The 57,671-nt window shown below is 41.5% G+C and carries 45 protein-coding genes, 2 tRNA genes and 3 pseudogenes; 32 read left to right on the top strand and 18 right to left on the bottom strand.

The window, feature by feature from the left end:
• Positions 1-4 precede the first annotated feature (4 nt).
• The gene (locus PR675_RS07585; protein WP_014656265.1) at positions 5-1,219 is read right to left on the bottom strand and encodes a pyridoxal phosphate-dependent aminotransferase; all 1,215 of its coding nucleotides are present in this window, start codon (positions 1,217-1,219) and stop codon (positions 5-7) included.
• 772 nt (positions 1,220-1,991) lie between these two features.
• Between PR675_RS07585 and PR675_RS07580 the strand changes: the two genes are divergently transcribed.
• From PR675_RS07580 to nuoN, 14 genes are all read left to right on the top strand, one after another.
• Entirely contained in the window at positions 1,992-2,921 is a 930-nt protein-coding gene (locus PR675_RS07580; RefSeq protein WP_272582716.1) for a LysR family transcriptional regulator, read from the top strand.
• Positions 2,922-3,667: 746 nt separating this feature from the next.
• Positions 3,668-4,111: an NADH-quinone oxidoreductase subunit A gene (locus tag PR675_RS07575; RefSeq protein ID WP_014656263.1), complete on the top strand. Its 444-nt coding sequence runs from the start codon at positions 3,668-3,670 to the stop codon at positions 4,109-4,111.
• Between the two features lie 18 nt (positions 4,112-4,129).
• Positions 4,130-4,804, top strand: coding sequence for a NuoB/complex I 20 kDa subunit family protein (locus PR675_RS07570; protein ID WP_004921127.1), 675 nt, complete (start codon positions 4,130-4,132; stop codon positions 4,802-4,804).
• Positions 4,805-4,877: 73 nt separating this feature from the next.
• Positions 4,878-6,677: an NADH-quinone oxidoreductase subunit C/D gene (gene nuoC, locus PR675_RS07565; protein ID WP_004921126.1), complete on the top strand. Its 1,800-nt coding sequence runs from the start codon at positions 4,878-4,880 to the stop codon at positions 6,675-6,677.
• Positions 6,678-6,679: 2 nt separating this feature from the next.
• On the top strand, positions 6,680-7,222 hold the full coding sequence (gene nuoE, locus PR675_RS07560) for an NADH-quinone oxidoreductase subunit NuoE (protein WP_004921124.1): 543 nt from the start codon (positions 6,680-6,682) through the stop codon (positions 7,220-7,222).
• The gene (nuoF, locus tag PR675_RS07555; protein ID WP_004921121.1) at positions 7,219-8,577 is read left to right on the top strand and encodes an NADH-quinone oxidoreductase subunit NuoF; all 1,359 of its coding nucleotides are present in this window, start codon (positions 7,219-7,221) and stop codon (positions 8,575-8,577) included. Before nuoE ends, nuoF begins: the two co-directional genes overlap by 4 nt.
• 90 nt (positions 8,578-8,667) lie before the next feature.
• Positions 8,668-11,400, top strand: a complete 2,733-nt coding sequence (gene nuoG, locus PR675_RS07550; protein ID WP_060561120.1) for an NADH-quinone oxidoreductase subunit NuoG — start codon at positions 8,668-8,670, stop codon at positions 11,398-11,400.
• Positions 11,400-12,377: an NADH-quinone oxidoreductase subunit NuoH gene (nuoH, locus tag PR675_RS07545; protein WP_014656260.1), complete on the top strand. Its 978-nt coding sequence runs from the start codon at positions 11,400-11,402 to the stop codon at positions 12,375-12,377. Before nuoG ends, nuoH begins: the two co-directional genes overlap by 1 nt.
• A 14-nt stretch (positions 12,378-12,391) precedes the next feature.
• Complete coding sequence (gene nuoI, locus PR675_RS07540) at positions 12,392-12,934, top strand: NADH-quinone oxidoreductase subunit NuoI (protein ID WP_004921112.1); 543 nt, start codon at positions 12,392-12,394, stop codon at positions 12,932-12,934.
• 12 nt (positions 12,935-12,946) lie between these two features.
• Positions 12,947-13,492, top strand: a complete 546-nt coding sequence (gene nuoJ / locus PR675_RS07535) for an NADH-quinone oxidoreductase subunit J (protein ID WP_004921110.1) — start codon at positions 12,947-12,949, stop codon at positions 13,490-13,492.
• The gene (nuoK, locus tag PR675_RS07530) at positions 13,492-13,794 is read left to right on the top strand and encodes an NADH-quinone oxidoreductase subunit NuoK (RefSeq protein ID WP_004921109.1); all 303 of its coding nucleotides are present in this window, start codon (positions 13,492-13,494) and stop codon (positions 13,792-13,794) included. Before nuoJ ends, nuoK begins: the two co-directional genes overlap by 1 nt.
• Positions 13,791-15,647: an NADH-quinone oxidoreductase subunit L gene (nuoL, locus tag PR675_RS07525; RefSeq protein WP_272582715.1), complete on the top strand. Its 1,857-nt coding sequence runs from the start codon at positions 13,791-13,793 to the stop codon at positions 15,645-15,647. Before nuoK ends, nuoL begins: the two co-directional genes overlap by 4 nt.
• A 19-nt stretch (positions 15,648-15,666) precedes the next feature.
• Positions 15,667-17,187 carry an NADH-quinone oxidoreductase subunit M gene (gene nuoM / locus PR675_RS07520; protein ID WP_004921104.1) on the top strand — a complete coding sequence of 507 codons (1,521 nt, stop codon included), beginning with the start codon at positions 15,667-15,669 and terminating at the stop codon, positions 17,185-17,187.
• 6 nt (positions 17,188-17,193) lie between these two features.
• A complete protein-coding gene (gene nuoN / locus PR675_RS07515) occupies positions 17,194-18,657 on the top strand; it encodes an NADH-quinone oxidoreductase subunit NuoN (RefSeq protein ID WP_004921103.1) in 1,464 nt (487 codons plus the stop codon).
• 54 nt (positions 18,658-18,711) lie between these two features.
• On the opposite strand, the pseudogene PR675_RS07510 reads toward nuoN, so the two are convergent.
• A pseudogene (locus PR675_RS07510) lies at positions 18,712-19,530 on the bottom strand (alpha-xenorhabdolysin family binary toxin subunit B).
• A 202-nt stretch (positions 19,531-19,732) separates the two neighbouring features.
• Complete coding sequence (locus PR675_RS07505; RefSeq protein ID WP_060561119.1) at positions 19,733-20,935, bottom strand: alpha-xenorhabdolysin family binary toxin subunit A; 1,203 nt, start codon at positions 20,933-20,935, stop codon at positions 19,733-19,735.
• Between the two features lie 803 nt (positions 20,936-21,738).
• Here PR675_RS07505 and PR675_RS07500 point away from each other — a divergent pair.
• From PR675_RS07500 to menE, 6 genes are all read left to right on the top strand, one after another.
• A complete protein-coding gene (locus tag PR675_RS07500) occupies positions 21,739-23,070 on the top strand; it encodes an isochorismate synthase (protein WP_060561118.1) in 1,332 nt (443 codons plus the stop codon).
• A gap of 119 nt (positions 23,071-23,189) precedes the next feature.
• Positions 23,190-24,863, top strand: a complete 1,674-nt coding sequence (gene menD, locus PR675_RS07495) for a 2-succinyl-5-enolpyruvyl-6-hydroxy-3-cyclohexene-1-carboxylic-acid synthase (RefSeq protein WP_040133287.1) — start codon at positions 23,190-23,192, stop codon at positions 24,861-24,863.
• The gene (gene menH, locus PR675_RS07490; protein WP_014656254.1) at positions 24,863-25,627 is read left to right on the top strand and encodes a 2-succinyl-6-hydroxy-2,4-cyclohexadiene-1-carboxylate synthase; all 765 of its coding nucleotides are present in this window, start codon (positions 24,863-24,865) and stop codon (positions 25,625-25,627) included. The genes menD and menH overlap by 1 nt, the downstream gene beginning before the upstream one ends.
• A 12-nt stretch (positions 25,628-25,639) precedes the next feature.
• The gene (gene menB / locus PR675_RS07485; RefSeq protein WP_004921088.1) at positions 25,640-26,497 is read left to right on the top strand and encodes a 1,4-dihydroxy-2-naphthoyl-CoA synthase; all 858 of its coding nucleotides are present in this window, start codon (positions 25,640-25,642) and stop codon (positions 26,495-26,497) included.
• A complete protein-coding gene (gene menC / locus PR675_RS07480; RefSeq protein WP_060561117.1) occupies positions 26,497-27,468 on the top strand; it encodes an o-succinylbenzoate synthase in 972 nt (323 codons plus the stop codon). Before menB ends, menC begins: the two co-directional genes overlap by 1 nt.
• On the top strand, positions 27,456-28,892 hold the full coding sequence (gene menE / locus PR675_RS07475; protein ID WP_272582714.1) for an o-succinylbenzoate--CoA ligase: 1,437 nt from the start codon (positions 27,456-27,458) through the stop codon (positions 28,890-28,892). Before menC ends, menE begins: the two co-directional genes overlap by 13 nt.
• A 153-nt stretch (positions 28,893-29,045) precedes the next feature.
• On the opposite strand, the gene PR675_RS07470 is transcribed toward menE, so the two are convergent.
• Positions 29,046-30,485, bottom strand: coding sequence for a catalase (locus PR675_RS07470; protein ID WP_004921082.1), 1,440 nt, complete (start codon positions 30,483-30,485; stop codon positions 29,046-29,048).
• A gap of 298 nt (positions 30,486-30,783) precedes the next feature.
• Between PR675_RS07470 and PR675_RS07465 the strand changes: the two genes are divergently transcribed.
• Complete coding sequence (locus PR675_RS07465; protein WP_004921080.1) at positions 30,784-31,332, top strand: YfaZ family outer membrane protein; 549 nt, start codon at positions 30,784-30,786, stop codon at positions 31,330-31,332.
• 141 nt (positions 31,333-31,473) lie between these two features.
• Here the strand turns inward: PR675_RS07465 and tyrP are convergent, their stop codons facing one another.
• Positions 31,474-32,634 (bottom strand): tyrosine transporter TyrP, encoded by a 1,161-nt coding sequence (gene tyrP, locus PR675_RS07460; RefSeq protein ID WP_230084765.1) that lies wholly within the window; start codon positions 32,632-32,634, stop codon positions 31,474-31,476.
• Between the two features lie 486 nt (positions 32,635-33,120).
• Between tyrP and PR675_RS07455 the strand changes: the two genes are divergently transcribed.
• Positions 33,121-34,461, top strand: a complete 1,341-nt coding sequence (locus tag PR675_RS07455) for an anaerobic C4-dicarboxylate transporter (RefSeq protein ID WP_004921077.1) — start codon at positions 33,121-33,123, stop codon at positions 34,459-34,461.
• 62 nt (positions 34,462-34,523) lie between these two features.
• On the opposite strand, the gene yfaE is transcribed toward PR675_RS07455, so the two are convergent.
• The 4 genes from yfaE to ubiG form a co-directional block, all read right to left on the bottom strand.
• Positions 34,524-34,787: a class I ribonucleotide reductase maintenance protein YfaE gene (gene yfaE, locus PR675_RS07450; protein WP_014656251.1), complete on the bottom strand. Its 264-nt coding sequence runs from the start codon at positions 34,785-34,787 to the stop codon at positions 34,524-34,526.
• A 2-nt stretch (positions 34,788-34,789) separates the two neighbouring features.
• The gene (gene nrdB / locus PR675_RS07445) at positions 34,790-35,926 is read right to left on the bottom strand and encodes a class Ia ribonucleoside-diphosphate reductase subunit beta (protein ID WP_004921075.1); all 1,137 of its coding nucleotides are present in this window, start codon (positions 35,924-35,926) and stop codon (positions 34,790-34,792) included.
• 11 nt (positions 35,927-35,937) lie between these two features.
• A complete protein-coding gene (gene nrdA / locus PR675_RS07440; protein ID WP_004921074.1) occupies positions 35,938-38,229 on the bottom strand; it encodes a class 1a ribonucleoside-diphosphate reductase subunit alpha in 2,292 nt (763 codons plus the stop codon).
• A gap of 335 nt (positions 38,230-38,564) precedes the next feature.
• Complete coding sequence (gene ubiG, locus PR675_RS07435) at positions 38,565-39,287, bottom strand: bifunctional 2-polyprenyl-6-hydroxyphenol methylase/3-demethylubiquinol 3-O-methyltransferase UbiG (protein WP_272582713.1); 723 nt, start codon at positions 39,285-39,287, stop codon at positions 38,565-38,567.
• 243 nt (positions 39,288-39,530) lie between these two features.
• On the opposite strand from ubiG, the gene gyrA reads away from it, so the two are divergent.
• Both gyrA and rcsC read left to right on the top strand, forming a co-directional pair.
• Positions 39,531-42,134 (top strand): DNA topoisomerase (ATP-hydrolyzing) subunit A, encoded by a 2,604-nt coding sequence (gyrA, locus tag PR675_RS07430; protein ID WP_014656250.1) that lies wholly within the window; start codon positions 39,531-39,533, stop codon positions 42,132-42,134.
• A gap of 192 nt (positions 42,135-42,326) precedes the next feature.
• On the top strand, positions 42,327-45,107 hold the full coding sequence (gene rcsC / locus PR675_RS07425; RefSeq protein WP_232626209.1) for a two-component system sensor histidine kinase RcsC: 2,781 nt from the start codon (positions 42,327-42,329) through the stop codon (positions 45,105-45,107).
• Positions 45,108-45,185: 78 nt separating this feature from the next.
• Here rcsC and rcsB read toward each other — a convergent pair whose 3' ends face one another.
• On the bottom strand, positions 45,186-45,836 hold the full coding sequence (gene rcsB / locus PR675_RS07420) for a response regulator transcription factor RcsB (RefSeq protein WP_004921064.1): 651 nt from the start codon (positions 45,834-45,836) through the stop codon (positions 45,186-45,188).
• Between the two features lies 1 nt (position 45,837).
• On the bottom strand, positions 45,838-48,549 hold the full coding sequence (gene rcsD / locus PR675_RS07415; protein WP_053110450.1) for a phosphotransferase RcsD: 2,712 nt from the start codon (positions 48,547-48,549) through the stop codon (positions 45,838-45,840).
• 215 nt (positions 48,550-48,764) lie between these two features.
• On the opposite strand from rcsD, the gene PR675_RS07410 reads away from it, so the two are divergent.
• Positions 48,765-48,852, top strand: a tRNA-Ser gene (locus PR675_RS07410).
• Positions 48,853-48,857: 5 nt separating this feature from the next.
• A tRNA-Thr gene (locus PR675_RS07405) sits at positions 48,858-48,933 on the top strand.
• Positions 48,934-48,991: 58 nt separating this feature from the next.
• On the opposite strand, the pseudogene PR675_RS07400 reads toward PR675_RS07405, so the two are convergent.
• Positions 48,992-49,240: pseudogene (locus PR675_RS07400) on the bottom strand (hypothetical protein); the annotation flags it as partial.
• Positions 49,241-49,945: 705 nt separating this feature from the next.
• On the opposite strand from PR675_RS07400, the gene PR675_RS07395 reads away from it, so the two are divergent.
• The 5 genes and pseudogenes from PR675_RS07395 (at position 49,946) to PR675_RS07375 (ending at position 53,051) form a co-directional block, all read left to right on the top strand.
• Entirely contained in the window at positions 49,946-50,272 is a 327-nt protein-coding gene (locus PR675_RS07395) for a hypothetical protein (protein WP_239686465.1), read from the top strand.
• Between the two features lie 146 nt (positions 50,273-50,418).
• Positions 50,419-50,660 (top strand): annotated as a pseudogene (locus PR675_RS07390) (integrase core domain-containing protein); the annotation flags it as partial.
• A gap of 337 nt (positions 50,661-50,997) precedes the next feature.
• On the top strand, positions 50,998-51,747 hold the full coding sequence (locus tag PR675_RS07385; protein WP_014656244.1) for a hypothetical protein: 750 nt from the start codon (positions 50,998-51,000) through the stop codon (positions 51,745-51,747).
• A gap of 150 nt (positions 51,748-51,897) precedes the next feature.
• Complete coding sequence (locus PR675_RS07380; RefSeq protein WP_014656243.1) at positions 51,898-52,233, top strand: hypothetical protein; 336 nt, start codon at positions 51,898-51,900, stop codon at positions 52,231-52,233.
• Positions 52,234-52,577: 344 nt separating this feature from the next.
• Positions 52,578-53,051 (top strand): hypothetical protein, encoded by a 474-nt coding sequence (locus PR675_RS07375; RefSeq protein ID WP_223854805.1) that lies wholly within the window; start codon positions 52,578-52,580, stop codon positions 53,049-53,051.
• Between the two features lie 231 nt (positions 53,052-53,282).
• Here the strand turns inward: PR675_RS07375 and PR675_RS07370 are convergent, their stop codons facing one another.
• The 6 genes from PR675_RS07370 to PR675_RS07345 all read right to left on the bottom strand — a co-directional run bounded on the left by PR675_RS07370 (position 53,283) and on the right by PR675_RS07345 (position 56,908).
• Positions 53,283-53,660, bottom strand: a complete 378-nt coding sequence (locus PR675_RS07370; RefSeq protein ID WP_225829657.1) for a hypothetical protein — start codon at positions 53,658-53,660, stop codon at positions 53,283-53,285.
• 319 nt (positions 53,661-53,979) lie between these two features.
• Positions 53,980-54,357: a hypothetical protein gene (locus tag PR675_RS07365; RefSeq protein WP_053110443.1), complete on the bottom strand. Its 378-nt coding sequence runs from the start codon at positions 54,355-54,357 to the stop codon at positions 53,980-53,982.
• Between the two features lie 68 nt (positions 54,358-54,425).
• Positions 54,426-54,671 (bottom strand): hypothetical protein, encoded by a 246-nt coding sequence (locus tag PR675_RS07360; RefSeq protein WP_053110441.1) that lies wholly within the window; start codon positions 54,669-54,671, stop codon positions 54,426-54,428.
• Between the two features lie 272 nt (positions 54,672-54,943).
• Positions 54,944-55,186 carry an ANR family transcriptional regulator gene (locus tag PR675_RS07355; RefSeq protein WP_004921036.1) on the bottom strand — a complete coding sequence of 81 codons (243 nt, stop codon included), beginning with the start codon at positions 55,184-55,186 and terminating at the stop codon, positions 54,944-54,946.
• Positions 55,187-55,239: 53 nt separating this feature from the next.
• Positions 55,240-55,914, bottom strand: a complete 675-nt coding sequence (locus PR675_RS07350; RefSeq protein ID WP_272582712.1) for a hypothetical protein — start codon at positions 55,912-55,914, stop codon at positions 55,240-55,242.
• Positions 55,915-56,284: 370 nt separating this feature from the next.
• Positions 56,285-56,908, bottom strand: a complete 624-nt coding sequence (locus PR675_RS07345) for a LexA family protein (RefSeq protein WP_004921030.1) — start codon at positions 56,906-56,908, stop codon at positions 56,285-56,287.
• A gap of 205 nt (positions 56,909-57,113) precedes the next feature.
• On the opposite strand from PR675_RS07345, the gene PR675_RS07340 reads away from it, so the two are divergent.
• Entirely contained in the window at positions 57,114-57,548 is a 435-nt protein-coding gene (locus tag PR675_RS07340) for an antiterminator Q family protein (RefSeq protein WP_004921028.1), read from the top strand.
• The last annotated feature ends 123 nt before the right edge of the window (positions 57,549-57,671 follow it).

The following is a 57,671-nucleotide window of genomic DNA, read 5'->3' as shown; positions in this document are numbered from 1 at the left end:
AGCATTATTGGCGATAATTTTCGATAAAACGACCAAATTTATTAATTGCCATTTCAAGATCATCTGCATAAGGCAGGGTCACGATGCGGAAGTGATCCGGCTCTGGCCAGTTAAATGCAGTACCTTGTACAAGAAGCACTTTTTCTTGTAGTAATAAATCAAGGATCATTTTCTGGTCATCATGGATATTGAAACGCTTAATATCGATTTTAGGGAACATATACAGCGCGCCTTGTGGTTTTACACAAGAAACCCCTGGGATTTGGTTAATTAGTTGCCAAGCACGTTCACGTTGCTCATATAACCTACCACCGGGTTGAATAAATTCGCTGATGCTTTGATAGCCGCCGAGCGCTGTTTGAATAGCATGCTGCATAGGAACGTTAGCACACAGGCGCATTGATGCTAACATTTCGAGACCTTCAATATAGCTCTTAGCTTGTTGTTTCGGCCCGTTTAATACCATCCAACCTTGGCGGAAACCTGCCACACGATAGGTTTTTGACAATCCGTTAAAAGTGACGGTCAGTAAATCTGGCGCTAATGCCGCAATTGAGTGATGCACGGCACCGTCATACAGGATTTTATCGTAAATCTCATCGGCAAAAATAATAAGGTTGTGTTGGCGTGCAAGCTCAACGATTTCTAACAATAACTCTTTACTGTAAACCGCGCCGGTTGGGTTATTTGGGTTAATGATGACAATTCCGCGAGTGCGAGGCGTAACTTTTTTACGAATATCATCAATATCAGGCATCCAACCTTGCTGTTCATCACACATATAATGAACTGCATTACCACCGGATAAAGAAACTGCCGCAGTCCACAACGGGTAATCAGGGGCAGGTACTAGCATCTCATCACCATTATTGAGCAGCGCTTGCATTGCTTGCACAATCAGTTCAGAAACACCATTACCAATATAAACGTCTTCAACCGTCATTTCACGAATATTGCGAGCCTGATAGTGCTGAACAATGGCTTTACGTGCGGAATATAATCCTTTTGAATCACAATAACCTTGCGAGCTCGGTAGATTACGCAATACATCGACCAGAATTTCATCTGGGGCTTCGAAGCCAAACGGTGCCGGATTACCGATATTTAGCTTGAGGACTTTGTTACCTTCTTCTTCTAAGCGCTTTGCTTCTTTTAATACAGGCCCGCGAATGTCGTAACAGACATTATCAAGCTTGTTAGATTTTTTAATGTTATTCATTCGTTCTCTCATTACCCTATTTGGGAAGACTTAAGTAGGGGGATTCCGGCTTATCTGTTACTACTCTACTCTTACCACGGAAGCTTTTGAAGATAGGAGATAATTTTTGGTGAAAAAGGTTGGTTTATGCTGTGATGTGACTGTTGATAACTAAACATGCCACTTAAGTTGAATGTAGATGCCAATAATATTAATTAATTTGAAGTTATCTGTTGTCAATTCTGGCTGTTTTGGAGGAAAAAATAGAAATTATGGGCAAATAATGGCTAGAAACAAAAAGATTGTATCAAATTGTAAGATTGATGACGAAATTGGATGTATAGAAATAAAAATTCATAAATTTCCGTGGAATTTCAACAGAAATTAGCTCTTTTTGTTAGTAATATTGATTGTTCTAGTGAGAAAATAATGAATAAAAATGAATGATAAAACTATAACTAACTGAAAAATAAACGTTTGAGTTAGGGCGTGAGTACATGTTTAAAGGCATTTACATTAAAATAATTGCAATTACATTAAATATGTTAGTATTTAGAGGACGGCAAATAAGAAGGTTGTTTTTACGATTTAAATTAAATCGATTGGTTAACATGCTTCTTTGTCGTTCGGTGGAACGTTCATTTTAAGATTATCCCACTCGGATAAAGTGTAATAAATGTGAGTCTAAGGATTAGATAAGCATCAAGCAAGTTATTTCAGTAATTAAACAAGCTGATCTCAAGGAGGAGAGCAGGAACACCAGGTAACATAAAATTATATAAGAGAATTAAAGATGATAAATTCCAATCGTCCAATAATGAACCTTGATCTGGACCTACTGAGGACATTTGTCGCAGTTGCCGATCTAAATACATTTGCTGCCGCTGCTGCTGCAGTATGTCGAACCCAGTCTGCTGTCAGTCAGCAAATGCAACGCTTAGAACAATTAGTCGGTCGTGAGTTATTTGCTCGCCACGGGAGGAATAAATTACTCACCGCACATGGTTTACAATTACTCGGCTACGCAAGACAAATTTTGCGTGCAAATGATGACGCAACAGCATCATTGACTTATAACGACGCTGAAGGTGAATTGAGAATAGGTGCATCCGATGATACGGTTGATATCTTACTCCCATTTTTACTCAACCGTATTGCGTCTATTTTCCCGCGTCTTGCTGTTGAAGTCAGGATCAAACGCGCACAATTTATTGAGTCGATGCTAGATAATCATGAGATTGATTTAGCTTTGACGACGGCGCGTATTAGCCATCATCCAAAAACAGCATTAAGAACAGTACCGGTGTTATGGTACAGTGCCCCTGATTTCCAGTTGCGCGCTAATGAGCCGATTCCATTAGTAGTTATGGATGAAACAAACCCATACCGCAAACTGAGTACTGATGCTTTAGATAATGCGGGGCTTGCATGGCATATTGCGTATGAAGCAGCATCACTTCCTGCTGTCAGAGCGGCTGTGAATGCAGAAGTCGGCGTGACAGCGCGACCGATGGAAATGCAAAATGCGGATCTGCGCATTTTAAATGAAACGGATGGTCTGCCTCGTTTGCCTGATATCCAATATTGGCTGTATAAAAATGCTGATGAACAAAAGGATTCAGTGTTAACAGTATTTAGTGCAATTGAAAACAAAAAGATCCCTTATGCTGTTGCACCTACCAGTGACGATGTCATTGTTAACGAAAGTGAAGGATCATTTTAAGCACCAATAATTATTTGATGATTATTAATTGATTAGTACAAACTCAATGGAAAAAACCGCGATAACTTCGCGGTTTTTTTTGAGCAAAACGGGGCAAAAAAGGACAAAGTAACCACTTAATAAGTATGGTTTAAAATAATATTACGTGAAATAATTGTGATGTAGATGGCAGAACATGAATTTCATTTTTTAGTTACAAAATTGTTATCTTGTTAACAATCATATTTTGCTGAATTGATAAAATAGGACTGCTTAGTCAGACAGTTACTTGATTTAGTGAATAAAAAACAGTTAATGTGACTTAGACTAAATTTGAATATTCTGTAAACAGTATGAGCAAATTTTCAATAAAACTGTGCGCTAGATCAAATAAAAAGAGCAAGTTTTCATCTGGTAAGACAGGTTTTTCCTGAGATAATAGTGTAGTAAAAGCGAATAATCAGTTAGACTAGTCATTGCGTTTATTGTGTGTATTTACACACTGACACGTTTTAGCTGATTTTGAGTACTTTTTGTTGCAATCTTGTTTTTGGTAGGTCAACGAATTGTAGCAAGTACGGGTTATTTTGCTTAAGTTGAGCAAAATAAATAGTCGGAGAGAGGACAAACCAAACACGGTCTTCAGACTGCTTTTTTATGTTTGGTGATGATTTTTGGTCTTTCTTCTCGGTTAACTGGGCAATTATGGTGTAATACTGCCGTTAAGAGCAGATTCACGCACCATGTGTAATGAGTAAGCAACGAGTATGTCTGAATCTATCCTAGCGTTAGCCCATAACTGGGCCTTTGCGATATTCTTTGTCGGCGCCATCGCCCTTTGTTCGTTTATGTTGGTCGCTGGTCATTTCCTCGGCAGCCGTGCCAAAGCCAGAACAAAACACGTACCTTATGAATCAGGTATTGATTCAGTAGGGAGTGCCCGTCTTCGGATGTCGGCGAAATTCTACTTGGTTGCCATGTTCTTCGTTGTCTTCGATGTGGAAGCCATGTTCCTGTTTGCATGGGCTGTAGCCGTCCGTGAAGTCGGTTGGTTAGGCTTTATCGAAGCAGCAATTTTCATTTTGGTATTGTTGGCTGGACTGTTTTATCTGGTTCGCGTTGGTGCATTGGATTGGACTCCTGTCCGTTCACGTCGCGCAGTTAAAGGTCCTAGTGAAGTTATTAAAATCAGCAATCGTCATCCGCAGTAACAAGCGAGGCATTATACAATGGATTATACGCTCACCCGCATAGATCCGAACGGTGAGAACGACCGTTATCCCCTGCAAACTCAAGAAATCGTTACCGATCCACTTGAGCAGCAAGTTAAAAACAGTGTTTACATGGGTAAACTTTCTCATGCCTTACACGATGTCGTTAACTGGGGGCGCAAAAATTCTCTTTGGCCATATAACTTTGGTCTCTCATGTTGCTATGTTGAAATGGTGACGTCGTTCACAGCAGTTCATGACGTAGCCCGCTTTGGGGCAGAGGTTCTCCGTGCTTCACCTCGTCAAGCCGACTTTATGGTCGTTGCAGGAACCTGCTTTACGAAAATGGCTCCCGTCATTCAACGTCTCTATGACCAGATGCTTGAACCAAAATGGGTCATCTCCATGGGTTCATGTGCTAACTCTGGCGGTATGTATGACATTTATTCTGTCGTCCAAGGTGTAGATAAATTTATTCCTGTGGATGTTTATATTCCCGGTTGCCCACCACGTCCTGAAGCTTATATGCAAGCTCTGCTTCTGTTACAGGAATCCATCGGTAAAGAGCGTCGTCCGCTATCGTGGGTTGTTGGTGATCAGGGGGTTTATCGTGCCAATATGCAATCAGAAAGAGAAAGAAAGCACGGTGAACGTATCGCAGTGACTAACTTGCGAACCCCAGACGAAATTTAAGGCTTAAAGCCATACAGCGTAACAGAGCAATGTGTTGCGAAATGATAAACCTGATCAAGCGTTATGGTGAAGAATGATGACAGATCAGATAGCGCAAGAGAGTACCCTGCCAGGATGGCAGACACAGGAACATTTAAATGATCCTGTGCTTCTGGAACTGCGCAACCAATTTGGCCCGGATGCCTTTTCTGTTCAAGCTACCCGTACTGGAATGCCAGTTATTTGGGTAAGACGTGAGCAGTTACTGGAAGTCGTAGACTTTTTGAAAAAATTGCCAAAACCTTATGTCATGTTATTTGACTTGCATGGGGTGGATGAGCGTCAGAGAATACATAGACAAGGTTTGCCAGAGGCAGACTTTAGTGTTTTCTATCACCTCATCTCGATTGATCGCAACCGCGATATCATGTTGAAGGTCGCATTAAATGAGAAAGACCTGAATGTACCTTCTATCGTGTCACTGTTCCCAAATGCTAACTGGTACGAGCGAGAAGTGTGGGATATGTTTGGTATTACCTTCCAAGGTCACCCAAACTTACGCCGCCTGCTAATGTCACCAAGCTGGGAAGGTCACCCATTACGTAAAGACTACCCAGCGCGCGCTACAGAATTTGACCCATTTGAGCTAACTAAGCAAAAACAAGATCTGGAAATGGAAGCACTAACTTTCAAACCAGAAGAGTGGGGCATGGCGCGTGGTAATGAAAACGAAGACTTCATGTTCCTTAACTTAGGACCTAACCATCCCTCTTCACACGGTGCCTTCCGTATTGTGTTGCAGCTAGATGGTGAAGAAATCGTAAACTGCGTACCAGATATCGGTTACCACCATCGTGGTGCTGAAAAAATGGGTGAGCGTCAGTCTTGGCATAGCTACATTCCTTATACTGACCGTATTGAATACCTTGGCGGTTGTGTGAATGAAATGCCTTATGTGTTAGCCGTTGAAAAGCTAGCGGGCATTGAAGTTCCTGATCGCGTGAAAACGATCCGAGTGATGCTATCTGAGCTGTTCCGCATTAACAGCCATTTACTCTATATCAGTACCTATATTCAAGACTCCGGCGCAATGACCCCTGTGTTTTTTGCGTTTACAGACCGCCAAAAAGTTTACAACGTCGTTGAAGCCATTACCGGTTTCCGTATGCACCCAGCTTGGTTCCGTATCGGTGGTGTTGCGCATGACCTACCACGCGGTTGGGATAAATTACTACGTGAATTATTAGATTGGCTGCCAAAACGCCTCGACTCTTATGTCACGACAGCACTGAAAAACACCATTTTGAAAGGCCGTTCAATCGGGGTTGCTGCTTATACAAAAGAAGAAGCCTTGGCTTGGGGGGTTACTGGTGCTGGTTTACGTGCGACAGGTCTTGATTTTGACGTGCGTAAATGGCGTCCGTATTCAGGCTACGAAAACTTTGAGTTTGATATTCCTATTGCTCACAACGGTGACTGTTATGACCGTGTGATGATCAAAGTGGAAGAGATCCGCCAAAGTATGCGTATTCTTGAACAATGTTTGAAGAATATGCCAGAAGGGCCTTTCAAAGCCGATCACCCATTGACGACGCCGCCACCGAAAGAGCGGACGTTGCAGCATATTGAAACCCTGATCAACCACTTCTTACAAGTGTCTTGGGGTCCAGTTATGCCTGCGAATGAATCATTCCAGATGATCGAAGCAACTAAAGGGATTAACAGTTACTACCTAACGAGTGATGGCAGCACAATGAGCTACCGTACTCGTATTCGTACACCGAGCTATGCGCATTTGCAGCAAATTCCAGCGGTGATCAAAGGTAGTCTGGTTTCCGACTTGATTGTCTATCTGGGTAGTATCGATTTTGTAATGTCGGATGTGGATCGCTAACCATGCATAATGAACATAATAAGCAGACCAGTCTTGATGGCGTAAATGTTTTTGAACCGCAAGAAACACAGCACGGTTTCGTTTTAACGGAAGCCGAGCGTGCTGAAATCGAAGGTGAAAAACACCACTATGAAGACCCGCGTGCTGCCTCAATTGAAGCACTAAAAATTGTGCAAAAAAACCGTGGCTGGGTTGAAGATGGTGCTATTTACGCGATTGCCGAAGTACTAGGTATCCCCGCGAGTGATGTCGAAGGTGTGGCGACATTCTATAGCCAAATCTTCCGTCAACCTGTAGGACGCCACATTATTCGTTATTGCGATAGTGTGGTTTGCCATATTACGGGATACCAAGGATTAGAAGCTGAAATTATCAATCAGTTAAATATTCGTCCAGGGCAAACAACGGCAGATGGCCGCTTTACGCTGCTACCAACCTGTTGTTTGGGTAACTGTGATAAGGGTCCTACTATGATGATTGATGAGGACACTCACAGCTACGTACAGCCTGAAGATATTAAAAAGTTACTGGAGCAGTATCCATGACAAACTCCTTTAAACAAGTGATCCGTACTGCGGAAACACATCCGTTGACATGGCGTTTGCGTGATGACAAACAACCTGTTTGGCTGGATGAGTATCGTAGTAAGAATGGATATAAAGGTGTTGAACGTGCACTTAAAGGCATGGCACCTGACGAGGTGGTTAGCCTTGTCAAAGACGCTGGGCTAAAAGGCCGCGGCGGTGCAGGTTTCTCCACTGGTCTGAAATGGAGCCTGATGCCAAAAGACGAAAACATGAAACTGCGTTACTTTTTATGTAATGCGGATGAAATGGAGCCAGGCACCTATAAAGACCGTCTTTTGATGGAGCAACTGCCTCACCTTTTAGTTGAAGGCATGATCATCGGGGCTTATGCGCTAAAAGCTTATCGTGGTTATATCTTCCTACGCGGTGAATATGTTGAGGCGGCCAAACACCTACGTCGCGCCATCGAAGAAGCGAAAGCGGCTGGGTTACTCGGTAAAAATATTTTAGGTTCAGGCTTTGACTTTGAACTGTTCGTGCATACCGGTGCTGGTCGTTATATCTGTGGTGAAGAAACGGCATTAATTAACTCCCTTGAAGGGCGTCGCGCGAACCCACGTTCAAAACCACCATTCCCTGCAACGTCAGGTGCATGGGGTAAACCTACTTGCGTAAACAACGTTGAAACTATCTGTAACGTTCCTGCCATCTTAGAGCATGGTGAGCAATGGTATATCAACCTCAGTGCTGGCAAGAGTAAAGATGCGGGCACCAAGCTGATGGGCTTTTCAGGCAGAGTGAAAAATCCAGGCTTATGGGAATTGCCATTTGGCACAACAGCACGCGAAGTGTTGGAAGATTATGCAGGTGGGATGCGTGATGGACTGACATTAAAAGCATGGCAACCCGGCGGCGCGGGTACTGACTTTTTAACTGGCGATCATCTTGATTTACCAATGGATTTTGAATCTATCGGTAAAGCAGGGAGCCGTTTAGGTACTGCGTTAGCGATGGCCGTGGATAACGAAATCAACATGGTGTCTCTGGTTCGTAACCTTGAAACTTTCTTCGCTCGTGAATCCTGTGGCTGGTGTACGCCTTGCCGTGATGGTTTGCCATGGAGCGTGAAAATTTTGCAGGCGTTAGAAAAAGGGGAAGGGCAGCCGGGCGATATTGAAACATTAGAGCAACTTTGCCGTTTCTTAGGTCCGGGTAAAACTTTCTGCGCTCACGCACCGGGTGCGGTAGAGCCATTACAGAGCGCCATCAAATATTTCCGTGAAGAATTCGAAGCGGGTATCTCGCAAAAAGATCTGCGCAATATTGCTCAGATAGCCGGTATCCAGCCCAACCTATTAAAACAGCGTTGGTAATATTTTTGCGAATGAGCAACCGCAAAAATCGATTTTCACGAAGAACGTATTTTTGATTAACGCCTGCTGTTGAGCGGGCCTTTGGGAAGCATGCTGACTATGGCTACAATATATGTAGACGGCAAAGAATATGATGTAAACGGGTCTGAAAACCTGTTACAAGCCTGCCTTTCTCTGGGGCTAGATATTCCTTATTTTTGCTGGCATCCGGCGCTGGGAAGCGTTGGCGCTTGCCGCCAGTGTGCGGTTAAGCAATATCAAAACGCGGATGACACTCGTGGTCGTCTCGTGATGTCTTGTATGACACCGGCAACGGAAGGGACTTACATCTCTATCGATGATGAAGAGGCCAAACAATTCCGTGAAAGTGTTGTGGAATGGCTAATGACCAACCACCCACACGACTGTCCAGTCTGTGAGGAAGGGGGCAACTGTCATTTACAAGATATGACGGTAATGACCGGTCATAATATGCGTAAATACCGTTTTACCAAGCGTACTCACATCAATCAGGATCTGGGGCCTTTCATTAACCATGAAATGAACCGCTGTATTGCCTGCTATCGTTGTGTGCGTTATTACAAAGATTACGCAGATGGTACGGATTTAGGCGTGTATGGCGCACACAACTATGTCTACTTCGGTCGTACTGAAGATGGCACACTGGAGAGTGAATTCTCCGGTAACTTAGTTGAAGTGTGTCCAACGGGGGTATTTACCGATAAAACACATTCAGAACGCTATAACCGTAAATGGGATATGCAGTTTGCACCGGGGATCTGCCAACAGTGCAGCATCGGTTGTAACACTAGCCCAGGTGAACGTTATGGTGAATTACGCCGTATTGAAAACCGCTACAACGGCTCAGTAAACCACTATTTCCTGTGTGACCGTGGGCGCTTTGGCTATGGTTATGTTAACCGTAAAGATAGACCTCGCCAGCCACTGCTAAATAAAGATGGCGTGAAACAAGTGATTTCAGCCATTGAAGCGATGCAAAGTGGTGCACAGATCATCAATCAAGCGAAAAAAGTGATTGGTATCGGCTCTCCACGTGCCAGTGTCGAAAGTAACTATGCACTCCGTGCATTAGTTGGCGCGGAAAACTTCTACTCAGGTGTTTCGGCAGATGAACAGCGTCGCCTTGAATTGATGCACAACATTCTGCAAAACGGGGGGATCTATACACCAAGCTTACGCGAAGTGGAAGATTACGATGCAGTATTGGTTCTGGGTGAAGATTTAACTCAGACGGGTGCTCGTATGGCACTCTCGGTTCGCCAAGCCGTTAAAGGTAAAGCTCGTGAAATGGCAGCGGCCCAAAAAGTGGCAGACTGGCAAATAGCGGCGATCATGAATATCGGCCAACACGCGAAATACCCTCTGTTTATCACTAACGTTGACGATACGCGTTTAGATGATATCGCGGCATTTAACTACCGTGCTCCTGTTGCAGACCAAGCGCGTTTTGGTTTCGCTATTGCGAACATGATTAATGGTGATGCACCGGCTGTAACAGATTTACCTGCTGATTTACGAGCTAAAGTTGAAACCATTGCTCAAGCGCTGGCCAGTGCGAAAAAACCATTGATTATCAGTGGTAGCCACTCAGCAAGCGATGCGATGATCCAAGCGGCTGCTAACGTTGCGTTTGCACTCAAAGCAAAAGGTGCTCAAGTGGGGCTATCTTACCTTGCTTCCCAAGCGAATAGTTTTGGTCTCGCAATGATGAAAGCACAGCCGTTGGATAGTGCATTTGAGCGCATTAATGCAAATGAAGTCGATGTCGCTATTGTGATGGAAAATGACCTTTACCGTCATAGCAGTGTTAACGCTGTCGATAGTGCATTGGCGAAACTGAAGCACCTCATTGTGGCGGATCATCAACATACTGCCATTATGGATAAAGCCACCTTGGTATTACCTGCGGCAAGTTTTGCGGAAGCAGATGGAACCTTGATCAACCAAGAAGGTCGCGCTCAACGCTTCTTCCAAGTCTTTGACCCATCTTTCTACGATAAATCTATCGTCATGAACGAAAGCTGGCGCTGGTTGCATTCACTGCAAACAGAAGCGCAAGCACGTGATGCAGATTGGTCTCAGCTTGATCATGTTATTGCGGATTGTGTGGCTGCGTTACCTCAGTTTGAAGGTATTGTCGATGCGGCACCAAAAGCATCTTTCCGTATTCGTGGTCAGAAACTTGCTCGTGAGCCACACCGTTATAGTGGGCGTACGGCGATGCTAGCGAATCAATCGGTTCATGAACAGCGCCAACCGCAAGATAAAGACACGGCGTTTGCGTTCTCTATGGAAGGGAACAACAGCCCAACGGCACCACGTCAGCAAATTCCATTTGCATGGGCACCAGGTTGGAACTCACCACAAGCTTGGAACAAATTCCAAAGTGAAGTGGGTGGACATCTGCGTTTTGGTGATCCGGGCATTCGTTTGTTTAATTCAACAGAAGGTAAACTGGGTTATTTCACGGAGATCCCAGCGGCTTATCAGGCGACTGAAGCTCAGTGGGTGGTTGCGCCTTACTATCACTTGTTCGGCAGTGATGAGATGTCACAACGCTCTGAGGTGATCCAGCAGCGCATGCCGGAACCTTATATCATGTTGAATGAAAAAGATGCCGCGGCGATTGGCCTTGCAGCAGGTACTCAAGCGGAGTTCAGTTATGAAGGACAAACCTTTAATCTGACGGTGCGTGTGAGTAAAAATCTGTCGAGTGGTCAAATCGGTCTGCCATTGGGTATGCCAGGTATTGCACCAGCCATGGCGGGTGTATCAGTCAATAATCTGCGGAGGGGGGCATGATGGATTGGATATCCCCAGAAGTGATGGAAATTTTGGTTTCCGTCCTTAAATCGATTGTCATCCTATTGGTTGTTGTGATCTGTGGGGCATACATGAGTTTGGGTGAACGCCGTATTCTCGGTTTATTCCAAAATCGTTATGGCCCTAACCGCGTTGGACCATTCGGCATGGGGCAGTTAATGGCCGACATGTTCAAAATGTTGTTCAAAGAAGACTGGATCCCACAGTTTGCAGACAAAAAAATCTTTACGTTAGCACCTGTGATTGCGTTTTGTTCGCTGTTCCTCGCTTTTGCTATCGTACCTGTCAGCCCAACATGGTATGTCGCTGACCTGAATATCGGGATCTTATTTTTCCTGATGATGGCAGGTCTTGCGGTTTATGCCGTGCTGTTTGCTGGTTGGTCAAGTAACAACAAATACTCACTGCTAGGTGCGATGCGTGCCTCCGCACAAACGGTGAGCTACGAAGTGTTCTTAGGTCTTTCATTGATGGGGGTTGTGGCTCAAGCAGGCTCTTTCAATTTGATTGATATTGTGGACGCTCAGAAAGGTATGTGGAACATCATTCCTCAATTCTTTGGCTTTGTGACGTTTGCGATTGCAGGTGTTGCGGTATGTCACCGTCACCCGTTTGACCAACCAGAAGCTGAACAAGAGATTGCGGATGGTTACCACGTTGAATATTCAGGTATGAAATTCGGCCTGTTCTTCGTTGGTGAGTATATCGGTATTGTTACAGTCTCTGCCTTGATTGTAACGCTGTTCTTTGGTGGCTGGCATGGACCTTTCTTGCCGTCATTCCTGTGGTTTGCGATTAAGACTGCCTTCTTCATGATGATGTTTATCCTGATCCGTGCATCTTTACCACGCCCACGTTATGACCAAGTGATGTCTTTCGGTTGGAAAATCTGCCTGCCGCTGACTCTGCTTAACCTGCTGGGTACCGCAGCAGTTATTTTATACAACGCTCAGTAAGGGGTGATTGAACCATGACATTGAAAGATTTATTGGTCGGTTTCGGCACTCAAGTACGCAGTATTTGGTTGGTCGGTTTGCATGCGTTCCAAAAACGTGAAACGCAAATGTATCCCGAAGAGCCAGTTTACCTGCCGCCCCGTTACCGTGGTCGTATCGTATTAACCCGTGACCCAGACGGTGAAGAGCGTTGTGTTGCCTGTAACTTATGTGCGGTTGCTTGCCCAGTGGGCTGTATCTCACTGCAAAAAGCGGAGCATGAGGATGGGCGTTGGTATCCTGAATTTTTCCGCATTAACTTCTCACGCTGCATTTTCTGTGGGTTGTGTGAAGAGGCTTGCCCAACAACGGCAATCCAATTAACACCTGACTTTGAAATGGGTGAATGGCGTCGTCAAGATCTTGTTTATGAAAAAGATCACTTATTAATTTCAGGTCCGGGTAAATATCCTGATTATAACTTTTACCGTAAATCGGGTATGGCGATTGCAGGTAAAGACAAAGGTGAAGCGGATAACGAAGCCAAACCAATTAACGTCAAAGACCTGTTGCCATAAGGAGCGATATTCATGGAATTTACATTTTATATCGCCGGTCTGGTTGCTGTTTTAGCGACTTTGAGGGTGATAACCAATACTAACCCGGTACATGCGTTGTTGTATCTGGTTGTTTCTCTGCTGGCACTGTCTATGGTGTTCTTCTCGCTCGGCGCATACTTTGCGGGGGCTTTGGAGATCATCGTATACGCGGGTGCCATCATGGTACTGTTCGTTTTCGTGGTGATGATGCTCAACCTTGGGCGCTCTGTTCAAGAGCAAGAGCGTGAATGGCTAGCACCGAAAAACTGGATTGGGCCGGCACTGTTATCTGCGGTATTGCTGGCACTTCTGGTTTACGGCATTACCAGCCTGTCATACCAAGACGGTATTACTGGCACGGTGATTAGTGCGAAAGAGGTGGCAATTAGCTTGTTTGGACCTTATGTCCTAGCGGTTGAATTGGCATCATTGTTACTGCTAGCAGGCTTAGTAGTTGCGTTCCACGTAGGTCGTGACCGTACTGAAAACAGTGCTGATCTTGTTAGCAATGCGAAAGCGAAAGCGGAGGAACAATAATGATACCTCTTCAACATGGTCTGATTTTAGCGGCTATTTTGTTTGTGATGGGGCTAAGCTGCCTTGTTATCCGCCGCAACTTGCTTTTCATGCTGATCGGACTGGAAATCATGATTAACTCAACAGCGCTCGCTTTTGTGGTCGCTGGGAGTTTTTGGGGGCAACCAGACGGCCAGATAATGTACATTCTGGCAATTGCACTGGCTGCAGCGGAGGCGAGTATTGGATTGGCGTTGTTACTGCAACTCCATCGTCATCGTCAGAACCTGAATATTGATAAAGTCAGTGAGATGCGCGGATGAATTTACTCTATTTAACAATTCTGTTTCCGCTTCTGGGGTCAGTGCTATTAGCATTTTCCCGCGGTCGTTGGTCAGAAAATGTTTCAGCTATTATTGGGGCTGGAGTCGTCGGCCTTGCAGCGGTTGTTGCATTGTATGCAGGTATTGAGTTTTTAGAACAACCTGTACTTGCAAATGGTGCATATCCTCCGTACACCGATCTGCTTTGGACTTGGATGTCAGTGGGAGATTTCAATATCCCGTTTACGATTCGCCTTGATGGCTTCTCACTGACGATGTTAGGTGTTGTAACGGGCGTTGGCTTCCTGATCCACGTTTATGCTTCTTGGTATATGCGTGGTGAGGAAGGGTATTCACGCTTCTTTACTTACACTAACTTGTTCATCGCGAGCATGGTGGTTTTAGTACTCGCCGATAACATGATGCTGATGTATCTCGGTTGGGAAGGGGTAGGGCTGTGCAGTTACCTGTTGATCGGTTTCTACTACACCAATCCAGATAACGGCAAAGCGGCAATGAAAGCCTTCTTCATTACGCGTGTTGGTGACGTGTTCTTAGCTATCGGTATGTTTATTCTGTGGAATGAACTCGGTACTTTGAACTTCAGCGAAATGGCTGTAATGGCACCACAAAAAATGGCAGAAGGTGGCAGTGCAATCACATGGGCAACCTTAATGATCTTAGGTGGTGCGGTAGGTAAATCTGCTCAATTACCACTCCAGACATGGCTAGCCGATGCGATGGCGGGTCCAACTCCGGTCTCTGCTCTGATCCACGCAGCAACCATGGTAACCGCGGGTGTTTATCTTGTTGCTCGTACCCATGCATTGTTCTTGATGGCACCAGAAATCTTACATCTGGTCGGCATTGTGGGCGGTGTCACCCTGTTGTTAGCTGGCTGTGCAGCATTGGTTCAAACCGATATCAAACGTGTATTGGCCTACTCAACCATGAGCCAAATTGGTTATATGTTCTTGGCTCTAGGTGTTCAGGCGTGGGATGCAGCTATTTTCCACCTGATGACGCACGCCTTCTTTAAAGCGCTGTTGTTCTTGTCAGCAGGTTCGGTGATCATTGCTTGTCATCACGAACAAAATATTTTCAAAATGGGTGGATTGCGTAAGCAAATTCCATACGTCTATACGGTGATGTTAATCGGCGGAAGTGCACTGGCTGCACTACCTCTATTCACGGCCGGTTTCTACAGTAAAGACGCTATTTTGTGGGGTGCAGAAGTGGATGGCCAAACGGTTCTCTTATGGGCTGGCCTCATCGGTGCACTACTGACAGCAATGTATACTTTCCGTATGATTTTCATCGCCTTCCATGGCGAAGCGAAAATTAAAGCGCACAAGGTCAAAGGATTTACTCACTCCATACCATTGGGCATTTTGGCAATTTTAGCGACATTTATTGGTGCGCAGATTCACCAGCCGTTAGAAGGCGTATTCCCTGTTAATCCACTGGAGCATGAAGCTGGTAAGCTACAGTTGGAGATGCTTTCAGGTAGCCTTGCTGTTATCGGACTGTTGATTGTGGCATTCATTTATCTGTACAGACGCTCTATCGCCACAGTTATCGCGAAAAGTGCACCAGGCCGTTTCTTCTCAACATGGTGGTATCATGCGTGGGGATTCGACTGGCTGTATGACGTTGTCTTTGTAAAACCTTTCAAGGGTGTTGCATGGCTACTGGAAAGCGATCCTGTGAACTCATTGATGAACCTACCTGCCTGCTTGTCTCGTTGGGCAAACAAAGGGTTGGCAATTAGTGAGAACGGTCAGGTCCGTTGGTATGTTGCCTCATTGGGGCTGGGTGCAGTGCTGATTCTTGCTCTGCTGCTTTTGGTTTAATTAAGGGACACATTGCGCCATGCTATTACCCTGGCTAATACTCATTCCCTTCATCGGTGGCCTGCTAAGCTGGCAGGCTGACCGGTTTAGCCACCGCGCACCACGTTGGGTTGCGCTGGCTTCAATGGGAATAACATTAATATTATCAATCTTGTTATGGCTACAGGGAGATTACTCTCTGGTAAATCCACAAGGTGTTCCACAATGGCAAGTGGAATATTCAATGCCGTGGATCCCAATGCTGGGTATTAATTTCCATCTGGCGATTGATGGCTTATCACTGTTAATGGTGGTACTAACCGCGATCATGGGGGCTTTCTCAGTCCTCAGTTCGTGGAGTGAAAACCAAGCCAACCAAGGTGCTTATCACTTTAACCTGCTGTGGATTATTGCAGGTGTGATGGGGATTTTTACGGCGGTTGACCTGTTCTTGTTCTTCTTCTTCTGGGAAATGATGTTAATCCCAATGTACTTCCTGATTGCTAACTGGGGGCACAAAGGAGCAGAAAACAGACAGCATATTAACGCTGCCACTAAGTTCTTTATCTACACACAAGCGAGTGGCTTGATTATGTTGGTGTCGATTGTTGGATTAGCATTAGTCCACTTCGGCGACACCTCTGTGTGGACATTTAACTACAATGAGTTGCTTGGTACTCAGATGTCTAGCACCGTTGGCTTTATGCTAATGTTAGGCTTCTTTATTGCCTTTGCGGTTAAGATGCCATTAGTGCCATTCCACGGTTGGATGGCGGATACCCAAGAGCAATCGCCAACAGCAGGCTCTGTGGATATCTCAGGTATCATGTTGAAAACAGCGGCTTACGGCCTGTTGCGTTTTACACTACCTCTGTTCCCTGAAGCATCGATCGAGTTTACACCTATTGCGATGACACTTGGTGTGATCAGCATTTTCTACGGTGCATGGCTTGCATTTAAACAAACAGACATTAAGCGTCTTGCTGCATACAGTAGCTTGTCTCACATGGGATTTGTGACGGTGGCAATCTACGCTAGCTCTGTTCTTGCATACCAAGGTGCAGTGATCCAAATGATCACAAATGGCTTGTCAGGTGCAGCATTAATTATCATCAGCGGGCAGTTGTATGAGCGTACACAAACCCGTGATATGCGCATGATGGGTGGATTATGGAAACGTATTAAATGGTTACCGGGTTTATCACTGTTCTTTGCCGCTGCAACTTTAGGTATGCCGGGCACAGGTAACTTTATCGGTGAATTCATGATCCTGTTTGGTACATTCAGCCAATTTACGCTGGTGACTTGCATCATGGTCTTTGGTGTGGTGTTCGCATCTGTCTACTCATTGTGGATGATGCAACAAACCTACTACGGTACACCAAAATCCGAGAGCGAAATGAAAGGGTTAACAGCACGTGAATTTGGTGTGCTGCTGGCTCTGGCTGTTTTACTGGTTATTATTGGCTTCTATCCACAACCAATTTTGGATACTTCAGAGGGTGCGATGGAAACATTACATAACTTGTACACTGCTTCACTTACAACATTAAGGCCGTAATTCGCCATGACAATAACACTTCAACAATTGATCGCAATACTCCCGCTATTGATCGTCGGATTGACGGCGGTGGTTGTGATGCTGTCCATTGCGTGGCGACGCGATCACCTAACAAGTGCCACACTGACAGTATTCGGCTTCGCCGTTGCGCTGCTATCTCTGTTCTTTATTGCAGAGGGTCTGCCAATAGAAGTCACTCCGCTTATTCGTGTTGACGGCTATGCGATGTTCTACAGCGCATTGGTCCTGATTGCGGGTATGGCAACCAGCATTTTTGCTTTCCATTGGTTGGAAGGCTTTAATGATAATAAAGAAGAATTCCATCTGTTACTGGCGATTGCGGTAACAGGGGGCGTCTTACTTTCAATGGCTAACCACATGGCATCCATGTTCATTGGTATTGAATTGATCTCTTTACCCTTGTTCGGTCTTGTGGCTTACACCTTTGAACGTAAACGTTCGCTGGAAGCAGGTATCAAATACATGCTGTTATCTGCCGCTGCCTCTTCTTTCTTGCTCTTTGGTATCGCCTTACTGTATGCAGAATCAGGCAGCTTAAGCTTTGCGGCTGTGGGTCAGAGTCTTTCTGATAGCCAAATCCATGCGCCATTGGTGTTGATTGGCTTGGGAATGTTGATTGTAGGCTTCGGTTTTAAATTATCACTGTTCCCATTCCAATTATGGACTCCAGACGTTTACCAAGGTGCTCCAGCTCCGGTATCCGCGTTCTTAGCAACGGGAAGTAAAATTGGTATCTTTGCAGTATTAATGCGTATCTTTATGGAAGCGCCTGCTGCTCAAAGTAATACATTGGCGATTGTTGTTAGCGTCATCGCTATTGCTTCGATTCTGTTTGGTAACCTGATGGCTATCACTCAGAAAAGTGCCAAACGCCTACTTGGTTATTCGTCCATTTCTCACATGGGATACCTGCTGGTTGCCTTAGTTGCATTACGCGCCGCCCCAACAGATTCCCAAGTCACTGTCGCTATCTATTTAGTCGGCTATCTGTTTGCAAGTTTGGGCGCCTTTGGTGTGATCAGCATTATTTCTAGCCCATATCGTGGCGATGACCAAGATGACTTGAGTGCATTTCGCGGGCTGTTCTGGCATAAGCCTGTACTTGCGACAGTGCTTACCGTGATGATGCTTTCTCTGGCTGGTATACCGATTACATTAGGGTTTATTGGTAAATTCTATGTGATTATTTCCGCAGTGAAGGCAGAGCTATGGTGGTTAACTGGTGCCGTGGTCTTAGGTAGTGCGATTGGTCTATTCTACTATCTACGCTTTATGGCAAGCTTGTATAGCCGTGATGCAGAACATGCAGATCGTTATACTGGGCCAGAAAAAGCCACTTTCGGGACAGTTGTTGCTGCTATCTGTGCAATTATCGTGATCCTGCTAGGGGTATGGCCGCAACCGCTTATCAATCTCTCCTATATGGTATTGGCTGTGAGCCCGCTTTAATCTTCACCGCCATCACAGTAAAAATAAACGGCTACTTTTCAGTAGCCGTTTTTTTTAATCAGCTAATTGGCGCTGATATTGATATTCGGCTTCATTAATAAAGTCCATAAAGGCTTCACAAGATTTGATGGCATTATGGATATTAAACGTCTGCTCGTCTAAACATGTCTGCATATAGTCAATCCATTGCGTTAAATAAGATTGTAACTGCTGAAAATGGGCAGCCACATCTTGTCGTTGCTCATCTATTTTTGAAATATCTTTAGTGAGCATAAGTAGGTGTGTCAGCTTATCAATGCGCTTTTTAAACTGCTGGTCTTTCTCATTTAAAACAGCGATTTGATCGACCAAATAGAGTCAAACATTGACCAATTTTATAAAATCTAAGCCATTGTCAAGGATAGTGAGTAAGCGCTTGGCACAGGCAATCGCAATTTTTAGCAGATCTTTTTTAGAAGGAGGGATATTTAATGATTCAATGAGCGATATATCAGGAAAAACATGATCAAATAAATCCGCTAGCTTGTAATTTAAGATAACTTCTTCAGCTTTAACAATAGCAATTAACTCTTGGTTAAACTCATCCAATGTCTTTTGATTATTGTTAGCCAGTAATAAAAGGCGATTTTGTAGGTTACGATAGCTCTCACTTTTAAGGTGGTTTGCTTCTTCTAATTGTAATGCCAATAGATAATCGCTTGTGGTACGTAAAGGTGCCGTTAGCTTCTCTAGCTCATTTTTAAGCTCAGTAAAGTCATCGATAAATTCTGTTAACTCTAAATCCTGTTGACCTCCCTTTAAGTCATCAACATCCTGACTTGAAAATCGCTCACTAATCGTACTATCAATGATATAACGAGTTTTTAATTTCATTATTGGCAATGAGTTTCTGATTTGCTCATTGAGACTTTCTGCCTGAGTAGCAATCCGTTTTATTCGATTAAAAATGCTCGGATCGTAACTTAGAATGTTATGATTAAAATTATTAATTTTATTAATGAGCATTCTTACCTGATAAAACTCAATAGCAGATAAAACTGGGAAATTTACGGTTTGGTGCATAGTATTACCTTTATTAAGCATGAGAGTAATGTGTCATTTTAATATCAAATAGTTCAATGAGTTGTTCTGAGTAAGTTTGCACAGACGCCCATGCGGTGATAATTTTTTTGAAACGAGCAATAAACTTTAAAAGGTTGGCAGCATTATCAATACGCGCAAAAGTTTCTATTGACTGCTTAATTTCGGTCAAAATAACAAGCCACATATAGTCTAAATGGTCAACTGCTAATCTTGCATCTTTAAAATAGCCTTCAATCTTCTGTAAATGTACTTGAATATCAAAAATAACTTTTTTAATAAAGCGATCTTTATTGAGTTTGTTATTGATTTCAACAATTTCTTTAAGTAATGCGTTTTTTCGATGGCGGACTTTTTCAGCTTTGCTGCCGAATATCCCTCCTGTAATCAGTAATCCAATTAAACCACCAGCAAGGCCTGTAAAGCTTAACTTAACAAAATGGTCATATTCTTTTTCGAGTGTTAATACCTCTTTTTTGAGTAAAGTGACTTTCTCAAAAAGATGTGATTCAGAATTAATATCATCAATAGAATCTAATTGCAAATAAATTGACTTAACTTTAAATAATAAAGAATCAACATGTTGATTATTAGATAAAGCACCTCCAATAATATGTGCTCGAAAGTCAGAAATAGTATTTTTAATCCTAGAAGTTTTATTGGCTTGCATTTTAATATCATCTTGGATGAGATTCAGTATGCTTAATAATTCTGTGGCAATTTGCTGGTCATCATTTTGGTAAGTAAGCCCATCTAGCGCCTCGGCTGACAAGTCGTCAATGCTATTGGCTATTTGCTGTATAATAGGCATATCATTAATGTATTCAATGATTTGATTTCCAGTCTGAACAATATTTCGACTAATCAGTGATAAATTAATAGATTGTTGTTTAACTTCTTGTTCGACACCATCCCAACCGCTGGCATGGGTGTGAATTAATTGAATAACCTCAGTCAGTGCGCTAATTTTTATGGGTAAATCAGTTGATTCATTAATTTTTAGCCATGAATGGATTTCTAATGTTGATGTTGGTAATGAAAGGGCAAAATGGGTATATCGATGAATATTCACTAAATCTTGGTGAGTAAAAATGCCGGCGGGGCGAGCAGAGTGAGGGTCTTGGTTGGTTAATAATGCAAGAGTTGCTGCTCCTATATTCTCTTTTTCAATTATTTTGTCATAAGTTATTTCACTCATAATGGTTCATTTCCAATTAAGTATTGTGGTTGAAATAAAAGGTAGACAACAGAAAATCACAAATATGAGTGATGCGATAAAAATGATAGAGCTAAAAATAGTATTATCTCTAAGCAATTTATCACCCATGATAAAACATTAGATTTGCATTTACCCCGTATAGTTAAGAATAAATTACTTTAAGGAACGCCTAAAAGTAGATACTAAAATATGAAAATATATATTATAAATTGACGACCTAATATAATCGATAATAAATTCATTATGATTAAATGTTGAAATGTCTAATCATAAAAGTGCAGGAAGTTATATTAAATGTTCTAAGATAAAAATATTATGTCACTCTTTGACGCGTTAAGAGAGTGAATAATAAATATTAACTCTGCGAGCATTGTTTTTGTCATATCATTTTTTTATTTTTTAATATCGTAATTATAATTAATGTTTTTTTAGTGTGATGTGACGTATTTGAATACTTACCGTATTGTTACCCGATGATGATTATTTTACTTTGTACAAATATGATTAACAAATAACCATCAAGTAAAAAAACAAAATGGTGTTTTTGTGTGATCTTGAAGATAAAGATTGATATAAGTCAAGTAAATAATTAAAGTTAAATTTTTTAATCTATACAATAAGATGCGTAGTGATTTATTGGTGATGTAATAAAAAATTACTAATACATATTTGATTTTACGAGGCGTAACACCTATTGTCAGAAATAATCAATGTATTAATAAATTATATTGCACTATATAATTATCGATAGTCTTTGTTGAGTGTGGCAGTAGGGATCTAAAGTGGTATATAAAAAAATAGATAATTTAATAACTGAAATTCTTCATCAACTGTCAACATTGGCATTGGGCAATCAAGAATTCATACGTCTACATTGGCAATTGGATGGTCACTCTACATTTCCTGGGTTAGCTTGGCTATCGGCTCAATCCTGTTATCCGCAGTTCTATTGGTATCAGCGCACGGGAACGGATGAGTGTAGCGCTCTGGGAACCGTATATGAATTTAACGCAATCACTGAGGCCGAACAGTTTTTGTCTTTACATGCCCAGTATCCCGATATGCGTTTATGGGGCTTAAATGGTTGGAACGCGGTTGGTGAAGGAATTTCATTGGCCGATAAACAACAGGCAACGTTTTACTTTTTACCGCGTTTAGAAATTTTTCGCGTTCGTTCATCAATATCAGTCTATCTTAATATCAAAGGTGAAGATGACCGTTTAGCCGCAATCGCATTTTTAAAGCAGCTCAAGCCAGCGGCAACATTGCCACCTTTAAATACACAAATTATCGGTCATGAACATTTCCCTGAAAAGGCGCAGTGGTGCCACCTATTAAATAAAGCTATCACGAAAATGAGAGTGGGGGAGATGGAAAAAGTTGTGATGGCGCGTGAAACGAAATTGACGTTGTCACAACCCGTTTCTGTGGCGGAATTTTTAGCGGCAAGCCAACGAGTTAATTTTCAATGCTACCATTTTATGATGGCATTAAGCCAAGAAACAGGTTTTCTGTCCTCAACACCGGAGCGTTTGTATCTACGACAAGGTACACAACTCAATTCGGAGGCACTTGCAGGTACAGTCGCGAATCATCCTGATGACGCGATTGCTGCTGAAAAAGCAAAATGGTTGATGGAAGACAGTAAGAACCAACACGAAAACTTAGTGGTCGTGGACGATATTTGCCAGCAGTTACAAGGTATTGTAACGGGTATTGATGTTTCACCCGCGAAAGTGATTCGCCTACGCAAGATCCAACACCTCTATCGTTCGATTGCCGCAACTTTAGTGTCACCTTCAGACAGTGAATGTTTACAGCGTTTACAACCTACTGCTGCGGTATGTGGGTTGCCGAGAACGGTTGCTCGTCAATTTTTAACGGAACATGAGCCTTTCTCGCGCCGCTGGTACGCTGGAACGGGAGGTTTCGTTAGCTTAAATAAAAGTGAGTTCGCCGTGTCCTTACGCTGTGCTCAAATTGAACATCAGCGGTTGTCATTGTTCTCGGGGGCTGGGATTGTCAGTGATTCTGATCCGGAGCAAGAATGGATTGAAATTGAAAATAAAGCTGCGGGGCTTAAATCTCTACTTGAACCCCCTGAAAAACCATAAATATAATATGGTTATTTTTCTTTTGGTTTCAATTAGTTCACTAAAAATTGTTCTAAGATCAAGAAATTTATATCAAGCGCATTACACTTACTGATAATAAACAACTTATTGAGCTCATTATGTCGAATTCTGTTTTTAATATGCGTTGGGCTGAGATTATTATCGAAGCACTCACCCGCCACGGTATGAAACATATTTGTATTGCGCCTGGTTCTCGCTCTACACCTTTGACGTTAGCAGCAGCGAATAACAATAAGCTTCACTGCCATACTCATTTTGATGAAAGAGGCTTGGGGCATCTAGCTTTAGGTTTAGCAAAAGCAAGCCTTGAGCCTGTCGGCGTGATCGTCACTTCAGGAACCGCAGTGGCTAACCTCTATCCTGCCCTAATTGAAGCCGGACTGACTGGCGAAAAAGTCATTTTTTTGACGGCAGATAGACCGCCGGAGCTTATCGATTGTGGCGCGAATCAGGCTATTCGCCAAACACATATCTTTGCGTCACACCCATCACAAAGTTTGATGTTACCCCGACCAACGCGTGATATTTCGGCGAAATGGTTAGTCAGTGCCATTGATAATGGGATGAATCAACTACACCACGGCGCTTTCCATATTAACTGCCCATTTGCTGAGCCGCTGTATGGTGAAACGGAAGGAGATTATGAATGGCAGCAACAACTTGGCGATTGGTGGCATTCTAATTTACCTTGGTTAAGCGAGCCTTTAACCAACACCGTTGCCCATATTTCTGACTGGTATTTTTGGCGTCAGAAAAAAGGGGTTGTTATTGCGGGTCGTATGAATAGTCAAGATGGTGAGCGTGTTGCAAACTGGGCGAAGGAACTTGGCTGGCCGTTAATTAGCGATGTGTTGTCACAAACAGGGCAACCTTATCCTTGTGCAGATTTATGGTTAGCTCATCCACAGGCCAAAGCGCGACTTAATGAAGCTGAACTGGTGGTACAATTCGGCTCGAGCTTAACAGGAAAACGCCTACTTCAATGGCAAGCGCAGTGCCATCCACAAGAATACTGGATCATTGATACGATCCCAGAACGCCTTGACCCCGCTCATCACTACGGACGTAAATTAACATGCTCAATTAAAGGGTGGCTTGATGCTCATCCCGCTCAACCAAGAGGGGCTTGGTGTGAAGATCTTTACTCGTTGGCTGAGCAGACACAACGGCATGTGAGTACAAAGTTACGCAATCACTTTTCTGAAGCCGCGATTGCGCATCAATTACCAGCGTTACTGCCGCCAAAAGGGCAGTTATTTGTGGGTAATAGTTTAATTGTTCGGCTAATTGATGCTTTGGCGCAATTACCCGTGGGTTATCCGGTTTATAGTAATCGGGGAGCCAGTGGTATCGATGGTCTAATTTCAACAATGTCTGGTGTCCAGCGGGCAACCACCAAGCCGACCTTGGGGATTGTTGGTGACCTTTCGGCACTGTATGACCTCAATAGCCTCGCTTTATTGCGAGCGCCTTCAGCGCCAACGATTTTAATTGTGGTGAATAATAACGGTGGGCAGATATTTTCTATGCTACCTACGCCTGAAGCGGCAAGGCAGCAATATTATTGTATGCCACAAAATATTCACTTTCAGCATGCGGCACTGATGTTTGGCTTGCAGTACGCAGCACCTAAAGATTGGCTCTCTCTAAAAACCACGGTTGAACAATTTTGGTATAACCAACAAGGGACATTGTTGATTGAATTAAACACCGAGAGTGACGAAGGTGCGCGAACTTTAAAACAGTTACTTGATGAGGTAGGCAGTTTCTGATGTTAGCGGCTTATCGACACAATGAACATCATTCGGGGCCTTGGTTAGTGTGGTTACACGGGCTGCTCGGTAGCGCCGATGAATGGCTGCCGATGGTGGAACTGTGCCCTAACTTCCCGTCATTGCGTGTTGATTTGCCCGGTCATGGATTATCTCAGTCTATAAGCTGCCAAAGTTTTGCTGATTTTGATGAGCAGTTGGTTCAACTTTTACAACATCATGGTATTCAACATTATTACCTTATTGGATATTCGTTGGGTGCACGCCTTGCTATGCATACGGCTTGTTATCGCCAACCAGCAGGTTTAAGTGGGTTGGTAATTGAAGGAGGAAATGTTGGGCTAAATAGCTCATCGGAGCGGGAGTCTCGTTACACCAACGACCACCATTGGGCGCAACGTTTTCGCCACGAGCCGATTTGCCAAGTGTTAAATGATTGGTATCAACAACCCGTATTTGCACATTTAACTGCGAGCCAACGCCAACAATTAATCTTGTTAAGACAGCACAATAACCCCTTAGCTGTCGCTGATATGTTAGAAAGTACCTCTTTGTCTAAACAGCCTTTTTTGGTGGACAAACTGTATCAGCTTACGATGCCATTTCGCTACTTTTGTGGTGAACAAGATCAAAAATTTCGAAGCGTTTCGCAACAATATGCTTTGCCGATTACGCTAATTAATAATGCAGGGCATAATGCTCATCGGGAAAATCCGTATGGCTATGCCACTGCACTTCATCATTTTTTATCACACTGTGGTTAAAGGAACTTGATAATGATTTATCCTAGCGAAGAAAAACTCTATGCCCCAATCGAATGGCAAGATTGCTCAGAAGGGTTTGACGACATTCTCTATCACAAGTCGTCAGAAGGGATTGCAAAGATTACGATTAACCGTCCACAGGTGCGTAACGCATTTCGACCACAGACCGTAAAAGAGATGATCCAAGCGTTAGCTGATGCGCGTTATGACGATAAAATCGGTACTATTATCTTGACGGGTGAAGGCGAAAAAGCATTCTGTGCAGGGGGAGACCAAAAAATTCGTGGGGATTACGGCGGGTATCGTGATGAAAGTGGTACTCACCATCTCAACGTCCTAGATTTCCAACGCCAAATTCGTACTTGTCCAAAACCTGTTGTGGCGATGGTGGCTGGCTTTGCTATTGGGGGTGGGCACGTATTACATATGATGTGTGACCTAACGATTGCCGCGGATAACGCGATTTTTGGTCAAACAGGTCCTAAAGTAGGCTCTTTTGATGGTGGCTGGGGTGCATCCTATATGGCACGCATTGTTGGTCAGAAAAAAGCGCGTGAAATTTGGTTCCTGTGCCGCCAGTATAACGCTCAAGAAGCATTGGAAATGGGCTTAGTGAATACGGTTGTACCATATGCCTCTCTTGAAAAAGAGACCGTACGCTGGTGTCGTGAAATGCTTGAAAATAGCCCAATGGCACTACGTTGTTTGAAAGCGGCACTCAATGCAGATTGTGACGGTCAGGCAGGCCTACAAGAGTTGGCTGGCAATGCAACTATGCTGTTCTATATGACAGAAGAAGGTCAAGAAGGACGCAATGCGTTTAATGAAAAACGTGCGCCAGATTTCTCTAAATATAAGCGTAATCCATAATGCGTAAGGCAACACTTTACGCGTTTAGCCTGCCGATGGAGGCAGGCGTTATCCTGCGCTACCAACGCCTGAAAACTCGCGATGGGTTGTTGGTTCGCTTACAAGAAGGGAATAATGAAGGGTGGGGGGAAATATCACCGCTCCCCGAATTTAGCCAAGAAACGCTGGCGGAGGCAACAGAAGAAGCCAAACATCGGCTTGCCGAGTGGGTAAGTGGTAAGCCACTAGCGGAAAGCCTGTTACCGTCGGTAGCTTTTGGTTGTAGTTGTGCATTGGCCGAATTATCGGGGGAACTTCCTGAGCAAGCCGACTACCGCAAAGCACCATTGTGTAGTGGTGATCCTGATGACTTGATTTTGCGTCTAAGTGCAATGGAAGGCGAAAAAATCGCTAAGGTCAAAGTCGGCTTGTATGAGGCGGTACGTGATGGCATGGTGGCGAACCTATTACTGGAAGCGGTGCCTGACCTAAAATTACGTCTTGATGCTAATCGTAGCTGGACGCGTGCAAAAGCAGATGGCTTTGCGAAATATGTTAACCCTGCTTATCGCGATCGTATTGACTTCCTTGAAGAGCCTTGTAAAACACGGGAAGAATCACTGCAATATGCCGCAGATACTGGCATTGCCATTGCATGGGATGAAAGTGTGCGTGAGGCTGGTTTTAGGGTGGAGCCTCAACCGGGAGTTGCGGCGATTGTGATCAAGCCGATGTTAACTGGTAGCCTTGCTTATTGCCGCCAATTAGTCACAGAGGCTCATCATCACGGTCTGCAAGCGGTGATCAGCTCATCGATTGAAAGTAGTTTTGGTTTGACTCAGTTAGCGCGCATTGCTAATGCATTAACGCCTAATACGCTACCGGGGTTGGACACATTAGATTTGATCCAGTCTCAACTGATACGCACGTGGCCAAATAGTTCACTTCCAGTGAAGCAATTAGATGAATTGACTATCGAATGGCAGAGTTAGTATTTTTCCAAGACTGGCCTTGGCAACATTGGGCCAGTCATCGACCTGAAGCAGTGGCATTAATTACCGATATTGAGCCATTGACATGGGAACAACTGAATCAACGAGTGATGAGGCTCGCTTATCACTTTACTCAACAGGGTTTACGTGACGGACAAACCGTAGTGTTGCGCGGTAAAAATAGTGTAGAACTGTTATTGAGCCAACTTGCAACATTGTATTGTGGGGCGAAAGTTTTGCCTCTTAACCCTCGTTTACCTGAGTCTTTACTGGCAGAACTGTTACCACATCTGAATATTGATTTTGCTATCGATTTTGATGATGGTTTACTGGCTAAGTTTACTTACCCAATTTTAGCCGTGTCAGAGCGAGCGGTAACGGCGCATGAGTGGGAACACCATCTGCCTCACTTTTCTCATGCGAAGACCCAACCCGCCACTTTGATCTTAACATCTGGCTCTACGGGGTTACCAAAGGCGGCAGTGCATAATGTGCTTGCTCACCTCGATAGTGCAAATGGTGTGTTACAGGCGATGGATTACCAACAGCATGATTGCTGGCTGCTTTCTTTACCGTTATTTCATGTTTCAGGGCAAGGTATTTTATGGCGTTGGTTGCTGCGCGGAGCGCAACTAGCAATACGCTCAACACCGCTTATCGAAGCATTACAAACGGTTACCCATGCGTCTTTGGTTCCGACACAATTGTGGCGGTTACTCAATCAAACGGAAACATTATCACTATCTTTAAAACAGGTTTTACTTGGTGGCGCGACGATCCCGACTGCATTGACTGATCTTGCCTCACATAGAGGCATTGATTGCTGGAGTGGTTATGGTATGACAGAAATGGCTTCGACCGTCTGTGCAAAACGTGCAGATGGTAAGAAAGGGGTTGGCCTTCCACTTAAAGGGAAACAGTTGCGCTTAGTCGAGGGAGAAATTCAGGTCCGTTCACAGAGCCAAGCGATGGGATATTGGTTTGATGGAAAAATGATGCCATTAAAAACCACCGAAGGTTGGTTCAAAACCAATGATAGAGGCGTATATATCGACGATGAGTATCATGTGATCGGGCGGCTGGATAACTTATTTATTAGTGGTGGAGAGTGTGTTCAACCGGAAGATATTGAAGCGGTGATTAATAACCATCCAGCGGTGAGTCAAAGCTTTATTATTCCAATTGATGATGTGGAGTTTGGTCAAAGGCCTGTTGCCGTGATTGAGTTCAGCGATAAATGTGAATTAGACACCATTCAAGGTTGGCTAAAAGGCAAACTAGCGCCTTTTCAATATCCTGCTCATTTTTTTCTATTAGAGAATAGCTTAAAAGGAAGCGGTATTAAGGTATCGCGCCAGCAAGTGAAAAATTGGGTGTTACAGCAACCCGACCTTATTCAGTCAAAAGAGAATTCAGGACTGTAGTTTATCTATTTTTGATGAAAACAGGGGTGATAAAGCATCGTCAGAGTTAGATGGGCTTGTTTCGTCAATAGTGTAAACTAATCACTAATTTCCGGCATGGCTCATAATAAACATCAGGCTCAAGATAAGAGCCTGACGTTTAACTAAGCGTGATTATTTAAGGGCATTTAACGCTTTTTCTACGCCTGCACCATATTCAGGGTGAACTTTTTTGAACAGGTCAATTTGGCGTTTTTGTGTCTCTTCAGAAGCCTCAATCAACTCTCCTGCAAGACGTTTGAACATGCGTTGATGCTCTGCATCATCAAGCAGTTCATATAATGCACGCGGCTGGCTGAAATAGTCTTCATCTTCGCGATGGTTCCAATGATCAGCTGCACCTTCAAGCGTCAATGGTGGTTCACTGAAATTAGGCTGCTCTTGGAACATACCTGCACTGTTTGGTTCATAGGTCACACCATTACCACTGTTACCATCAACACGCATTGCACCATCACGATGATAGTTATGGAATGGGCAACGTGGTGCGTTAACAGGGATCTGGTAGTGGTTAACACCTAAACGATAACGCTGAGTGTCGCCATACGAGAACAAACGACCTTGCAACATTTTATCCGGAGAGAAACCGATACCTGGAACAATATTTGCTGGGTTAAAGGCAGCTTGCTCAACATCGGAGAAATAGTTAGCAGGGTTACGATTTAATTCAAAGTAACCGACATCAATTAATGGATAGTCTTTGTGAGGCCATACTTTAGTCAGATCAAAGGGATTATAAGGCACTTTTGACGCTTCGGCTTCTGGCATCACTTGAATTTGTAGCTTCCAGCGTGGGTAGTCACCTTTATTGATGGCATCAAACAGGTCACGCTGAGAACTTTCACGATCTTTACCGATGATCGCTTCTGCTTCATCATCCATCAAGTTCTCAATGCCTTGCTGACTACGGAAGTGGAATTTAACCCAGAAACGTTCATTTTTATCATTGATAAAGCTATAAGTATGGCTACCAAAACCGTGCATATGACGGTAGCTACGAGGTATACCTCGGTCACTCACGTCAATGGTCAATTGATGAAGTGATTCTGGTAAATGAGAGAAGAAATCCCATTTATAAGCCATTGAACGCATATTACTGTATGGGCAGCGTTTAACCACGTGGTTCAAATCCGGAAATTTCAGCGGGTCACGCAGATAGAACACAGGGGTGTTATTACCAACCAGATCCCAGTTACCTTCTTCTGTGTAAAATTTTAATGCAAAACCACGGATGTCACGCTCAGCGTCTGCCGCACCACGTTCACCGGCAACTGTTGAAAAGCGTGCGAACATATCCGTTTGTTTACCGACAGCAGAAAAGATATTTGCACGGGTATAACGGGTAATATCATGTGTAACAGTAAAAGTACCGAATGCGCCTGAACCTTTAGCATGCATACGGCGCTCAGGAATAACTTCACGGTCAAAATGGGCTAATTTTTCTAAAAACCAAACATCCTGTAATAGCATAGGGCCGCGAGGGCCTGCCGTCATCACATTATTATTATCAACAACAGGTGCGCCAGATGCAGTCGTGAGACCTTTCTTTTTCATCACAATACTCCAGTAAGTTATAGACAATAAAACTAAAAAATGCATTTATTTCGTTCGAAATATAATGCTTTCCATGCATAATGCCTTATTATCATTGGATTATAGTTGATTAGTTAAAGTATAACTAATACATAGTACCAATTACTGTGATAACTGATTAAAAATCAATAGGAATACTCAGCGTCGTTGTGAATGGTGTTGTTTTAATGACTGAAAAGTAAAAAACAGTAATAACTACTGAGAATTGGATTTATATATTGTAGTATGACTAAATAACTTCTATTAATGGGGCAATGATATGCGTAAAGGATTATTTCTCGTTGCAGCGGCAGCATCATCAATGATGTTCGTCGGGGCTGCACAAGCTGTTTCTGTTAATGCGAATGTGGGTAAGCATTATACTGAACTCAATGCAGGCATTGGTACTAAAGGCGCAGGCCTTGCATTTGATGGCTCATGGGCGCGTAGTGATCATGATGGTCAAATGGGTAGCTTAGGCGCAACCTTTGGTTTGCCTCTAGGTCCATTTTCAGCCTATGTTGGTGGTAAAGCCTTATATTTATCACCTGAAGACAATAAAGATGGCATGGCGCTAGCAGGTGGAGCCGGTCTTGGATGGCAAGTGATGCCTTCTTTGAATATTTATGGTGAAGCTTATGGTGCTCCGGCATCATTAACATCGGGAAGTCAATCTTATACCGAAGCAAAAGTCGGCGCACGCTATACTGTATTTAAACCGCTTTCAGTTGATGCAGGCTACCGTGTCATCGATATTAAAGGTACGCATGACAACCCAAGCAACAAAATTGCTGACGGTTGGTATGTGGGAGCAGGTCTAAGCTTCTAATTACTGGTTGTAATATAGCGGAACCCGTACAGTTTGGAGTGACGCTATAAAATCGGATATCAAAAGCCCCCCAATAGTTGGTTGCTATTGGGGGGCTTTTCCGTTTAGTGAACGGTACGAGCTTTGTTTTTGACGCTAAATTTAGCCTACATTAGGTAGGTAGCCCGCAACGATAGCAAATTGAATAATGATCACTGCAAAACCGCATAATAAAACCAGACGGAGTAGAGTAGAGCCGCCTTTAACTCGGTAATGAGCTTGCTTATCGATAGGTTTTTCAACGGCTCTAACTTGCATTGTCAATAATGCGGGGATGATCAGGGCTAATACAGACAATGCAACCGCTGCATAAGTTAACGCCTGTACGAAACTACTAAAAAATAACGCTGCTAATAACGGAGGTAAAAAAGTTAATAAGCCTGTCTGAATACGCCCAATGAGGCTATCATTCCGTTTAAATAAATCAGCAAGGTAATCGAATAAACCAAGAGCAACCCCTAAAAACGATGTGGCTAGCGCTAAATCCATAAACAGATTAACGGCAATATTAACGCGTGGAGCCGTAACGACATCACGAATGGCGGTGAGTAAGCCATCTAGGCCAGACTTTTGCGCCAAAATCCCTAAAAATGTGTTAGAAGGGATCGACCCTAAAGTGGCTATCTGCCACAAGATATAGGCAACTAAAGGGATCGCACTCCCTGTAATGAAAATGATACGAAGTTTACGCACATCGCCATTCATGTAATTCACAAGGCTAGGCACGCTACCATGGAAACCAAATGAGGTGAAGATGACTGGCACTGCCGCCAGCAGTAGCCCTTTTTCAGCAGGCATACTGCCTAAGTTGACGGTTTCAACGTGGGGTAACATAACAGCCAACATAATGACTAAAAAGATAATTTTAGCTGTAAATAGTAGGCGGTTAATAAAATCGACAGAGTGCGTACCAATACAAACAACAGCACCACCGATAAGCGTAAATAAGATAATTGATGTTTTGGTCGACAGATGAATATCCCACCACGAGAGTAGGCTGTTGGAGATCAGGACACCCGCGCCACCAATATAAGCGGTAGTCAGCGCGTACATCAGAAGTAACATACTTAAGCCTGTGACGATTTGTCCAATAGGCCCAAGGTATTTTTTCGCGATTGATCCCAAGCCCATATCTGGTGGATTGTATTGATAAACCTCAACGAGCAGTAATGAGGTATAACTCATTAACATCCATAGGCCGACAAGTAGGCATGCAATACCTGTGAAACCGACACCCGCAGCGGCAAGTGGCATAGCCAGCATCCCTGCACCTATTGTTGTTCCTGCAACGATTAAAACGCTACCTAGCGTGCGATTTTTCACAAATTCCTCTGATTAAAAGTCGTGGATTTATTAGCTGAGCAGATTATGCGATCACAGTTTTTCTGTCAAATCTAAATTACAATGAGTGTAAACATAAAATTACACTCACGCATTTTTCTTATAAAGGAATGGTGAAAATAGCAACGAATTATTCGTCCTAGTTAATGAATAATCGTTATTGATATGGTGATTAAAGGTAAATACATCGGATTTTAAATGTTAACGGATGTTAATTAATTGATTGATATATATGATGTTTTAGATTAACAGGACAGTATCTCAGGAACCTAAGATAAATTTTGTGACGGGGTGGGAAAATCGAATTGAAAAATAAGATTAAATTCTTTAACCAGTTAATATAAATCAAATCTGTGTCAATCTTTCATCCCGATAATGTAAGGAAACATTAATTGAAAGGATGAACTTATGGACTTTTTGATACAACTTGCCATTATCCTCGTCTGCTTGTTCTACGGAGCAAGAAAAGGGGGAATGGCTCTCGGGCTGCTAGGCGGCGTTGGCTTAGTGATACTCGTTTTTGGTTTTGGTTTACCTCCTGGAAAACCGCCTGTTGATGTTATGCTTGTGATCATCGCTGTTGTTGCAGCATCAGCGACTCTACAGGCATCAGGCGGTTTGGATGTCATGCTACAAATTGCAGAACGACTACTACGTAAAAATCCAAAATACATCTCTATTGTGGCACCTTTTGTTACCTGTATTTTAACCATTTTGTGTGGTACAGGGCATGTGGTGTATACCATCCTTCCTATTATCTATGACGCGGCGATAAAAAATAATATTCGTCCTGAAAGACCGATGGCGGCCAGTAGTATTGGTGCACAAATGGGGATTATTGCCAGCCCTGTCTCTGTTGCAGTGGTGTCCTTAGTGGCGATGTTAAATGGCATCACCATTAATGGTAAATCGCTCGAATTTTTAGATCTCTTGGCGATTACCATTCCATCGACCCTAATCGGGATACTGGCAATCGGTATTTTCAGTTGGTTCAGAGGGAAAGATCTCGATAAAGATCCGGAATTCCAAAAGTTTATTTCGGTACATGAAAATTACGAATATGTGTATGGCGACAGCGCGACACTACTCGATAAAAAGTTACCGAAAATCAATTGGGTTGCTATGTGGATTTTCCTCGCTTCTATTGGGGTTGTTGCGATTTTGGGGGCGGTTTCTGAATTAAGGCCATTGGTCAATGGCAAACCACTGTCAATGGTACTTGTGATACAGATGTTTATGCTGCTCGCTGGTGCGCTGATCATCATTATTTGTAAAACAAATCCGGCACAGATTTCGAAAAATGAGGTTTTTCGTTCAGGAATGATTGCCATTGTTGCCGTATATGGTATCGCTTGGATGGCAGAAACAATGTTTGGCGCGCATATGGATCAAATCAAAGGCACGCTTGGGGCATTAGTCAAAGACTATCCATGGGCTTATGCCGTGATCCTCTTATTGGTCTCTAAATTTGTGAACTCACAAGCAGCCGCTTTAGCTGCGGTCGTTCCGATAGCGCTCGGCATTGGTGTTGATCCTGCCTATATCATCGCATCTGCGCCTGCTTGCTATGGTTATTATATTCTTCCGACTTATCCAAGTGATTTAGCCGCTATTCAATTTGACCGTTCCGGTACGACTCGGATAGGTAAATTTGTGATTAACCACAGCTTCATTCTACCCGGCCTCATTGGTGTTGGTGTCTCTTGTGTGTTTGGATGGGTATTTGCAGGATTATATGGTTATCTATAATCTGTAAGTGACGTGTTTAATTAACAGCGATGGCGTAAAGAGAGCGTCATCGCTGTGAGGTTTTAACCGATTTCGATGTCAGAAAGGGGATGGCAACAACAAGGTAAAATCTCACCGTCTTGTACAAAGGCAAGCGGTTTTTGTTTATAGCCCACTTTCCCTTTTAATAGCATGACTCGACATGAGCCACAATAGCCTTCTCGGCACTGATATTCAACAGGAATACGGCTGTCTTCAAGTGCTTCAAGCAGGCTTGTGTGGATCTCGGTGTGGTAAGGTACTTGCACACCCTGCGAGAGCCGCAGGGTGACTTTATGGCTAGCCATGATTAGAGTTCGAAATCACTCAGGTCATCAGTGTTGACTTCAGAGTCAATCTGACCAACCAGATAAGAGCTAACTTCGACTTCTTGCGGCGCAACTTGAACGTTGTCAGACACCAACCATGCATTGATCCAAGGAATTGGGTTTGAGCGTGCCTCAAAAGGTAATTTTAACCCAACAGCTTGCATTCGGATATTGGTGATATATTCCACGTATTGGCACAGAATATCTTTATTTAGGCCAATCATAGAACCTTCACTGAACAGATATTCAGCCCACTCTTTTTCTTGTTCAGCCGCATCCACGAACAGTTTATAGCACTCGTCTTCGCACTCAGCAGCAATCTCTGCCATTTCAGGATCATCCTGCCCAGAACGTAACAAGTTCAGCATATGCTGGGTTCCTGTTAAGTGAAGGGCTTCATCACGCGCAATCAGTTTAATAATTTTTGCGTTCCCTTCCATTAGCTCACGCTCTGCAAAGGCAAATGAGCAAGCAAAACTGACATAGAAACGGATAGCTTCTAAGGCATTTACGCTCATTAGGCACAGGTACAACTGTTTTTTCAGTGCACGTAGTGATACTGTGATTTGTTTACCATTGCAGGTGTGAGTACCTTCACCAAACATATGGTAATAGTTGGTCATCTCAATCAGCGTGTCATAGTAAGCAGAAATGTCACGAGCGCGTTTTAAGATCTCTTCGTTTTCAACGATATCATCAAAGATGATTGCCGGATCATTCACGATATTACGGATAATATGAGTGTAAGAGCGTGAATGGATCGTCTCTGAAAATGACCAAGTTTCAACCCAAGTTTCTAATTCAGGAATTGAAATCAGTGGCAATAACGCCACGTTCGGGCTGCGGCCCTGAATAGAGTCCAGCAGCGTTTGGTATTTCAGGTTACTAATAAATATGTGTTTCTCATGATCAGGCAAGCCATTATAGTCAATGCGGTCACGGGAAACGTCAACTTCTTCTGGACGCCAGAAAAATGAAAGCTGTTTCTCGATTAACTTTTCGAAAATCGGATACTTTTGTTGGTCGTAACGAGCAACGTTAACAGGTTGACCGAAAAACATCGGCTCAAGTAATTGGTCATTTCTCTTTTGTGAGAAAATGGTGTAAGTATGTGACATGACAATTCCTATTAAATTTTACACGCGCCGCCTTCACAATCTGAATCCGCTGACTCAACAACTTCTTCCAGATCACCTTGAACATCTTCCGCACCATCGCGGGTGTTGTGGTAGTAAAGTGTTTTCACACCAAACTTATAGGCGAGCAATAAATCTTTTAGCAATTGATTCATTGGTACTTTGCCTGTTGCAAAGCGCGTTGGGTCATAGTTGGTGTTTGCAGAAATAGACTGATCAACAAACTTCTGCATAATACCGACTAATTGCAAATAGCCGCTGTTTGAAGGCATTTGCCATAACAACTCATAGGCGCCTTTAAGATTCTCATAATCAGGTACAACTTGGCGTAAAATACCATCTTTAGATGCTTTAATGCTGATATAACCACGAGGTGGCTCGATACCATTGGTTGCGTTAGAGATCTGTGATGATGTTTCCGATGGCATCAACGCTGATAAGGTTGAGTTACGCAGACCATATTGTTGGATATCTTTACGTAACGTTTCCCAATCATAATGCAGAGGCTCATCAGTCAATTTATCCAACTCTTTCTTATAGGTATCAATTGGTAGAATACCTTTTGAATAAGTGGTTTCATTGAACCAAGGGCAAGCGCCTTGCTCTTTAGCCAATTCGTTAGAGGCTTTCAATAGATAGTATTGAATCGCTTCAAAGGTTTTGTGAGTCAAATTGTTGGCGCTGCCATCGGAATAGCGAACACCATGCTTGGCTAAATAATAAGCATAGTTAATGACGCCAATACCTAAAGTACGGCGACCCATTGCCCCTTTCTTCGCGGCAATAATCGGGTAGTCTTGATAATCGAGAAGGGCATCCAATGCACGTACAGCAAGCACGGCCAACTCTTCTAATTCATCAAGGTTTTCAATCGCACCCAAGTTAAAGGCTGACAGCGTACAAAGCGCAATTTCACCTTCTTCATCATTGATGTTATTCAATGGTTTTGTCGGCAGTGCAATTTCTAAACACAGGTTTGATTGACGCACTGGTGCAACTAAAGGATCAAATGGGCTGTGAGTATTACAGTGGTCAACGTTCTGAATATAGATACGACCTGTTGATGCACGTTCTTGCATCATTAATGAAAAGAGGTCAACCGCTTTAACACTGGATTTACGGATGCTGTCGTCTTGTTCATAAGCCAGATACAGGCGCTCAAATTCATCCTGATCAGCAAAGAAAGCATCATATAAGCCAGGCACATCAGAAGGGCTGAACAGCGTAATATCTTGGTTTTTGATCAAACGCTCATACATCAATTTGTTGACTTGGACACCATAATCCATATGGCGAACACGGTTACCTTCAACCCCACGGTTGTTTTTCAGCACTAATAGGCTTTCAACTTCTAAATGCCATAAAGGGTAGAAAAGTGTCGCTGCACCACCGCGCACACCGCCTTGTGAACAAGACTTAACGGCGGTTTGGAAGTGCTTATAAAAAGGGATACAACCAGTATGGAATGCTTCACCGCCACGAATCGGGCTACCTAAAGCACGGATACGGCCTGCGTTTACACCGATACCTGCACGTTGAGACACATACTTAACAATCGCACTGGATGTTGCGTTGATAGAATCTAAGCTATCGCCACACTCAATCAATACGCAAGAGCTGAATTGACGAGTTGGTGTACGAACACCAGCCATGATTGGTGTTGGTAGCGAAATCTTAAATGTGGAAGCCGCATCATAGAAACGACGGATGTAGTCTAAGCGAGTCTCTTTTGGATAATGAGAGAACAAGCATGCAGCAACGAGAATATAAAGGAACTGTGCACTCTCATAAATCTCGCCCGTAACACGGTTTTGTACTAAATACTTACCTTCAAGTTGTTTGACGGCAGCATAGGAGAAATTCATGTCACGCCAATGGTCAATGAAACTATCCATTTGCTCGAACTCTTCTTGTGAGTAGTCTTCCAGCAAATGCTTATCATATTTGCCCATTTCAACAAGGCGAGTGACGTGCTTGTACAGCGCGGGTGGCTCAAATTGACCATACGCTTTTTTACGTAGATGGAATATTGCAAGACGCGCCGCAAGATATTGATAGTCAGGCGTATCGCCAGTAATAAGGTCAGCAGCCGCTTTGATCATGGTTTCATGAATATCAGACGTTCTGATCCCATCATAAAACTGAATCTGTGAACGTAACTCCACCTGAGAAACAGATACATTATTCAGGCCTTCAGCAGCCCAAGTGATTACCTTGTGGATTTTATCGAGATCAATGCGTTCTTTATGTCCATCACGTTTTGTGACTAACAGACTCTGGTTCATGAGCAAGTACACCTTGGTTGACCTACAAAATAGCATATTGCTAACGCAAAAAAGCTCATAGATTAACTCTATGAGACTTGTAGTGTTAGATTCAAATTACATACTATATGTAGTGGTTTGTTGATTTTACTATAACAAGATAATGTTAATAAGCGGTTTTATCAAGTGCACAAATCCGAGTCTTCTGTGGATAACTGTAGGGATAAAAAACGTCACCTTGTCGGTAAGCTGCACTAGAAAAGGAATTCTATAAGTGGAAACTCGCAACAGGGTGACGAAAATAAATTTTGCAAAATGCGATCGTTTGCTGTTTTCTTGAACGTAACGCTTGCTATTTATTCGTTGACAGTATGGAGCATATAATTAACGTCCACATTCGGGCCTAAATAGAATTTATCTTTGAGTGGATTATAATGTAAACCCATGATATGCCTATCTTTTAGCTGAGCCTCGTTTGCCCACGAAATCAGTTCAGAAGGGCGAATAAATTTTTTCGCATCGTGGGTGCCTTTCGGAACCATTTTCATCACATATTCCGCCGCAACGACCGCCATTAACCACGCTTTTTTATTGCGGTTGATCGTCGAAAAAATAACATGCCCACCGGGCTTGACCAATTTAGCACACGCACGTACGATCGACTGTGGATCAGGCACATGCTCCAACATCTCCATGCAGGTCACGACATCATAAGCTTGTGGATATTTGTCAGCGTGCTGCTCTACTGTTTCTTGTACGTATTCAACAGGGATCCCTGACTCTAATGAGTGCAGGCGTGCGACCATCAGTGGGTCCGCCCCCATATCAAGTCCCGTCACATCGGCACCTTCACGTGCCATACTTTCAGATAAAATTCCGCCACCACAGCCCACATCAAGTACTTTCTTACCAAATAAACCATCAACCCGTTGCATAATATAGCCAAGGCGAAGCGGGTTAATGCGATGAAGTGGGGCAAATTCACCTTCGAGATCCCACCAGCGAGAAGCAATAGCTTCAAACTTCTCAATTTCATGCTTATCGACGTTCTGATACGCGGGGGTTGAAGTATCATTCATGAGTGGAGCTCCTGTTCCTAGATAGGTGTCCAAACGTTAATACGCGAATTTATTGAGGCCATAAAACGTTTTTTTGTTGCTCTTACGCAATAAACTCAAAGTATACGGACACATAAAGACATTTTTCCGCTATTATACATAGCTTGAAAGACAAATACTCACTTCTCATTTTTTTTATTAAATTGGCGAATTGTGGTATAGTTCTAAACCTTTGAATCCGAAGTTATGAGGGACAGTGGTTCCATGAGCGACATTGCCAGAGAAATCACACCGGTCAATATCGAAGAAGAACTCAAAAGTTCGTATTTGGATTATGCGATGTCCGTTATTGTCGGGCGCGCGCTTCCAGATGTTCGAGATGGACTGAAGCCAGTACACCGCAGAGTACTGTTTGCGATGAATGTATTGGGAAATGATTGGAATAAACCCTATAAAAAATCTGCCCGTATAGTCGGGGACGTTATCGGTAAATACCATCCACATGGTGATATCGCTGTTTATGAGACAATCGTTCGTCTTGCTCAGCCTTTTTCTATGCGTTATATGCTGGTAGATGGTCAGGGGAACTTTGGTTCAGTTGACGGAGATTCCGCAGCTGCAATGCGTTATACGGAAATCCGTATGGCGAAAATTGCCCATGAAATGTTAGCGGATCTTGAAAAAGAGACCGTTGATTTCGTCCCAAACTATGATGGTACAGAGCAAATCCCTGAAGTTATGCCTACGAAAATCCCTAACCTATTGGTTAATGGTTCGTCAGGTATTGCTGTTGGGATGGCAACGAACATTCCTCCACACAACCTAGGGGAAGTGATCAGCGGTTGCCTTGCTTATATAGATGATGAAGATATTAGCATTGAAGGTCTGATGGAGCACATCCCAGGGCCTGATTTCCCGACTGCCGCTATCATTAATGGTCGCCGTGGAATTATCGATGCGTACCGTACTGGCCGTGGTAAGGTCTATATTCGTGCGCGTGCTGAGGTCGAAGTTGACGAAAAAAATGGCCGCGAAACGATTATTGTCAGCGAAATTCCTTATCAGGTAAACAAAGCTCGTCTTATTGAGAAAATAGCTGAACTCGTTAAAGAAAAACGTGTTGAAGGAATTAGTGCATTACGCGATGAGTCTGATAAAGACGGCATGCGTATCGTGATTGAAGTGAAACGTGATGCGGTAGGAGAGGTTGTCCTTAACAATCTTTACTCGCTGACTCAGCTTCAAGTCTCGTTCGGCATTAATATGGTAGCCTTGCATCAAGGCCAACCGAAAATCCTTAATTTAAAAGATATTATTGCTGCGTTCGTTCGCCACCGCCGTGAAGTGGTGACTCGCCGCACTATTTTTGAATTGCGTAAAGCACGTGAACGAGCACATATTCTTGAAGCATTAGCCGTTGCATTAGCTAACATTGATCCTATTATCGAGTTAATTCGTCGTGCACCGACGCCAGCAGAAGCGAAGGCAGGGTTGATTGCACGCCCTTGGGATCTTGGTAATGTGGCTGCGATGCTTGAGCGTGCCGGTGATGATGCAGCACGCCCAGAATGGCTTGAAGAACAATATGGCGTACACGACGGTCAATACTATCTGACTGAGCAACAAGCCCAAGCGATTTTGGATTTGCGTCTGCAAAAACTGACCGGGCTTGAGCATGAGAAACTGCTGGAAGAATACCGTGATCTTCTGAAGCAAATCGAAGAACTGTTGTATATTCTACGTAGCCCTGAGCGTTTAATGGAAGTTATTCGCGAAGAGTTAGAAGCTATCCGTGAACTGTATAATGATGCTCGTCGTACTGAGATCACCGAAAATACAGCGGATATCAACATTGAAGATTTGATTAGCCAAGAAGATGTGGTGGTAACACTGTCTCACCAAGGCTATGTGAAATATCAACCACTGTCTGATTACGAAGCGCAACGCCGTGGCGGTAAAGGTAAATCGGCAGCACGCATTAAAGAAGAAGACTTTATTGAGCGTTTGCTGGTGGCGAATACCCACGACACCATCCTATGCTTCTCTAGCCGTGGTCGCCTATATTGGATGAAAGTTTACCAATTACCAGAGGCCAGCCGTGGAGCACGGGGTCGTCCAATTGTGAACTTGTTGCCACTTGAACAAGATGAGCGTATTACCGCTATCTTGCCAGTTCGTGAATACGAAGAAGGCTACTATGTCTTTATGGCAACGGCGAGTGGTACGGTGAAGAAAACGGCATTGCAAGACTTTAGCCGCCCAAGAAGTGCCGGTATTATTGCCGTTAACCTCAATGAAGGCGATGAATTGATTGGTGTTGATTTAACCAATGGTTCAAATGAAGTCATGCTGTTCTCTGCTCAAGGTAAGGTTGTCCGTTTTGCCGAAGATGCGGTTCGCCCAATGGGACGTACTGCAACTGGGGTACGTGGTATTCGTCTAGCCGATGAAGACAAAGTGGTTTCACTGATTATCCCTCGCGGCGAAGGCCATATCTTAACTGTGACTGAAAACGGTTATGGTAAACGTACAGCTGAGCAAGAGTACCCAACGAAATCGCGGGCAACTCAAGGTGTGATCTCAATTAAAGTCAGTGAGCGTAATGGTAATGTGGTTGGGGCTATCCAAGTGGATGAAACCGATCAGATTATGATGATCACGAATGCTGGTACTTTAGTGCGTACACGCGTTTCGGAAGTTAGTGTTGTTGGCCGTAATACACAAGGTGTGACGCTGATTAGAACAGCGGAAGAAGAAAAAGTTGTTGGTTTACAACGTGTCGCTGAAACAGAGGAAGATGAAAACTCTGATGAAGCAGGTGCAGAGGATATACCTAGCACAGACATGGGAACCAATACGCCTGAATAAATGTATGGGTCATTGATTCGACGGGCGGTTTACCGCCCGTTTTGCTATCTAACCATCCAGTTTAACAACTATCGCTTTTTACAACTTTTATCGAGTATACTCAGTCACAGTAACATAGCCTGTGTAGGATAGATCTTGAGATATTTACCGTCATTTAGAACATCATTACGATTATCCCGTGATTTATTCCGTATCCTCGGCTTAATGCTATGGGGAATGGGGGTTTTTATTACCTTATTCTTCCTTTATACCCAATTTAATGAAAGCAAGTCAGATATACGCCAGCAGTTTTATTCAGGGTTTGAAAATATGCAGGCGTTCATTTTGCAAACCGGTACCACATTGCGCTCTATCCAGTTTATGACTGAACAACATGAAGAGCGCCTGGAAAATGAACCAAATTACGTCACATTACCTGCCACTGGTTCCTATAGCCTGTACCCATTATCACCCGAGGCGGATTGTACCTATTTTAAAAATAGAACCAGTGATTACCTAAACGCATTCGAACAACTCATTTATTTTTGGAAAGACAGTATTGCTGCTCCGCAAGGGTTAAATCATGTCTTTGTAATAGGCTCTAAGAGTTACTGCATGATGGATTTTCCAATCCGTACGACCGTATCTGACATTGAGATCTTAAAAAAGGTTGGCTACGAAAATATACGTTCCTATCAAAGCCTAAGATTACAAGGGCAAGAGCGTAACTTATATACGATTGTTCATGGTGCTCAAACCGATTCAGGGCAGTTGTATCTGATCCAACCTATTTATGTGAGTAGCCTTCTGTATGGGTTTATTGGTTTAGAGAGAACAATCAGCTTAAATCAATTTATACAACGTTCGAATAAATCCTTTGAAGTGGTCGTCCTTAATTCGTATAACCAACCGGTTTTATATTACCCAACGGACTTGAATCCTAAAAATTCCAATTTACTCTCTATTTCTGAGCCTAGTTTTTTTGGCTTTAGCTCCGATTATTCAAAACTGATTTTTAAAAAGCGCTTATCGCCATCATTAATGACAGTGGTGTATGCTGTTCCCACCAGCGAGATATTTGCAGAGCATAGAGCGTCCATTTTTTATAGTATCGTTATTAATATCACCTCTGGCTGCCTGATCTTTTTCCTCATTTGGTTGTTAGAGCGCAAAATGCTAGTGCCAGCCGCGAATACCGCTATTCGCCTTGAAGAGCATGAACAGTTTAACCATAAAATTGTAGCATCGGCGCCTGTCGGCATCATCATTCTAAGGTTAAGTGATGGTGGCAACATTCTGAGTAATGAATTAGCTCACGATTATTTCCGCTTATTAAGTGAAGATGATAAACAGCGCATACTGACAATTATTCGCCAAAAATCGAGTAATTACATTGATGTTGTGACTAGTAGTAGTACACATCTACAAATAAGCTTTGTTAATTCGCGTTATCAAAACGAAGATGTTGCTATATGCGTACTGATTGATATTAGTATCCGTGTTCAGATGGAGAAATCCTTACAAGATGTGGCTGATGCTGCGGAACAGGCTAACCATGCTAAATCCATGTTCTTGGCAACGGTGAGTCATGAATTACGTACGCCACTATATGGTATTATCGGTAATATTGAATTATTACAGCGGCTTGAGTTATCCGATAAAGCGAATCGTCTTGTAACCACGATGGATAATTCATCCTCACTGTTGCTGCAAATTATCAGTGATATATTGGATTTTTCAAAAATTGAATCTAATCAACTAAACATTGAATATAAACTATTTAATTGCCGTGATGTTTTTGCTTTTGTCTTAGCTAACTACTTGCCTTTAGTCGCGAAAAAACAGATAGCGCTTTATTCCTTTATTGAACCTAATGTGCCTGATTTGCTATTGAGTGATGCGGTAAGGCTACAGCAGGTGATATCGAATATCATCAATAATAGTATTAAATTCACAGATTCTGGTTTTGTCTTCTTCTATGTTTGGCGTGACGAAAACTATTTAAAGATTGAAATTAAAGACTCAGGGATAGGCATGCCGCAAGCGGTTGTGTTACAACTTTTTGATCCCTTCTTCCAAGTGCATGACCAAAATAACTTGGGGCATAAAGGTACAGGTTTAGGGTTAGCAATCTGTGAAAAGTTGATTAACTTGATGGATGGAGATATTGAAGTTAATTCGCAAATAGGCTTGGGTAGCTCCTTTATTATCCGTATCCCACTTTATGGCCAAAAGTATACCGAACATGCTATTCCGGAATACCGCTTTCATTATCGGATAGCGATTATTTGCCGGAACCAATGTCTTTCTAGCTTTTTAACCAGACTACTTAGACATAACCATTTTGTTGTCTGTGTTGATAAAGAAATTGATAAGGCAGAAAGTTATGATTTATTGATCACCGATAACCAAGACTCTCATGAGTTAAAGAGTAAAAAAGTACTTCATCTGTGTAATCTATATGTTGGTGATTTGCGTGAAGAGTCGCCTAACAAATGGTTATATAACACTTATCAGAATGAAAAGTTACCATCAATCATCGATAAATTTATTTCGAAATCACGAGGTGAGCAGGCTGCAAAAGAAGAGAGCAATAAAGCAAACTCCCTTGAGATAGATGGTTCATTGAGTTCATATCAAGTATTAATTGTTGATGATCATCCAATCAATAGGGTGATGTTAAGCGATCAAATATCCAATATTGGTTTTAGCACTTGTACTGCCGTTGATGGTATTGATGCACTGAAATATCTAGAAAACCATACGGTTGATATCGTTTTAACCGATGTGAATATGCCAAATATGGATGGTTATGGGCTGTCTAAAGCGTTACGAAACTTAGGTTCAACAGTTCCAATTATTGCATTAACAGCAAATGCAATGGAGGAGGAGAAGCAACGTTGCCGGGATGCAGGTATGAATGGCTGTCTATCTAAGCCAACCAAAATCACAACCTTGAAAGAAACCTTATTGAAATTCGTGGGTAATAAATAAGCTACCCGGTAAAAGCGTTAAAGAGAAAAACCCGTTTGTATCGGGTTTTTCAGCAATAACATAAAGGTGATTTATCGATTAATCGGTAGATGAGTTATCGATGCTAACAGAAGACAGGTAGTTAAGTAATGCGATATCGTTGTCGACACCGAGTTTCAACATTGCTGATTTCTTTTGGCTACTAATCGTTTTAATACTACGATTCAATTTTTTAGCTATTTCTGTGACCAAAAAGCCTTCTGCAAAGAGACGTAAAACTTCACTCTCTTTTGGCGATAAGCGCTTATCTCCATAACCACTTGCATTCACTTTCTCAAGTAGCTTACTCACACTCTCAGGGGTAAATTTTTTCCCTTTTTGTAATGCGGCTAAAGCTTTTGGTAGATCAGCAGGCGCGCCTTGTTTTAAAACAATACCTTCAATATCTAGCTCAAGGATTGCACTTAAAATCGCAGGGTTATTGTTCATGGTGAGAACAATGACAGAAAGATCAGGGTAGTGACGTTTAATATATTTGATTAACGTAATACCATCGCCGTATTTATCACCAGGCATTGATAAATCAGTGACTAAGACGTCGGCATTTAAACGCGCTAAGTTATTAATTAAAGACGTTGAATCTTCAAATTCACCAACGATATTGACCCATTCAATCTGTTCGAGTGACTTTCTGATACCGAAAAGAACAATAGGATGATCATCGGCAACAATGACATTTAGGTTATTCATATTATTGGTTACCTTTTGGCATTAGCTTTTCCACTGAAACATCCAGCTCTCTAATGCAATTACTTATTTTTAAGCTATTTCCTTCTGCTATGTAAAGTTCCAAATCTTCACAAAGCTTGTGAAGGAACCTAAAATCTAGCATAGCAAAAACTCCTTTTAAACGGTGTGCTGTGTTTTTCAATTCGGCCAAATCCTCAAGACTTTCACTAGTATACAGTTTATTAATATCTATCGGAACTGTTGTTATAAACAAATCCTTATAATCGCTATTTGATAAAATATTTTGATAAGTTTGAAGTATGCTTTCCATCGATTCATCAGTTGTTGGTGTCGTATCGTGCTGGGAAAGTGGAATTCCGACCACCGACGCCAACTCGTCATCATCGGCTTGTGCATTTTCAATAAGCAAAGATATAGCATCAATCAGCTCATCTGCAAAGTTATAGTTAACTTCTATGTGCTGTGGTGTGATTGAGTTGACACCTGACGTTGTTCCAGAAATTTTTATTATGTTTTTAAACTGATTATCATCATTATCTGTTATCAATAGATCCCAATCCGTATGCGGTGAACTTTCGTGTAAATCTAAAAAGTCTGCACCATAATTAGATAGGATATTTCTGACAATTCGTGATGTATCAATATTGTGAATTGCTAAACGAATATGAATATCTTCGAGTAATGTAGGATAGCTATCGGCAATGATTGCTGATTTTGTAGGTAAAGTTAATTGATAGTGAGAGCCTATTGCAGGGCTGCTTTTAACGGTAAAGCTGCCATTCATCTTTTTACAGATAGCCTTGCATAAATATAAGGTGATCCCTGAGCGGTTAAACCGTGATGCGTTTAATACTTGCCCTGAGAATGGATGCTGAATATTGGCTAACTCCTGATTTGTCAGGCCCATACCGCTATCTTTAATATCAATAATGATGGTTTTTTTATCTTCCTGATAATTCAGGCTAACGGCAATTTTCCCAAATGCAGTGGTATCAACGGAATACTCTAGGATTAACTGCAATAGATGTTTTAAGTAGGTCGGCTCTAATGAAAATAGAGAATCTGGATTAATATTATTATAGAAGTAGAGCGATAACCCTTTATTTTTAAGGCGGAAAAGGTTTTGTTTTAAGAATTGAGTAAGCAGCAAACTCACCGAGATTTTTTCAGTTTGTAGTTTTCCAGAGGAAGATTCTAAGGAGTTTAATAAGTTAATATTATTAAACCAACGATTAATATGGGTCGTTTGGGCGACTATCGTATCAATAAATTCGTGCTTATCATCTTCAGAAGCTTCAATCAGCCCACCCACCGCTTTATTCAGCTCGGTTAATGAAGGTTGAACTTCATGTTGCATGTTCTCAAACACCACTTTTCTCAGTTGAATATTTTTCTTATATTCGCGATTAGCCATCTCTTGTCGGCGTTGAGTTAATGCCTCTTTATCTTTATCAATAATAATGAAGAGATAAGTATCTTCTAGCATACTGATATTGACGAGGATAACTTCATAAACGTTATTCTCAATCGAGATTTGGATCATATCATGGTTATGGGTCGCCAATTCTTTAATATGGTTGAGATCCATCGAAGGCAATAAGGCGTTTACCACATTATTACTCAGTAATTTTTTATTTGATGTAAAATCATACACTAGAATGCCATAACTAATATTATTGATAATATCGTTATTCAGTGTCTCTTGAAGCTCTAATTGGTGTTGCATGACTGAGTTCGGTGAAATGATCCGGTTACGGATAAAGACGCTTGTAAAGAAGACAAGCAATATCACGACAACCATACAAGTAAGCAGCCATATATTATAGCCAATAACACCGACAATCAGGTCTTTTAACGGTACTCGGTAATAAACTTGATAGTTGCTACCTTCAATATGCTGTGCGAAAACTAAGCTCGTTCCTCGCACCTCAACATTTGTTCCTTTAGCGGTATCATTATTACGTGGCGATAACGAGATATTATCGCCTTTCAGGTTTGTTGGGAGTATCGAGTTGATCGATATATCAAACGAAATCACGCTGGTTAATTGGCCAGGTGAATTAAACATCAGACGATAGGTATAATAATAGATATTCTCAGGTGCCAGCTTTTGTAGGTTAGAAATGATCTCTCTTCTATCTAAGAGTGTCGACTGAGTTAGCATATCTGTACGCTTTTCTTCAGCGGTCATTGTCAGATAGCTCTCTTTATAACGTAACTCGGGCTTTAATATAGAGTGCGTGGTGACCAAGATCAGCGTGTTATCAGTGCCATTGAGGTAATACATCGAGTTATATTCATTTCGCGCCCCCCAGACGATTTCCATGTAGTTAGCTAATTTTGTTGCTAATAAGCTATTTCGCTCACTATCACTCCCAAATAAAATTGCATCAATGGTTTGATTTGTACTGCCTAGCCAATAAACGTCATGACGAATTTTCGTAATACGGGCAGGGGAGGCCGGTGTCGTATTTAAGTTTGTAGTGGCTGGTTTTTCGTTAACCTGTTTATACATCAAGTTAGCTTGGTAACGATAATCCTCTATTTGGTAGGCCAATTGTTTCGCTATGGTATTCAAGGAGGCTTGGCGGCTAAGTAGCCACGAGTGATACGAATTATATAGCGACAGCGAGAGCATCACGACAAGTAGCAGAATAAAGACGTAAAATAGGCGTGAGAGTAAAATGGTTTTTATCAAAGATTGTCTGTACATATTGTGGTGAACTGTCCTGTCGGCAAAAATATATTAATTGACTAAAAATCATACGCCTATGAAAAATTGAGACACCGATTTTGCACAGATATTAGCACTTTTATTATGAAATAGAGAACAATTGAGTGAAGATTAGCCAAACAGAACGAAAAAATCAATTTTTTTACTTTCAGGGGTAGACAAGCTGCGCCGATTCCTCCATAATCGCGCCCCATGGAAGGATGGCCGAGCGGTCGAAGGCAGCGGTCTTGAAAACCGCCGATGGGAAACCATCCTAGAGTTCGAATCTCTATCCTTCCGCCAAATTCGCCGGCTTAGCTCAGTTGGTAGAGCAACTGACTTGTAATCAGTAGGTCACCAGTTCGACTCCGGTAGCCGGCACCAAATAAGAACCCGTTACATTTCATAGATGTAGCGGGTTTTTTCTTGCTTGTAATTCATGTCATTTAACCACCTCTAATAACTGATGGGACATATTTGTGTCATCGTGTGACATTAGCTCGTCTATCTTCATTGCATGTTCAGTTAGATGATTCGGCGCTAAATGAGCATACCTTCTCACTGCTGGCGTTAATGTTCCATCCGCTCTATTTTTCGCCTCCTTATGCACAAACACATACCTATGATGGTTCCCAATCTAACTGCGAAGAACCTTGCACGCAGTATCGTTTAACGCGACGCCAATGGCTTTAGCAAATTAACAATGCCACTTCACATACCAATCTTACCCCTTAGGAAGATTGATATCTTATTTCCTCTTCTTACACACTTTCAGTGTTATTGTGCATGCTGTCATTCAAAGCTTCAATACAGTTTGCTCTAGCAAATGGCCAAGGTGGCTTTTTCTTTTTTGGGTCTTTGCGAGACCCGCTTATCCGTCCAGTATTAATCCATTTTTTAGTGTGGAGTACTCACGTATTCAGAAAAAGTTATTGTACTTGAACACACTAATAAAGAACTGAACAACAAAGTTGAATGCATGTCAAACCTGTTCAAAGAAGGCATGACACCAACACAATTCTGTAAATGCTTTAATGGCGTAAATACTCAACAGGTTCAAATGTGGCTAGCAGAACGCAGCTGGTTATATCACGAGACCAAATCAGAGTGAAATTAATCCTCACGGTCATGAGCCATTCATCAAATATCAGCCTGTATTATTGAAGAAAGGTGCTAAACGTCTTTATGAGCTTTATCTTGCAGGTGAGTTACCAATGAAAAAGAATTGGAATGGATTAGTTATTCACGATAAAGAATACAAAGCCGTAGCCTAACCACACATAGCCCAAGGATGGGCTTGCAATCCAGATCACATATTACGCTTCTTAACTGAGGTCTTTTGCTTTGTTTTGTTCTTTACGTTAGTTACCATGGCTTAAAACAAGTAGGGGGTAACGTGAATAAAATCTTATTAAGCAGTTTTTTTGTATTGGGTTCATTGCTATCAGTTCCTACAAATGCAACTGTACTAGCACCTGAAGGTACAGGTGCGGGTGGCGTTTATGAAATGGAAGAAATGAAAAAGCTGATATGTGACGATCAGAATGATAAACAAAAATGTGAAAGGTTTGTATACATAGCAATGACAGGGGCATATACCTATGGAAAAGTAGCTGCGTCATGCGAAGAGTGGATGAGAAATGGAGGTATCCCCAATGGGTTTGAAAGTCGCTGTGAGCATGTGAGTAAATTAGATGATTATTTTGATAAAGATCTGGAGTAACTCCACTAAGAATAAATAACGATTTGCTCCCCATTGCACTATATAACATATAGGCTATGGGGAAAGGCTCCTCTAAGTTGATGTGGGGATAGGAATGAAGCACATCTTATTAGGTTTGACAGTATCTAGATTATTGAGTGGCTGCGTCACTGTGCCATATTCAACCGGGCAAACCGCAATAAATGGCTTTATCGAACGTTTTAATGGCTCGTTCCATCGTGAATTTTTAAATGCGTATTTATTTGAATCATTGAGTCAAGTTAGAGAATTAGCGTGGTATTAGCAGCAAGATTATAACCAAAACCGAACGCACGAAAGTTTAAATCACCTCCCTCCGGAGGCCTATCGTAAACAGTTAGAAAACTTTAATTTAGTGTGTCTCAATTAATGTGGCGTGGACATACCCGCACAAGAAAATGCAAAAGTTACCAATAGTACAATGTTAAATTTAGGGTTTGTTATACACGCATCTGAAATTCTTGGCTTTAGTGAGATAGTAAAGAAAATTACAATACCAAATTGGCAGCCACAAAATGGCGTTTTGGTGAAAAGAAAAAAACTCTCTCCACATAGAAACAGCCTTTGCGATTGTAATAATGGATATAAAATATAAACACTGTCATGGTAAAATCAAATGAACCCACTTCGGTGGGTTTTTTATTGCCTTAAATGAGGTGTTGCCCTAATATTCATTGAACTTAAGCTAAACTTATTGAGGCAATGGAATGAAAAAATTACTAGCGTGTTTTTTGAGCATATCGATTTTAAGCTCTACGGGATGTTTAACAAAAAACTTTTGGGAAGATAACCCAACAGTCGAAACCAAATCACAAAATGTTGTTAAGTTAACAGATAAAATAATTGCCAGTTTTGAATATAAAAATATTAAAATTGAAAGTAAAACAACAAAAAACGATATAAATGATATCAAATTTCCGGATTCTGGATTCGGTTTTATAGGAGAAAAGTACGCCTATTTATTAACCAGTGGCTCTTCTGAATTAATGGAGTTAAATGAATTAGTGAAAATAATCCCATTAACTGCATTTGATAATCCCAAGGGAATAATTCGAATTAAAATACTTCCCAATAGCAACAGTCAATCACCGATCGAATTTATGCAGAATTACTTTGTATACACTGATCCCAAATTTCAATTTACTGACGCACAAATAAAGGCCTTAGAGCAGGCAGGCTTTAAGAATAGGGCACAAGGAAATGATAAATCATCTTGGGTAAGAACTGTGCCAATTAAAGGGTATATTATTGATAGGAATGATATAAGCTTACCAGTAACTTCCAATGCAAAACTAAATGAATTATATACTGTTGAACTGTATGCTTCCGAAGAACAGAAATCATTTAATGCAGGTAATTTGATTGCAAAGATAATAGCTACACCATTTACCGTTGTAGCAGATGTGGTCATCACACCTCCCCTTGCTATTTTTGTTTTGATTGCATTTAGTAAGTAATTTTCTGAATAGCAAGTGAATTGGTAGCTCAAGCACTAGTGAATAACCTGCTCCGGCAGGTTTTTTGTACCTAATTGTTTGCTTTGTTTTACGCTGCTTTCGGTATAACATCAATTAAATTAATAAAAAACTGAGTGTGAGGATGGGATGATGAAAAAGTCAATAATTGCAATTGTTTTATCTTGTATTGGTTTTAGCGTTTATGCAGGAACATCTTATACAAAGGAGGAATTAAATAAACTTGTAGATTCAGGCAATCCGCCAAAAGAAAAATATGAGCAAATACTTGGAACTGACACTATGCCATTTTCGCCATGCAAATCAGATGTCAATAAGATGTATAATCAATTAATTGGTGAATATCCCGTTAAAGTAATTCAGAATAGCCCAGACTCATATGTGGTAAAAATGTGGGCAAATGATGGATTTGTGGTAGCTAAATGTGCCAATGGTCAAAAAATAGTTTCAGGGGCAGAGTACGAATAATGGAAAAATATTCGTGGCAGCTGCTCTGATTGCATTATTGGTAGGCTGCGGCAGAAAACCAGATGCTCCGTTCGGCTTGAAATGAAGAGTAGATAGCGTGAGTTTTGTTAAAGATGGTGACTGTGAGAAAAAAGCTGGAATGACAACTCTTGGTAATGGAAAGCTATTTAATGATCTGTCCTATTACAGCACATTACGATTTGATAAAAATGGATTGTTTGAGGTGTAGTCGATATTTGTTGGCGACTAAGGCTCTATAAATAAATTTGTGTATTTAAATAATGAAAAAAATATTCTCTTTGATTGTTATGCTATGCGCTCTTTTCTGTATCACCAGTGTCAGTATGGCTGGTGAAAATGAAACAGCGGAAAAAAAGACAAAAATTGACGTGCTCCCGCAACCATACTCAACAAGTGATTTATATGGCTATTGGTTTGATACAAATAATACACCCGAAGTAAGAATTCTTAAACTGATGATCCTAGCTCCGAATGGTGTTGCGAGAGATGCATTGCTGATTGAACTAGGTGATAATGTAGAAGAAATCAAACAAGAATCTTTGTGGAAATTTGACCCGAATTCTAGCGTGTTAACGCAAGAAGTGACCAAAATGACTTATACAATCAATGGAAAAATAGAACCAATAGATTTTGGTGAGGTCGAGCCTGTAAAAGTATCTGTGACAATTAAAAAAAGAGGTGATGATATTTTTATGAATACTGTTTCTGATGATGGCACTGTAGAAACTTACCAAAAAATAACAAAAGAAATGAAAGATAAAATTCATCAGAAAGCGAAAGAAAATGCTAGAAAATAAATTACACATCAATACCTAGCTGAATATTCACCATTTTCCTCGAGATTATCTGGTGTGTGTAATTGACAACGTTATTCATGACCATTGTCTTTTGGTGGCATATCCTCTTGATCGTTGATGGACTTATTATGGTGTAATCAGATTTTTGCATTATGATAAGTTTAAATTAATGTTCTGATAATCTGATTTGGCTGTGTAAAAACGAAGAGCAGACAAATATCATCATGCCTGCTATTTAGTAAAGTAAGTCCTCATGCACCAAGGTGATGACTCACAATCACCAGCATTGATATATATTATGAGATCATAAAACGAGGCGATGTAAAAGGATAACGCTGGTGCGATAATAATTAAATAAATCATCCCTACTTTTGTTAATTGCTTCCTTTGTGTCGAAAAAATACCAACAAAAGCAATTAAAGATAATAAAGCTTGAAGAAATCTTGAAGTCGCAAAGAGATAAAGCATTGTATCTATTCGATATATGCCCTGAGCTGTTGGGTATTTTTCAAAAATAAATTGAATAGATGCAGTTCCAACATACCAAATTATAATGAATAAAAGATGAATTGAATATTCACCTTGAACAAGCTTTTTTAATGAACCCATAAAATTTTCTTTTACCATCAAACCTTAAGTTAAATTAAAACATATAGGGGGGTAAATGTCACTAAAGACTCATTAGCTGGGTAATAAAAGCCCAACAAGACACCATCAAAGCAATGCAAAGCCTATTTATAGACTCAAGCATAAAGATTTCAATGGGGTTAAACTATTTTTGTTCCCCTTTTAAATTGAGGGCACTGTATAAATTTGAGAATTTAGAGCCTATATAATCTTTATAGAAATAACATAGTCAAATAGGTGATACTCTATTCCTAGGGCATTGCCAGATTAATGCCGGCTGACAGTAATAAATTATAGCCTGTCATTGAAACAGGCTTTTAGTACTTTCTTCATATATCTGATAATTAATAATATCAGGTAGGGCGACCATACACCAATTTATCATCGCGATTATTAAACAGATAATTTGAACACTTAACAACAGGATAACAACGACACGCCAAATCGTCACTTTGCTTTTTAACATGTGAAAAACGCCCGTTATAATGGCGATAGAATACGATGTTTTAAATATGAATAGAAAAAAGATAAGAAAAAGCTGTGTTTTGATTGGAATAGCATCACTACTTTTCATTAGTAAAAATACGGAGGAGCTGCATAGCTCTAAAAATAGCCAAAAACCCCAAACTGTAACAGCGAGAGAATACTTCCCTGTAACAACCCTTTTTAATACGCTCATTGATACTTCCTTTTAAGTAACCCCCCTAGTAGCTTATTAGTTACCATATCTAATAGGCGGATGAAATATTATTTGGTTTTTGTCCAATCTCTTACATAGGTTTTATTGAATAAGCCGGTTAAAAGTGAAGAGGGTTGATGTTGCCGCCTACCTTTTCTTACACGATGAGTGTATGTGAGCGAATTTTTAGCGTTATTGTTAGGCTTTAATAAAAGATCAAAAGCATCATCGATAGTAATACCTTTATTTTGGGCTAGGTATTTTGCTTGTAATCTTAATAGATTTTTTCTTGTCTTTACTACTATCGGGTTCATATGATCACTCCATTTTATATCTATATAATTTACCCGATATTTTTTGCGAAGGAAATATATTCTACTTAAGGATAAGTGGGTTTATTGAAAAAGTCATGATAATAGGCTGTGAAAAGTATAAAAACATATAACAACAGAGATAATCTCCTGTATTATTGTAAAGATAAAAACATTATTTCGCAGCTAGCATAAAAAGCTAACAATATTAACCCGCTATTAAAAATAGCGAGTTGTTTAAACGATTTTTATATGAAAGATACTGCTGATATGTGTCATATCAGAGAATTTTCTGTAGACTCATCGTCAGCCATTAGTTTATATTTTTCTCTTTGAATTTGCATATAACAAAAATCAGCACGGCGCTCACACCATATTTGGTTACGATAAACACGCGATAATCGATTAGCTTGTGACCATGCTTTGGACGCTTCAAAGTATTTACCTGATCTTTCGAGACGTATCGCATCACGAGCGACTTTAAGGTAGAGCGGACTATCATTATTTTGATTCACCATAAAAACTCCTAAATATTAAAATAAATCTTTGCGACGAGATAAAATGCAGAGGGTTAATTTTTTAATATACCTTTTGCTATTTTGATGACCTCAGGTAAATGTTCTATGGCGACTTGATTTAGTTTTTTTGCTTTAAATTGATTAAGAATTTCCACTGCTTCATTTCGATATCCATTTTTAGCTAATTGCAGTATAAGGCTCTCTGCTTGTGAAAATAGAATATTAGGGTCAACATGAATTGTTTTATCTTCAATTACGTGTTTAGAACTGATAAGGGATAGGACAAATTCACAACGTTCAGCAATGCCATGTAAGTTATCCCAATTTGCTAAAATTTCTATACATAAATTATGAATAGCAATATTCGGCAATTTTGTAACTTGTTCTAAATTTACCAGTGTCATATGTAAAGCTTCGATTTGCCTATGCTGCTCTGTAGTATTTAAATCTAATATTTGATTGATTTTCTTAATATGTGATCCTGTGAGTTGCTCAAAATTGCCTTTATATATTACACATAATGCAATAATTTGTTTTAATGTAAGGCTATTAATATCAATATCTTTTTCTATAGGTGAGTCTGTTGCACCTGTGTGAGAGTAAACAAAAGATTGATGTGCATTATTTTCAATATCATCGTTGTTAAAACAGCCTCTCTTAGACTGTAAAATGGCAATTAATTGGCGCATTACCTGTGTGTTTTCTTTAATAATATGTTCTAAATCCATCATAAAACCTCAAATGATTAAGTGAACAAGATGTTTTCACTGAACTTTGATTTTGTCGGTATTACAAGACTAAACACTGGTATTACCGACCCAATACAGTTCACCTGCAAATTCATGTTAGTCGTCTATCCCTTTATTGATGCATCGTTCAATTTTTGTTCTCCTAGGTTGAAGAAGGCTGACTTTATTACAGTATAATTAGTATTACGATGGTTATATTACTATATAAATAGTAAATGTAAACTATGAATGTAGTAATTTCTCGGTTGAGAAACCTATTTGCTTGTTTTTAATAGAAAGAAAATTACTGTGTTTGATAACGCGTTTTCTTGTTTGCAGAGAAAACGCGTTAAGAGAGGGGTCTAGAGAATTATCTTTTGCGGCGGTAAATGCGGTGCTCAACCATGACACCAATGAGTGAAATTTGATAATCGTGACTGTTCAACGTTGGGTAATCAGGGTTAAGAGGCACTAATTCAAACTCACCAGTACCAATACCGGTAGGCCGATATTTTTTGAATGTTCCTTGGTTCCCGCCATTTTTCGCAAACACAAATTCACCTGGGTTAGGCCAGATCTCGGTATCAATCACTACGATGTCACCTTCTTTAAACTCAGGTGTCATGCTGTCGCCTTCAACCCGTAATGCAAATGCATTCGCGCTGATATCGTCATCAACTAAGATGTATTCGAAATTCCCTTCATAGTCAGTGATCGGGTTGGCATCCTTAAATAACCCAGCTTGAACATAACTTAATAGTGGAATTCGTCGGCTATTGACCTCGGATATTGGCATAATGCTTTTGCCGTTGAGTAGCCATTCAGGATGAGATTGAAGAGCTTTTGCTATCTCTATAATATTTCTTGGTTTTTTGGTTCTACCATTTTCAATGGATTCGATTGATTGCTGACTGATCCCCGCTTTTTCTGCTAACTCAGTCTGGGTTAAGTTTAGTTCTTGCCGGCGTTGCCGGATCCTGCTTGCTAGTGACATGAGGTTAACCTCTTATAAAGAATAAAAATTATTGTTATTAGATATAATACAATTTTTATTGTAATTGACAAACAAAAATATTGGTAGTTTAATACTACTTATATTGTTATTAGTGAGTTGAATATAAAAGCGTCTAAAGCTGAGCTTAAGGTGCAGTATGAGTTGTGTTATTAGTTAAAAACAGTGTAGGAAAGGTAGGTTGCAAATGATGAATAGAAACATACAACAAATTCTTACATATTGGGGTGGTTGGTCATATGGCGATCATTGTGGTGCGATAGGTTGGTCATCTGTCTCCGCTGGTTTTCGTGATTTGGTAACATCAACAAGCAAGAGTAGGCCAATGTGTAGTGATGAAGATGGTTTGGTTATCGATTTATGTGTTGCCAAACTTGGGGTTGTTGGTATGGAGCGTGAACGTAGTTATATTGAGGACTATTATGTTAAAGGTTATTCAAAGCGGGCTATTGGTCGGAAATATAAAGTACGGGAAGGGGAAATACGTGAGAGAATACAAGTTGCCGAAAGTTTTATTTTAGGCTGTTTAGAAACATTAAATATTCAGTTAGATATTGATATTTTATGCGCTCAGCCAGTAATAAAATCAGAACGACGAGTGCGCGCGCAAAACATATATTAACATATTATAATTGAACGTTTTGACAAATGATAGGCCTCTCTTTAGAGGCTTTTTTTTATTTTAAATAAGCTATTCATCAACGTAAAAGGTTAGAGAATAGGACAGCTAGAAGGTCTTAATGAT

It is taken from the genome of Providencia sp. PROV261 (assembly GCF_028477945.1).
In the GTDB taxonomy this organism is placed as follows: Bacteria; Pseudomonadota; Gammaproteobacteria; order Enterobacterales; family Enterobacteriaceae; genus Providencia; species Providencia stuartii.
Note: the sequence above shows the minus strand (reverse complement) of the source record. Positions and strands in the feature narration are given on the sequence as shown.

What these genes read in the sequence shown, in the direction of transcription:
- nuoL (WP_272582715.1), top strand. Translation starts at nt 13,791, where the DNA reads ATGAATTTACTCTATTTAACAATTCTGTTTCCGCTTCTGGGGTCAGTG.
- PR675_RS07580 (WP_272582716.1), top strand. Translation starts at nt 1,992, where the DNA reads ATGATAAATTCCAATCGTCCAATAATGAACCTTGATCTGGACCTACTG.
- PR675_RS07340 (WP_004921028.1), top strand. Translation starts at nt 57,114, where the DNA reads ATGATGAATAGAAACATACAACAAATTCTTACATATTGGGGTGGTTGG.
- nuoG (WP_060561120.1), top strand. Translation starts at nt 8,668, where the DNA reads ATGCTGACTATGGCTACAATATATGTAGACGGCAAAGAATATGATGTA.
- nuoM (WP_004921104.1), top strand. Translation starts at nt 15,667, where the DNA reads ATGCTATTACCCTGGCTAATACTCATTCCCTTCATCGGTGGCCTGCTA.
- menB (WP_004921088.1), top strand. Translation starts at nt 25,640, where the DNA reads ATGATTTATCCTAGCGAAGAAAAACTCTATGCCCCAATCGAATGGCAA.
- PR675_RS07465 (WP_004921080.1), top strand. Translation starts at nt 30,784, where the DNA reads ATGCGTAAAGGATTATTTCTCGTTGCAGCGGCAGCATCATCAATGATG.
- nuoC (WP_004921126.1), top strand. Translation starts at nt 4,878, where the DNA reads ATGATGACAGATCAGATAGCGCAAGAGAGTACCCTGCCAGGATGGCAG.
- tyrP (WP_230084765.1), bottom strand. Translation starts at nt 32,634, where the DNA reads ATGCTGGCTATGCCACTTGCCGCTGCGGGTGTCGGTTTCACAGGTATT.
- nuoE (WP_004921124.1), top strand. Translation starts at nt 6,680, where the DNA reads ATGCATAATGAACATAATAAGCAGACCAGTCTTGATGGCGTAAATGTT.
- rcsD (WP_053110450.1), bottom strand. Translation starts at nt 48,549, where the DNA reads ATGTACAGACAATCTTTGATAAAAACCATTTTACTCTCACGCCTATTT.
- PR675_RS07380 (WP_014656243.1), top strand. Translation starts at nt 51,898, where the DNA reads ATGAAAAAGTCAATAATTGCAATTGTTTTATCTTGTATTGGTTTTAGC.
- PR675_RS07470 (WP_004921082.1), bottom strand. Translation starts at nt 30,485, where the DNA reads ATGAAAAAGAAAGGTCTCACGACTGCATCTGGCGCACCTGTTGTTGAT.
- menH (WP_014656254.1), top strand. Translation starts at nt 24,863, where the DNA reads ATGTTAGCGGCTTATCGACACAATGAACATCATTCGGGGCCTTGGTTA.
- menD (WP_040133287.1), top strand. Translation starts at nt 23,190, where the DNA reads ATGTCGAATTCTGTTTTTAATATGCGTTGGGCTGAGATTATTATCGAA.
- PR675_RS07345 (WP_004921030.1), bottom strand. Translation starts at nt 56,908, where the DNA reads ATGTCACTAGCAAGCAGGATCCGGCAACGCCGGCAAGAACTAAACTTA.
- PR675_RS07575 (WP_014656263.1), top strand. Translation starts at nt 3,668, where the DNA reads ATGTCTGAATCTATCCTAGCGTTAGCCCATAACTGGGCCTTTGCGATA.
- ubiG (WP_272582713.1), bottom strand. Translation starts at nt 39,287, where the DNA reads ATGAATGATACTTCAACCCCCGCGTATCAGAACGTCGATAAGCATGAA.
- PR675_RS07375 (WP_223854805.1), top strand. Translation starts at nt 52,578, where the DNA reads ATGGCTGGTGAAAATGAAACAGCGGAAAAAAAGACAAAAATTGACGTG.
- PR675_RS07385 (WP_014656244.1), top strand. Translation starts at nt 50,998, where the DNA reads ATGAAAAAATTACTAGCGTGTTTTTTGAGCATATCGATTTTAAGCTCT.
- nuoN (WP_004921103.1), top strand. Translation starts at nt 17,194, where the DNA reads ATGACAATAACACTTCAACAATTGATCGCAATACTCCCGCTATTGATC.
- nuoF (WP_004921121.1), top strand. Translation starts at nt 7,219, where the DNA reads ATGACAAACTCCTTTAAACAAGTGATCCGTACTGCGGAAACACATCCG.
- PR675_RS07455 (WP_004921077.1), top strand. Translation starts at nt 33,121, where the DNA reads ATGGACTTTTTGATACAACTTGCCATTATCCTCGTCTGCTTGTTCTAC.
- menE (WP_272582714.1), top strand. Translation starts at nt 27,456, where the DNA reads ATGGCAGAGTTAGTATTTTTCCAAGACTGGCCTTGGCAACATTGGGCC.
- yfaE (WP_014656251.1), bottom strand. Translation starts at nt 34,787, where the DNA reads ATGGCTAGCCATAAAGTCACCCTGCGGCTCTCGCAGGGTGTGCAAGTA.
- PR675_RS07360 (WP_053110441.1), bottom strand. Translation starts at nt 54,671, where the DNA reads ATGAACCCGATAGTAGTAAAGACAAGAAAAAATCTATTAAGATTACAA.
- rcsB (WP_004921064.1), bottom strand. Translation starts at nt 45,836, where the DNA reads ATGAATAACCTAAATGTCATTGTTGCCGATGATCATCCTATTGTTCTT.
- nuoK (WP_004921109.1), top strand. Translation starts at nt 13,492, where the DNA reads ATGATACCTCTTCAACATGGTCTGATTTTAGCGGCTATTTTGTTTGTG.
- gyrA (WP_014656250.1), top strand. Translation starts at nt 39,531, where the DNA reads ATGAGCGACATTGCCAGAGAAATCACACCGGTCAATATCGAAGAAGAA.
- PR675_RS07365 (WP_053110443.1), bottom strand. Translation starts at nt 54,357, where the DNA reads ATGAGCGTATTAAAAAGGGTTGTTACAGGGAAGTATTCTCTCGCTGTT.
- nrdA (WP_004921074.1), bottom strand. Translation starts at nt 38,229, where the DNA reads ATGAACCAGAGTCTGTTAGTCACAAAACGTGATGGACATAAAGAACGC.
- nuoJ (WP_004921110.1), top strand. Translation starts at nt 12,947, where the DNA reads ATGGAATTTACATTTTATATCGCCGGTCTGGTTGCTGTTTTAGCGACT.
- PR675_RS07370 (WP_225829657.1), bottom strand. Translation starts at nt 53,660, where the DNA reads ATGGGTTCATTAAAAAAGCTTGTTCAAGGTGAATATTCAATTCATCTT.
- nrdB (WP_004921075.1), bottom strand. Translation starts at nt 35,926, where the DNA reads ATGTCACATACTTACACCATTTTCTCACAAAAGAGAAATGACCAATTA.
- nuoI (WP_004921112.1), top strand. Translation starts at nt 12,392, where the DNA reads ATGACATTGAAAGATTTATTGGTCGGTTTCGGCACTCAAGTACGCAGT.
- PR675_RS07355 (WP_004921036.1), bottom strand. Translation starts at nt 55,186, where the DNA reads ATGGTGAATCAAAATAATGATAGTCCGCTCTACCTTAAAGTCGCTCGT.
- PR675_RS07350 (WP_272582712.1), bottom strand. Translation starts at nt 55,914, where the DNA reads ATGGATTTAGAACATATTATTAAAGAAAACACACAGGTAATGCGCCAA.
- nuoH (WP_014656260.1), top strand. Translation starts at nt 11,400, where the DNA reads ATGGATTGGATATCCCCAGAAGTGATGGAAATTTTGGTTTCCGTCCTT.
- menC (WP_060561117.1), top strand. Translation starts at nt 26,497, where the DNA reads ATGCGTAAGGCAACACTTTACGCGTTTAGCCTGCCGATGGAGGCAGGC.
- PR675_RS07585 (WP_014656265.1), bottom strand. Translation starts at nt 1,219, where the DNA reads ATGAATAACATTAAAAAATCTAACAAGCTTGATAATGTCTGTTACGAC.
- PR675_RS07570 (WP_004921127.1), top strand. Translation starts at nt 4,130, where the DNA reads ATGGATTATACGCTCACCCGCATAGATCCGAACGGTGAGAACGACCGT.
- PR675_RS07505 (WP_060561119.1), bottom strand. Translation starts at nt 20,935, where the DNA reads ATGAGTGAAATAACTTATGACAAAATAATTGAAAAAGAGAATATAGGA.